We start from the raw sequence: 56,456 nt of genomic DNA on the forward strand, positions 1-56,456 counted from the left end.
AGCGCCGCAAGAAACTGGTGGACCGCGCCTGCGAGCTGATGCTGGGCCATGCCGACGAGCCCCTGTCCATCCTGGAGGTGTGCAGCCGTGTGGGCACCAGCCGACGCAAGCTCAATTACTGCTTTCAGGACGTGCTGGGCACCACGCCCGTCAAATACCTGCGCTCGCTGCGCCTGAACAGCGTGCGGCGGGCTTTGCGGCAAGCGGCGCCGGGGGTGACCATCCAGGACATCGCTTCGCACTGGGGCTTTTGGCACCTGAGCCAGTTTTCACAAGACTACAAACGCCTGTTTGGGGAACTTCCTTCCAGCACCTTGCACCAGCGGCAGGGTTAAACCGCACCGGGTAAACCCCGGAGCTGGTTTGCCACTTTTCGATAGCGTTGCGCCCCCCTGCGGGTTCAGACTTGGCTTTGGCGAACCCTTGGCGTGCGCCCCAGATCACCCCACAAGGAAGACAACAATGAAAACCTCTCAATGGCTCAAGCGATCACTTTTCGGCTTGCTGTGCAGCGCAGCCGTGCTTCAAGCATCTGCGCAGACCTTCCCCAGCAAGGCGGTCAATCTGGTCGTCCCCTACCCTGCAGGCGGTCCATCTGACTTTGTGGCGCGCCAACTCCAGCCCGAACTGAACCGCTTGCTGGGCCAGCCGGTGATCATTGAAAACATCGGCGGCGTGGGCGGTGCGATCGGCATTCAAAAAGTTCTGACCGCCCCCGCCGATGGTTACAACATGACCCTGGGCACCCCCATGGAGCTGGTGCTGGCCCCTTTGGCCATGTCGGCCGTGAAGTTCAAACCCGATGACATGAAGCTGGTGGCCCAATTGGTGACCACCACCATGGTGCTGATCACCCGCAAAGACCTGCCCGCCAACAATGTGGAAGAGCTGATCGCCATGGCCAAAAAGCCGGGCGCCAAGGAGCTGTCTTACGGCAGCGTGGGCCCCGGCTCGCTGTACCACCTGATCGGCGAAAAATTTGCCCAGCAAACCGGCACCAAGATGCTGCATGTGCCCTACAAGGGCGCGGCCCCCCTCATGACCGACCTGATGGGCGGGCAGATCGACATGGTCTTCATCCCACTGGCGGGCAGCACGCCCGCCATGATCACCGAAGGCAAAGTCAAAGCCCTGGGCTTGACCACCAAAACGGCGCACCCACGCTTTCCGAACATCGCGCCATTGGCAGCCCAAAAAGGCCTGGAAGGCTTTGAGTTCGACCTGTGGGCTGGTATCGAAGTGCCTAAAAACACGCCCACTGACGTGACTGCGCGACTGAACAAAGCCATCTACGAAGCTTTGCAAAACGCCGACATCCGCAAAGCCTACGAAGCCACTGGCAACACCGTGGCCAAGCCCATGAGCCCTGAAGAACTGGCCCGTGTCTACAACAGCGAAACCGCACGTTACCAGGCCATCGCCAAGTCGATCAATTTGCAACCGCAATGATGACGCGCCTTGGTCAGGCCTTTGGGTTTTGAGGCCCCTCAAGTGATCACCCCCTGGCCCACGGCCACCGACCTGCTCGCGCGCTTGCGGGCAGAAGACATCTCCAGCCTTGAACTGTTGCAGCACCATATCCAGCGTGTGCAGCAACTGGACCCGGCCATCAACGCCGTGGTGGTGCGCGATTTCGACAGTCTTTTCTGGGCCGCTTACCCACGGCTTGGTTGGTCTGCCCGCCACGGCCAACCCGATCGAGCAAAGCCCAGAGGGCTTGCGCGCCGGGGCGCAGATCATCGGCGACACCCTGGCCGCCCCCTCGGGCAGAAAATGGCCGCTGACTCGAAACCGAATGGTGCGGCTTCGTGCCGCCCCCACACTTGAACTGAACGACGCGCCCATGACCGACATCACCGACTTCAACGCCAGCGAACTGTCTGAGCGCATCCACCAAAAGCAACTGTCTTGCACCGAGGTCATGCAGGCTTACCTGCGGCGCATCGAAGCGCTCAACCCGCGCTACAACGCCATCGTCAATCTGGCACCCGGCGACACCTTGCTGGCTCAAGCACGGCAGTGCGACGCTGAACTGGCACAAGGCCAGTCACGCGGTTGGCTGCACGGCGTTCCGCAAGCCATCAAGGACACCGGCCATGCGCTGGGTTTTCCGTCCACCTTTGGCAGCCGTTTGTTGGCCGGGCAAATGCCCCGCGCCGACAGCATCATGACTGCACGCATGAAGGCCGCTGGCGCCCTCGTGATCGGCAAGACCAATATGCCCGAGCTGGGCCTGGGCTCGCACACCTTCAACACGCTGTTTGGCGCCACGCCCAACGCCTGGGACACCACCGTGAGCGCAGGCGGCAGCAGCGGCGGCGCAGCGGTGGCGCTGGCCCAACGCATGCTGCCGGTGGCCGACGGCTCGGACTTCATGGGCAGCTTGCGCAACCCAGCCGGGTGGAACCACCTGTTTGGCATGCGCCCATCGCAAGGTCGCGTGCCCTTCGGGCCAGGCGCCGATGTGTGGGTCGACCAATTGGGCACCGAAGGGCCCATGGCCCGCAGCGTGCAAGACCTGGCCAGGCTGCTGGCCACGCAAGCGGGCCACGACCGGCGACAGCCCCTGTCGATCAACGCTGCGCTGGATGTCTCTGGCATCCAGTACACGCCAGACACACTCCAGGGCCTTCGGGTCGGCTGGCTGGGGGACCTCGGCGGTCACCTGGCCATGGAAGACGGCATTCTGGGTGTCTGCGAAGACGCACTGCGTGCGATGCAAAACGCGGGCGCCCACATTGAGCCCACAGCGCCGGGCTTTGACCCCGAGGCCCTGTGGGAATGCTGGCTCGTCTGGCGCCGTGCGCTGGTGGGCCCCAAGGCCGCTGCGCTGCTGCAACTGCCCCATGCCCGTGAAACACTGAAACCCGAAGCCCTGTGGGAGTACGACAACTCGGTCAAGCTGTCGTACATGGACTTCCAGCTGGCCAGCCAGCGACGCACCGGGTTCTACAACCACCTGCTGCAGATGTTCGAACGCTTTGACGTGCTGGCCCTGCCCGTGGCGCAGGTCTGGCCCTTCCCCTTGCAAGAGCGCTGGCCCCAAAAAATCGGCCATCGCGAGATGGACACCTACCACCGCTGGATGGAAAGCACCATTTACGCCACGCTGGCAGGCCTGCCCGCCATCAGCTTGCCTGCGGGCTTTCACCCCACCAAGCCCTGGCCCATGGGCATCCAGCTGATTGGCAAGCCGCAAGGCGATGTGGCTTTGCTGCAGGTGGCCGCGGCCTACGAAGCCGTGCGCAGCGACTGGCTGCAGCGGCGCCCTCCTGCGGCCTGACCTTTCAATCGGTCAATTCCAACACCGTGGTGTCGCCTTGCGCCATGGGCCAAGTGAGGCCCACCACCTTCTCGCCATTGAAAACACCGACCACGCTGCGCTGCGTGGCATCGTTCCAGCGCAGTCGGCTTGATGCACTGCCGGCACCCGGGGGTACGCCGGGCAAGGTGCTCTGACCATCGAGGCTCATGGCATCGCGACCGGGATCGAAATACCCGCGCGGGCGGATGAAACTCAAAACCGATTGCGCGGCACGATCAGCCTCAGAGGCCCGCTCTGGCCGCATGTGGATCCACTGACTCGAACGGGCAAAGGCACTGCGGTAGATGTGCGTGGTGGCATAGCCTGCCGCCTGAATGACGAACTCATACGTGGCGTCGCCTCGGGCAGTGAAGGGGCCCCACACACCATCCGAGCCCACCGTCTGCGTGTGGACCGCTTCACCCAAGCGTTGGCCAGTGGCAGCGTTGGTTTCAAAAACCTCCAAGCGCGAACCACGCAAAGGCAAGTTGTTGACAAAGTTGCCCGTCGTCGCGTCCAGCGGGTCCGCCCCCATGCCCACCAACTTGCCGTTCAGCACCACTTTCGCTTGCCGCGCAATGGCCAGCTGCGGTGTGCGGCCGGTGATGAACTTGTAAGTGGCCTCGAAAGCGGGCACGGAATACGAGGTTTCGCGGTGGTCAATTTTGGGAATGACCACATTGGTGGCCCCCTTGAGTTCAGGACCATCGAAGCCCACCAGCGTGGGCTTGCCCTTCATGCCCAACCAAAGGCCATCGGGCTGGGCGAATTTATCGTTGTTGTCCGAGCGAATGGTCATCCAGCGGGTGGGGCCACAGACCTCGTCGCCTTGCGCGTTTTTGGGCGCATTGAGTTGCTTCAAGAATGGGCCGGTGCCAGAAAACTCGTTGGCTTCGTTCACACCCGGGATGGCTTGCACGCCATGGTTGGGCGTGCCGCCCAAGATGGCATGGCTGACCAGCGCCGCACCACCGCCGTTGCAGATGAAGTTGCGGATCGCATTGCCCCCCCCGCGAGTTACCCACCAGGACCACTTGTTTGGCACCTGTTCGGCGCATGACCGCTTGAACTTCGTCTCGTAAAAACGCCATGTGCTCGGTGGTCGAGCTGCGACCGGCTTGCGCCTTGTTGTCGGCGTCGCGTGCCAAGGGATAAGGCACATCGATCGCGTGCAAGCGCTCCGTCGGCCAGCCATTGGACTCAAAGCGCCAAACAGTGGCTTGCCACAAAGCCGCCGAATCGCCGTTGCCATGCACAAACACAATCGGCGGCAGGTCCTGATCGCTGCCCGATACCGTTGCGGCGCAGCCGCCCAACAAGGTGATGGCAAGTGCAACAATGCCCAACGTTCGGCGGTGTGCGTTCATGGCGGCCCTTTCATGTGCTCAAGAAAAACACATCGTCGGCCATGACAGGGCTCTGGGCTGACTCCTAAGTGTCAGCGAGCGCGGTGCCCGGAGCGGCCAGACCAAAACCAGAAAAAGGCACCCAAAATGATCATGGGCACACACAGCCACTGCCCCATGCTCATGCCCAAACTGAGCAATCCCAAATGGGCATCGGGCTCGCGAAAGTATTCGGCCGCAAAACGGAACACGCCATAACCCAACAAAAAGGCAAACGCCACCTGCCCCTGGGCGCGGGGTTTGCGTGCATAGAGCCACAGCAGAACAAATAGCAACACGCCCTCCATCAGGAACTGGTAGATCTGCGAGGGATGGCGCGGCACATCGCCTGCGCCACGGAAAAGCATGGCCCATGGCAAAGATGGATCGGCCACGCGGCCCCAAAGCTCACCGTTGATGAAGTTGCCAATGCGGCCCGCAGCCAAGCCCGTGGGCACGCAAGGTGCCACAAAATCCATGACCTGCAAAAACGGACGACGGCGCGTGCGTGCGAACCAGACCATGGACACCATCACACCCAGCATGCCCCCATGAAAGCTCATGCCACCTTGCCAAACGGCGAACACTTCCAGTGGGTGCGAGGCGTAATACCCCAGCTTGTAAAACAGGCAGTAGCCGATGCGGCCACCGAGCACGACGCCCAATACGCCTAAGAACAGGATGTCTTCCACATCCTGACGCGTCCACTGGGGCAACTTGGCAAAAGGCAAATGCTTCAGGCGGCGTGTGCCCAACCCATAAAACAGCGCAAAGGCCGCCAAATAGGTCAAGCCATACCAGTGGACGGCCAAGGGCCCCAGTTGCAGGGCGACGGGATCGATTTGAGGGTGGATCAGCATGGTGAGCGATTGTGCCCGCAATATGTGGCATGCATCAGCACGCTGTCCAACACAGTTGTGTCACTTCAGCAGCGACAGGTCGCGCACGGCGCCTTTGTCGGCCGAGGTGGCCAGCAAAGCATAGGCCTTGAGCGCAGCCGACACCTTGCGTGGGCGGGGCAGCGCGGGCTTCCAACCCAGTTGGTCTTGCTCGGCGCGGCGCTTGGCCAGTTCCTCGTCGCTCACCAGCACGTTGACGCTGCGGTTCGGAATGTCGATGCGGATGCGGTCGCCATTGCGCACCAGACCGATGTTGCCGCCCGCTGCCGCTTCAGGCGAGCAGTGGCCGATGGACAGACCCGAGGTGCCACCCGAGAAACGACCGTCGGTCAGCAAAGCGCAGGCTTTGCCCAGGCCTTTTGACTTGATGTAGCTCGTGGGGTAGAGCATTTCTTGCATTCCTGGGCCACCCTTGGGGCCTTCGTAGCGCACCACCACGATGTCGCCCGCCTTGACCTGGTCGTCCAAGATGTGTTCCACGGCTTCGTCTTGCGACTCGACCACATGGGCAGGGCCTTCAAACACCAGCAGGCTGTCGTCCACGCCTGCGGTTTTGACCACGCAACCGTCCAAAGCAATGTTGCCGCGCAAAACGGCCAAGCCGCCTTCTTTGTTGAACGCATGGTCAAGCGAGCGGATGCAGCCTTCGGCACGGTCGGTGTCCAGGCTCGGCCAGCGGGTGTTTTGGCTGAACGCCACTTGTGTGGGAATGCCCGCAGGGCCAGCCATGTAAAACTTTTGCACAGCGTCGCTGGGCTTGCGTTTGATGTCCCACTCGTCCAAGACTTCTTTCATGGTCTTGCCCAGTACGGTGCCCACGTCGGTGTGCAGTTTGCCAGCGCGGTCCAATTCACCCAAGATGCCCATGATGCCGCCTGCGCGGTGCACGTCTTCGATGTGGTACTTGTTGGTGTTGGGTGCGACCTTGCACAACTGAGGCACGATTTTGGACATGCGGTCGATGTCGGCCATGGTGAATTCGATCTCGGCTTCTTGGGCAATCGCCAAGATGTGCAAGATGGTATTAGTTGAGCCGCCCATGGCGATGTCCAACGCAATCGCGTTTTCAAATGCTTTGAACCCCATAGAGCGCGGCAAAACAGAGGCATCCTCTTGCTCGTAATAGCGTTTGCACAAGTCCACAATCGTGCGGCCAGCTTGCTTGAACAATTCTTCACGGTCAGCATGCGTGGCCAACACGGTACCGTTGCCTGGCAGGGCCAAGCCCAAAGCTTCGGCCAAACAGTTCATGGAGTTGGCGGTGAACATGCCCGAGCAAGAACCGCAGGTCGGGCAAGCCGAGCGTTCGACTTCGGCCAAGTCGGCGTCGCTCACCTTGTCGTCAGCGGCCATCACCATGGCGTCGATCAGGTCGAGCTTCTTGAATTCCATGACTTGCGTCTGGGGGTTGGCCAGGCGCACCTTACCTGCTTCCATGGGGCCACCGGACACAAAGATCACGGGGATGTTCAGGCGCATGGCGGCCATCAGCATGCCGGGGGTGATCTTGTCGCAGTTGGAGATGCACACAATGGCGTCTGCGCAATGCGCGTTGACCATGTACTCGACCGAGTCCGCAATGATGTCGCGACTGGGCAGCGAATACAGCATGCCGTCGTGGCCCATGGCAATGCCGTCGTCCACGGCGATGGTGTTGAATTCTTTGGCCACGCCGCCAGCGGCTTCGATCTCGCGGGCGACCAGCTGGCCCAAGTCTTTCAGGTGCACGTGGCCGGGCACAAACTGGGTGAAGGAGTTGGCAATGGCGATGATCGGCTTGCTGAAATCATCGTCCTTCATGCCCGTGGCGCGCCACAAAGAGCGGGCACCCGCCATGTTGCGGCCGGCGGTGGAGGTCTTGGAACGGTAAGCGGGCATCGGAGGGCTCCAGTCGAAAGGATGGTCTAAAACTGGCCAGATTATCGCCCAGCACAGCCACCTGATTGGTCCCCAGGCCAATACCCACAGTCGCCTACCAGTCAGCACACGAGCATTGCGCTCGCGCTACACTGTGTGCCTCATTGAAATGTACAGCTGAACCTTCATTCATGAATCTGTCAGCTTGAACTGATTGAATCCTATCTGTTGCCACTTTTCATCGCCGAGAAACCCATATGAAAAAAATCATTTTTGCACTGGCCCTGACCGCTGTAGCATCTGCCCCCGCCTTTGCAGACCAGGCCTTGGCCACTTCCAAAAACTGCATGGCTTGCCACGCCATTGACCACAAAGTCGTGGGCCCTGCCTACAAAGACGTGGCGGCCAAATACAAAGGCGACAAAACCGCCGCCGACAAGCTGGCCGCCAAGATCATGAAAGGCGGCTCCGGCGTATGGGGCGCGATCCCGATGCCCGCCAACCCTCAAGTCAGCGATGCAGAAGCCAAGAAATTGGCCGCATGGGTCTTGAGCGCCAAGTGATCAGCGCCTGAGCTGCGACAAAGCCCGCTCTTTGAGCGGGCTTTTTTCATGGGGCTTGAGTTCCTGTTCGGCATCCTCATCTACGCTGGACTTGCAAATCTTTACCAATCCCTCACAGCCGCTTGTGACTTTGCGTATAGATTGGCGAAACTGTTGTCTCAAAGAGGAACCATGATCCCCACCCTTTCCAAAACCATGAAATACATAATCCTGTGCACCGCACTGGTGACTTCTGCACTGGCCTTTGCACTGCCCAGCCCCAAGGACATCGAAACGGCCGTCTCGCAAGGACAACTGCCACAGGCCGAATCCATGCTGCGCGAGGTCATCGAAGCCAAGCCTCAAAGCGCCAAGGCCCATTACGAGCTGGGTCAGGTGCTGCTGCGCGAGCATCGCGCCAAGGAAGCCCACACCGAATTGCTGGCTGCCAAGGCCATGGACCCCAGCCTGAAGTTCGCCACCAGCCCACAGCAATTTGAAACCATCCTGGCCCAAGCCAACGCATTGCCAGCACACAGTGGCCCCAGTCAAGCGGCCACATCCGTGAGCGAGCAGCACAGTGGCAGCCCCAGTGAGAGCGTTTTTTCTTTGACTTACGTCTGGATCGGCATCGCCGCCTTGCTGGTGATCGCCCTGCTGATCCGCAGTCGCCGACCCGCGCCTGCGCCTTATGCGGCACCATCGCCCGACATGAACGCCGGACCCGGCACCGCCTTTGGACGCAACCCCGCTTACGCCCCCGGCTACCCCGCTGCGGGCTATCCCCAAGCTGCTCCAACCAGCGGCTCCACCATGACCGGCGCGGTGGTGGGTGGCTTGGCGGGTGTGGCTGCGGGCTACGCCTTGTCCAAGGCTTTGGAGGGGGATCACCACAGTGCACCGCCTGCGGCCAGCAGCAACAACTGGGGGGACAACCAAGGCTTGGTTCGCGTAGACGATCCTGCGCCGCCCGCCTTTGATGCAGGTTCTGGCGGCAATGACTGGGGTGACGATGGCGAGACCAGTTCGGACGACAACTGGTAAACCCAGCCAAGCCCTTCTAAAAATGGAAAAGCCCGCAAGTTGCGGGCTTTTTTGCATCTGCTGAGGCAGATCAGAGGCCGATGGCGGCGATACCGGCTTTGGCAATCTGAGCATCTTCGTTCGACTTGACGCCACTGACACCCACAGCGCCCAGGCAAGCGCCGTCTTTCATGATTGGCACGCCACCTTCGAGCATGCCTTCAACGGCAGGGGCCGACAGGAAGGAGTAACGGCCGCCGTTGATGACGTCTTCATAGACCTTGCTTTCACGCTGACCCAAAGCCGCCGTGTGGGCCTTGGCGGGGGCAATGTGCGACGAGATGGGTGGCGCACCATTCAAACGCTGAAAGTGCAGCAAATGGCCGCCTGCGTCCACGATGGCGATGCTCACCGACCAGTTGTTTTTCTGGGCTTCGGCCTGAGCGGCTGCTGCAATGGCTTGCACATCGGACAATTCGAGAACGGATTGGGTTTTCATGGCGTTTATTTCGAAGGGAAAAAAAGAAGTTGCAAGCATACACGGGCCTACATGCAGGGATTGCACACTTGCACGCAAAAGTGCTTTACCCCTATAACCCCAGCGCCGCACGGCCATTCGACCCACGGCACTTGCGCGCCCTACAATGAGATCGGCCTTTCAAAGGCTTGAACAGGAGAACATCATGAGTGAATTTCGCACTTTGAACACCACCGATTGGGGTTACAACAGCGCCGCTACCCGCAACCGCGTGATGCGCAACACCTACTGGCTGCTGGCCTTGAGCCTGCTGCCCACCGTTTTGGGTGCCTGGCTTGGCGTGGCCACGGGCATCACCGCATCACTGACAGGCGGCTTGGGCCTGGTCGTCTTCATGGCCGGGGCTTTTGGCTTCATGTTCGCCATCGAGAAAACCAAAAACTCTGCCGCAGGCGTGCCTGTGCTGCTGGGCTTCACCTTCTTCATGGGCCTCATGCTCTCTCGCATGATCGCGATGGTGCTGGGCTTCAAAAACGGCTCCGAACTGATCATGACCGCATTCGCCGGCACAGCTGGCGTGTTTTTCGTGATGGCCAGCCTGGCCAGCACCATCAAGCGCGACTTGTCGGGCATGAGCAAATGGCTGATGGTCGGTGCCTTGGCCATCATGATCGGAGGCATCATCAACGTGTTCGTTGGCTCCAGCGTGGGCATGATGGTGATCTCGGTCATGGCGATCGGCATCTTCAGCGCCTACATGCTGTATGACCTCAAGCAGATCGTCGACGGCGGTGAGACCAATTACATCAGCGCCACACTGGCCTTGTACCTGGATATCTTCAACGTGTTCCAAAGCCTGCTGGCCTTGCTGGGCATCATGGGCGGCGAGCGCGATTGAAAGCGTTTTCACCCAGCAAGAAGGCTCCCTAGGGAGCCTTTTTTTATGCCTTTGCCAGACTCACTCCAACTCAAACACCGCCATGCTCTCCACATGCGCCGTGTGGGCGAACATGTTGATCACGCCTGCGCTCACGCAGCGGTAACCGGCACGGTGCACCAGCAAACCAGCATCGCGCGCCAAGGTGGCTGGGTTGCAGCTGACATACACGATGCGCTTGGGCGGGGTCCAGCCCTGGCGCAGTTCGTGGTTCTCGTTCAGCTCAGCCAGCGCTTTGGACAAAGCAAACGCGCCTTCACGGGGTGGGTCCACCAGCCATTTGTCGGCCGTGCCATCGGCGACCAGCATCTCAGGCGTCATCTCAAACAAGTTGCGTGCCACAAAAGCGGTCGGCGCTAGGGCCTGGCCCTCTGGGCGATCGGCCTGGTTGCGGGCGTAGTTGTCGCGCGAGCGGGCCACCAGGGTCTCTGCACCTTCGATGCCCAGCACCTCGCCTGCCTGGGTGGCCAAGGGCAAGGTGAAGTTGCCCAAACCGCAGAACCAGTCGATCACGCGCTCGGTTTTTTGTGCATTCAAAAGACGCAAAGAACGGGCCACCAACACTCGGTTGATGAAGGGGTTGACCTGCGTGAAGTCGGTCGGGCGGAACGGCATGGTGATGCCAAAGTCGGGCAAGCCGTAGCTCAGCTGCGGGCCACCGGCGTCCAGCAAATGCACCGTGTCAGGACCTTTGGGCTGTAGCCACCATTGCACCTGGTATTGCTCGCCAAAGGCACGCAGTTTGGCCAGATCGCCCTCGCTCAAAGGCGCCATGTGGCGCAAGACCATGGCGGTGACTTCATCGCCGCAGGCCAGCTCGATCTGGGGCAAGGTTTCGCGGGCCTCCATCTGCCCAATCAAAGCACGCAAAGGCATCAGCATGGCGCTGACGTGCGGCGGCAAAATGCGGCACACCTTCATGTCGGCGATGTAGCGGCTCTTGCGCTCATGGAAACCAATCAGGACTTCGCCCTTTTTGATCACATAGCGCACCGACATGCGGGCGCGGTAGCGGTAACCCCAAGTGGGTCCTTCGATCGGGCGCAGCATCGTGTCGGCTTTGACTTTGCCCAGATGCCAGAGGTTGTCCTCGAGGACACGCTGCTTGATGGCCACCTGCGCAGAGGCTTCCAGGTGCTGCATCTTGCAGCCGCCACAAGCGCCGCCGTGCAGACCAAAGTGGGGGCAACCGGGCGTGACGCGCTGTGAAGATTCCGAGTGGATCTCGGTGACGGTGCCCTGCTCCCAGTTGTTCTTTTTGCGACCGACCTGGACTGAGACCACTTCGAAAGGCAAGGCGCCTTCGATGAAAACCACTTTGCCGTCGGGACGGCGGGCGATGCCTTGGGCATCCATGTCCAAAGAGCCAACGCGCAACCAGCCTTCGGGCAAATCGTCGCTGTTGGGGGCTTCGTGTTGGGGGATGGAAAGTTCTTGTTTTTCGCTCATGCCCCGATTGTCTCATTGGGGCAGGCGCAAATTCAGACCCAGGCTTGCAGGTATTCCTGCCAATGCGGCTCTTGCCCACCCAAGGCGGCCACATGGTCTTTGACGAACTGGATTTCCTGCGTGTATTCGGCCTCGGTCAAGCCGCCGCGCATCTTTTGAAAACGGCAATACAGCAAGTAGGTGTTCATCACATCGGTTTCGCAATAGCGGCGCACCTCCTCGGTTTGCCCTGCCAGAAACTGCTCGTAGACCTGCGAGCCATCCATGCCCAGCTTGCCCGGAAAACCGCACAGCTTGGCCAGCGCATCCATGGGCGCGTTGTTGCGCGGCGTGTACTTGGCCAGCAAGTCCATCAAGTCCAGATGGCGCATGTGGTAGCGCGAGATGTAGTTGTTCCACTTGAACTCACGGTCGCTGCCGTGCGTGCCCTCGCCCAAGTCCCAGTATTTATCGGCCACCACGCCATGCTGCAAACCCCGGTAGTGCAGTACCGGCAGGTCAAAGCCACTGCCGTTCCAGCTCACCAGCTGCGGCTCGTGTTTTTCAATGACATTGAAAAAAGTCTGAACGATGCGGCCTTCGCTTTGGCCATCGCGGTCTACAAAGGAGTGCACGCGCAGGCCATCGGCATTGCGAAAGACACAGCTGATGGCCAACACTTTTTGCAAGTACAGCGGCATGAAATCGCTTTGCCCCTTGGCCGCACGTTCTGCTTTCCACTGGGCGTGTACCTCGGCATCGGTCAGCTCGGACGATGCGCCTTTCAAACGCCGCCAGCCGGCCATGTCGGGAATGGTCTCGATGTCAAAGACCAGGACAGGCCAAGCCATGCGGGTCTTTCAGCGGGCAGGCAAAAACTTGGCCGGATCGACCGGCTTGCCCTGACGGCGCACCTCGAAATGGAGCTTCACGCGGTCGGCATCGGTGCTGCCCATCTCGGCGATTTTCTCGCCCTTGCGCACCTTCTGGTCTTCTTTGACCAGCAGCTTCTGGTTGTGGGCGTAAGCCGTGAGGAAGGTGTTGTTGTGTTTGAGGATGATCAAGTTGCCGTAACCACGCAGACCGGCACCGGCGTACACCACTTGGCCATCGGCCGAGGCCAGCACGGCATCACCCGCTTTGCCCGAAATGTCCAGGCCTTTGTTTTTGGCTTCGTCGAAACCGCCGATCAAAGAACCGTTCGATGGCCAGATGAAACCCAGCCCCTCGTCAGCAACGGCGGCTGCAGCGGGAGGATTGACAGGTGCGGGCTTGGCGGATGCTGTGGTCGCTGGCGTTTCCCCGCCTGACGTCACGGGCCGCACTATAACGCCCGAGGCTTCGACCGCAGCGCCAGGGGGCGCAACCCGCAAGACCTGACCGACTTCGATGACATCGGGATTGCTCAGGTTGTTCCAGCGCGCCAAATCACGCCACGCCTGACCATTGTCCAAACCTATGCGCATCAGGGTGTCGCCGCGCTGAACCGTGTGGTAACCAGGCTTGCCCGCGTTGTCGACAATCACTGTTGGTTTCACGGCCTCATGCGGCGCGACGCTTCCAGACGACGGACGTCCAGCGCCCATCCGGTCTTCAACAGGAGCCATCACACGCGGAGAGCTCGAGCACCCCGACAGCACGGCAAAAACCACCGCAATCAACACGACATGGATACGATTCAGAAAGTACATGTATTCATTCATTCAAGCAATTCCTGATTTTAGAGGCACAAAATGCACAGCCTCAAGAACTTGCCGTTCAAAACCCATGGCTGTTTTACGCATCACCACCAAAGCTTGATGGCCGGCGGGTGTGGTCGTGGGTGCCACCAAGCGACCGCCCACTGCCAGCTGGTCCAGCCAAGCCTGTGGAACATCATCACCACCCGCAGCTGAAATAATGCCCGCGTAAAGCCCACCAGCGGGATATCCCAACATGCCATCCCCAAAAATCAGGTGAACATTGTGCAAGCGCAAGGGCCGCAAATTCTCTCTCGCTTTTTCGTGCAAGCCCCGCAGGCGCTCCATGCTGTAAACCTCGGTCGCCACATGGCTGAGCACGGCTGCCTGGTAGCCACAGCCGGTGCCGATCTCGAGGATGCGGCCCAATTTGCCAGAAACACCTTCACGCATCAACTCGATCATGCGCGCCACCACATTGGGCTTGGAAATGGTCTGCCCCAGACCAATCGGCAGGCTGGTGTCTTCGTAGGCTTGCACTGCCAAAGCGGTTTCCACAAAACGGTGGCGCTCCACCGCCCCCATGGCCTGCAAGACCATCGGATCGTGCAAACCCTGGGCGGCCAGTTTGCTGACCATGCGGGCACGCAAAGGCCCTGAGTCGGTGACCGAAGCTACCACTGAAGTGACCTCAAGAGAACGCGCAGGCTGAAGCCCGTGAGCAGCATGCGACGGTTTGGCCAAGCCCACCACTGGGCTGCGCGTGGCGCGTGTGCCCCCTGCTGCTGGCAATTTGGCTGGAAAACCGGGGCGCTGACTCATGCAGATTCCGACATGTACAAACGATCAAAAGCGCGCGACCAGACATCCAGCGTGTGGTGTTCGGTCAAATCCACTTTCAAGGGCGTGACCACCATGTGGCCCATCTTGGCGGCATGAAAGTCTGTGCCTTCGCTGTCGTCCATGGCTGGGCCTGCATTGCCGATCCAGTACATGGTTTGCCCACGGGGATCCACCTGCGTGATGACCGGCTCAGCCGCATGGCGCCTTCCCAGACGGCACAACTGGGGTGACCGGATCTTCTCAAGGGGCAAATTGGGGATGTTCACATTCAGCAACCAGGGCTGTGCTTGGAGCAAATCACCTGACTGCATTTGAGCGATCAAGTGCTTGACCTTCTGGGCGGCTGCGTCGACGTGGGCCCAGCCTTTTTCAATTTGCGACACGGCCATGGCCGGTATGCCAAACAAATAGCCCTCCATGGCCGCACCCACGGTGCCCGAATACAAGGTGTCATCGCCCATGTTGGCACCATTGTTGATGCCCGAGACCACCAGATCAGGCCGGTAACCTAGCAGCCCCGTCAAAGCAATGTGCACACAATCGGCCGGTGTGCCATTGACATAACGAAAACCATTTTCAGCGCGGTTCACATACAAAGGGGTATGCAAGGTCAGCGCGTTCGACTTGGCGCTGTTGTTGTGCTCGGGTGCGACCACCTCGACATCAGCGATGGTTTTAAGCGCTTCATACAGCGCCACGATCCCCTCTGCGCGAAAGCCATCGTCGTTCGAGATCAGAATTTTCATGTGGGTTCCAGTATGGACTCCGATTGTAGAGTGCCCTCCTCTGGCGGATGAGACAAAACAGCGCGAAATCCCGGTCGCTCGGGGGACATAAATTCAGCATGCTCATCCCTACCATCGTTCAAAGTCCAAAACACCCACCTCAGGAGAGATTGAATGCACGCATGGCTTTGCGAAAACCCCACTGGCGTAGACGCGCTGACCTGGAAAGAACTGCCCACGCCGAGCCCCGCTGCGGGTCAGGTTCTGCTCAAAATTGAGGCCGCCAGCCTGAACTTTCCGGACCTGCTGATTGTCCAAAACAAATACCAAATGAAGCCCGAGTTGCCTTTTGTGCCGGGCTCCGAATACGCAGGCACCATCGAGGCCGTGGGTGAAGGCGTCACCCACCTGAAAGTGGGCCAGTCGGTGGCCTGCTTGTCGGGCACGGGCGGCTTTGGCACCCACACCCTGGCACCCGCCAAACTGTGCATGCCGCTGCCCCCGGGCTTTCCGGCTGTCGATGCGGCAGCCTTCATCATGACCTACGCCACCTCGCACCATGCGCTGGTGGACCGTGCTGCCCTCAAGGCCGGTGAAACCGTGCTCGTGCTCGGGGCCGCTGGTGGTGTGGGCACAGCAGCCATCCAGATCGCTAAAGCCATGGGGGCCAAGGTGATCGCGGCCGCATCGACCGATGAAAAATGCGCCTTGTGCGAAACCTTAGGTGCCGATGCCACCATCAACTACAGCACCGCGAACCTGCGCGATGCCCTCAAAACCCTGACTGAAGGCAAAGGGCCCGATGTGATTTACGACCCGGTCGGTGGTGAGTTTGCAGAACCGGCTTTCCGCTCCATCGCCTGGCGCGGCCGTTATCTGGTGGTGGGCTTTGCGGGTGGCCCCATTCCAACACTGCCCCTGAATTTGCCTTTGCTCAAGGGTGCCTCTTTGGTCGGTGTGTTCTGGGGCGACTTCGCCCGCCGCGAGCCCCAGGCCAATGCCGCCATGATGGCCGAGTTGGCCCAGTGGTACGGACAGGGCAAGATCAAACCCGTCATCGACAGCACCATGCCCATGGCTGACCTCAAGGCCGCGTATGCCCACATGGGATCGCGTGGCGTCAAAGGCAAACTGGTGATGGTCAACTGAACCGATCCACCCAAGAAAAAAGCCCTTGCATCGCTGCAAGGGCTTTTTTTGTTTGGGGTGGCTGATGGGGCTCGAACCCACGACAACAGGAATCACAATCCTGGACTCTACCAACTGAGCTACAGCCACCGTATAGATGAAATTATAACCTGATCTTCAGCGTTTTCCTGAAGTCTCAGCACCCTTGGTCTGAGGTTTTTGAATCAGGATTTCAGCTTTGAGCTGTTGCTTCAAATGCGTCAGGTAAGACTGAGTTTCAGCCTGCCCCCACAATTCCGACAATTGCAGGCGACTTTGAGCCACTTGTTGTGCTGAAGATGCGTCACGAGGGACCAATTTGTTGACACGCGCCAACACGTAACCTTGCGCGCCCAAATCGACACCCACCACTGCAGGCAAATGGGCTGGGTCAGCGCGCAGCACTGCATCCAACAGCGCTTGAGGTTGCGCTTGCGCCTGATCCCTTGACACTGTCACAGATGACCCAAACTGTCCTTGCGAGGGCTGCTCTTTCCATAAAGCCAGTTTGGCCTGTCCTTCCTCCTTCGCCAATTGCGCTGATCTCTCCTGCACAAACTGACGACGCACTTCTTCTTTCACTTCGGCGAATGGACGTACCGCTGCAGGACGGTATGCCACGACGCGGGCAGACACCAGGGTGTTAGGCGAAACTTCTACGGCTGCTGTATTGCGTCGCTTGTTCACAGCATCTTCGGCGAATACGGCTTGCAGCAACTTCGGATTGGCCAAAAGTCCTTGCGCACCAGCTGCAGGCAAGCGGGTCAGCCCTTGGGCCTGCTGCACGTTCAGTTTGAGTCGTTCAGCAATGGGTTTGAAGCTGTCGGCTTGTTCATAAACGCTGTTGCTGAATGTTTCTGCCTGCTCTGAAAATTGACGCTGAGCTTGTTGCTTGCGCAAATCTGCCTCCAATTGCGGTCGCATGGCTTCAAAGCTCGGGGTCTTGGGTGCTTTGATGTCGGTCAACTGAATGATGTGGAAACCAAAATCTGATTCCACCACATCGCTGATATCGCCTTTTTGAAGCGCAAAAGTGGCTTCTTCAAAAGGCTTCACCATGGCACCTCGTGCAAAAAAGTCCAGGTCACCGCCTTTGGTGGCAGAGCCTGTATCCTGGGAATTCTTTCGGGCCACTTCTGCGAAGGTTTTGGGATTCTTGCGAACCACGGCCAGCAGCTCATCTGCCTTGGCACGCGCTTTCAAACGATCACCGGCAGGCGCGTCTTTGGCTGCAGTGATCAGGATGTGACTTGCACGACGTTGCTCCTGTCCAGCCAAACGCTGCACATTTTGCTCGTAATAAGTTTTCAGATCCTGTTCAGCCAAGTTGATACTTTTCTGCAAAGCAGCCGTATCCAAAACCAAGTATTCAATGTCCGCACTTTCCACAGATCGGAAACGCTCTGCCTGAGCTTGGTAAAACTTCTCGAGATCGGCATCCGCGACTTCAACCTTGGCAGCAAAATCAGCAGGGCTCCATTTCTGAATCTGGATTTCTCGGCGCTGCAAATAGGCATCCAGGGCCGTATCGGTCTGCCGCTGTGACGCAAAAGCAGAGTCGCGCAAACCGGCCAGCACCTGTTGTGCCGACAAATCATTTCGCACTTTGGCTTCGAACATCTCGGGAGTCATGCCTTGGCTGGCGGCCAATTGCCGATAACGCTCCATGTCCAATTTGCCATCAGACCCACGCAAACCAGCAATTGTGGGGTCTTGCTGCAGATAGCGCGCCAAGCGCTGATCGCTGGTGATCAACAGTTGCTTTGTAGCGGCTTCCGAAATCACACGATCGTTAACCATTCGCTCCAAAGTGGCATACCGTGCTTCAGCCGAATCCAGTTGTTTAGGATCCAAATTGGGCACAGAAACACGGATGCGCTCGACTTCGCGTTGATGCGCTGCATCCCATTCACCTTGCGTGATCTTGTTGCCCCCAACTTTGGCCACAGGCTCACCTTGGTCCGAAAAGCGGCTGTAGCTGTCGATGCCAAACAAGACAAAAGATGGAATGACCAGCAAAAACAGCAATCCCATCAAAATTTTGGAGTGATTGCGGATGGAATCAAACATGTTCGAAGTCTCGGTTTATCAATAAAAAAGGCGAACAACCTGTTCGCCTTTACTTTTTGTGGTGGTGGGCGCTGACGGTCTCGAACCGCCGACCTACTCCGTGTAAAGGAGCCGCTCTACCAACTGAGCTAAGCGCCCCACCTGAAAAAAGTGAAATCAGTTCAAAGCATCCTTGAGGGCTTTGCCTGGACGGAACTTTGGTATCTTGGCTGACTTGATTTTAATCGCAGCGCCCGTGCGTGGATTGCGCCCCGTGCGCGCGGCACGTTTACCCACTGCAAAAGTACCGAAACCCACCAAAGAAACCGTATCGCCCTTTTTCAGGGTTGTGCGCACAGCACCGATGGTCGCTTCCAATGCACGGCCTGCAGCTGCCTTGGAAAGATCCGCTTGTTTGGCAATGTGTTCGATCAATTCAGTTTTGTTCACAAGAAACCTCTTGAAGTTGCATACCGGACAGACAGGTGTTGATTGAAATGCATACTGACAGTATCAATGTCAGGTTTAATTTTCTTGGCATTCGGGGCTGACTTCATTGGAAACCGGCCCCATTGGCACTGTCAATCCAAGCGCACCATGAATAAGCACCGCGGCTGGAATTCTAGCCGTGAAATCACAAACAGGCCAAAGCGCGATGGATATTTTTTACCCGCCAGACACTTCTTTAAAAAGGCCTGAAGTTGCCATCTGATCAAAGCGCCTCGGCGATGGCCCGGCCAACATCGGTGGTCTTGCCGGAGCCGCCCAGGTCCGGTGTGCGCGGTGCACCACTGCCAGGGGCTAGCACCTTTTCGATGGTGGCCAGGACCGCATCGTGAGCGGCCTTGTAACCGAGGAACTCCAGCATCATGGCACCGCACCAAATCTGACCAATCGGGTTGGCAATGCCTTTGCCCGCAATGTCAGGCGCCGAGCCGTGCACAGGCTCGAACAGCGATGGGAACTTGCGGTCGGGATTCAGGTTGGCGCTGGGAGCGATGCCGATCGTGCCTGTGCAGGCAGGGCCCAGATCACTCAGGATGTCGCCAAACAGGTTGCTGGCCACCACCACATCAAAAAAGTCGGGGCGCTGCACAAAGTGCGCGGTCAAGATGTCGATGTGGAACTTGTCCACGTTGATGCCAGGGTAAGCCTTGGCCATCTCGGCCACGCGCTCGTCCCAATAGGGCATGGTGATCGCGATGCCGTTGGACTTGGTGGCGCTGGTGAGGTGCTTTTTGGGGCGCGTTTGCGCCAACTCAAAAGCAAATTTCAGCACACGGTCCACGCCGATGCGGGTCATGATGCTTTCCTGCATCACGATCTCGCGCTCAGTACCGGGGAACATGCGTCCGCCCACGCTGGAGTATTCGCCTTCGGTGTTTTCGCGCACGATGTACATGTCGATCTCGCCGGGCTCGCGGCGGCTGCCGTCCTTGCGCACCACGGGGGCGATGATGCCGGGCATCAAACGCGCAGGACGCAGGTTGATGTACTGGTCAAACTCACGGCGAAACAAAAGCAGCGAACCCCACAGCGACACGTGGTCGGCGATCTTCTCGGGCCAGCCCACCGCGCCAAAATAGATCGCGTCGTGCCCACCGATCTGGTCCTTCCAGTCGTCGGGCAGCATCTTGCCGTGCTTTTCGCAATAGTCCCAGCTCGAAAAATCGAAGTGGTCAAACTGCAAGTCAATGCCAAATTTGCGCGCTGCCGCGTCCATCACGCGCAGGCCCTCGGGCATGACTTCTTTGCCAATGCCATCGCCTGCGATGACGGCGATGCGGTGTTTCTTGCTCATGGGATGCTCCTTGTCAATCAGACTGTGAATGGGTGAAAAATGCTTGTGCCTCGGCAAGGACCTGCTCGGGGGCTTCTTCGGCAAGATAGTGGCCGCAATCGATCTCGCGGCCTGTCACCTGAGCGGCGCGCTCGCGCCACAGGGCCAGCACATCAAAACAGCGCCCGACCGCGCCATGTTGACCCCACAGCACACGCAAGGGCTGTTGCAACAGGCGGCCGACGGCCACATCGGCGCGGTCATGTTCCAAGTCGAGCGAGGCACTGGCGCGGTAATCTTCGGCAATCGATTGGGCCGTGCCCGGCAAAGCGGCGCAGCGCTCGTATTCGGCCAGCGCCTCGGGCGCGAACGGGGCCAAGCCCGCATGGCGCCCACCCATCACGCTGCGCACATAGCGGGTGGGACTGGACTCGATCAAGGCTTCGGGCAGTGGCGAGGGTTGAATCATGAAAAACCAATGCCAATAGGCCCGGGCAAACGCTTCGCTGGTGTTTTCGTACATCGCCAATGTGGGCGCGATGTCCAAAAGCAGCAGGCGCTTGACGGCAACGGGTGCATCGACCGCCAAGCGGTGAGCCACCCGGGCACCCCGGTCATGGGCCAACACATCAAAGCGCTCAAAACCATGGGCTTTCATCACCGCCAAGGCGTCCAGCGCCATCTCACGCTTGCTGTGCTTGGTGTGGGCGGCATCGGCCTCAGGGCGCGATGAATCGCCGTAACCGCGCAAGTCCATCAACACCACCCGATGCGTTTGCGCCAACACAGGCGCCACACGGTGCCACATGGCCATGCTTTGAGGATGGCCGTGCAGCAACAACAAAGGCGGCCCCTCACCTGCCGCGCGGGTGTGCAACTGCACGCCTTGGCGCTCGACCGTGAGGGATTTGAAACTTTCCAACATGTGCACAGCTTACCCGTCAAAACAGCAATAATCAGGCAATTGATTATTCACAAAAAGAAAACAATTGGACCGTTCTGATCTTGAATTGGCATTGGCCGTGAGGCAGCACGGCAGCCTCAGCAAAGCCGCCCGGGCCTTGCAACTGGCCCCACCTGTGGTGACCAAGCGCTTGGCGGCACTGGAAGCGCACCTGGGTGTACGGCTGTTTCAGCGCACCACCCGCCGGGTGAGCCCAACCACGGAAGGCCACGCCCTGTGCGACCGCGCCACCGAGTTGCTGCTAGGCTTTGCCGCCATCGAAAATGAACTGCGCGAGCGCCAAAGCGAGCCCTCCGGCCCCATCCGCATGGTCAGCAGCTTTGGTTTTGGCAGGCTGTGGCTCGGGCCGCTGCTGGCCGAATTTCAGCAACGCTGCCCACAGGTGCAGATCGAGTTGCAGCTTTCCGAACGTTTGCCCGATCTGGCCAACGAAAGCTTTGATGCCGCCATTTGGCTGTGGAATCCACCCGCACAGATTGCAGCCGAGTGGATCTCACGCAAACTCGCCCCCAACCAACGCGTCCTGGCGGCGGCGCCCACCTATCTGCACCTGTACGGGACACCGCACTCGGCAGAGGAGCTGTCACAACACCAATGCTTGGTCGTGCGCGAAAACGGCGGCGAAACCGGGCAAGGCCAGCGCTTTGATGAATGGCGACTGACACGCGAAGGCTCTGCCCGCCCCCTGCACATCCCAGTCAAAGGTCCTCTGTCCAGCAACTCAGGCGAGATGGTGCGCGACTGGTGCTTGGCCGGGCAAGGCATCATGCTGCGCAGCCTGTGGGACATCGCGCCGCAATTGGCCAGCGGTCAACTGGTCCGGGTCTTGCCTGACTGTGCGATGCACGATGCCCACATCCACTGGCTGGCACCCTACCGCTCGCAAATGCCTTTGCGCATTCGCTTGCTTCAGGAATTTCTGGCAGAGCGCTTTCGCCAAGAGCCCTGGAAGGTGATCAGCGCCGAGCGGGCCGCACCACGAGGCTGACGCCCAGTGCCGTCAAAGCGGTGCCCGCAATCGTCGCGGCGGTGATGGTCTCGCCAAACAAGATCCAAGCAACGATGGCCGTGGTCGGCGGCACCATGTACATCAGGCTGGACACCGATGCCGCAGCGCCGCGCTGGATCAGGATATAGAGCAGCGAGCTGCCGCCCAAGGTCAACCCCAGCACGGCCCAGGCCATGGCCCCGATGGATTCGGCATTCCAGCGGATGATTTCAGGCTCAGCCCAAGCCAGCGGCAAAGTCACAGCCAAAGCCGCCATCAGTTGCACCGTATTGGCCGTGCGCACATCGCAAGGCTGCACAAACCGTTTTTGGTAGAGGGTGCCAATCGTGATGCTGAACATCGCCCCAATGGCAAAAGCCATGTTGACGGGTGTCACATGGTCCATGGCCGAGCCCAAAGTCAACTTGCGCCAAACCACCATCAACAGCCCGGCAAAGCCAAGCGAAAGCCCCGCCCACTGGCGCGGCGTCACGCCGGGCTGGCCTGAACTGCGCAAGCTCCAGGACAACCAGATCGCGGTCAGCACCGGCTGAAAGCCCACAATCAGCGAAGACAAACCCGAGCCCATGCCCGCCTTGACGGCGGCCCACACGCCACCGAGGTAGCCGGCGTGCATCAAGACACCCGTGACCGCCAGATGCAGCCATTGCCCACGGTCATGCGGCCAAGCCACACGGGCCAAACCAATCCAGATCAGGAAACAGACGATGGAAAACAGATAGCGCATCAGCAAAAAGCTGAATGGCGGGGCATAAGGCATGCCGAATCGGGCCACGATGAAACCCGTGCTCCAGATCAGCACAAACACCACCGGCATGGCCTTGATCCACGCCGTCGTCTGAGAATGTGCGCTCATTTGACCCGTGCCCGGATTTCAGGCAGGGCCTTTTGCATGTAATACACCATCGACCAAATCGTCAGCACGGCGGCAATCAGGATCAACACAGCGCCCCAGTCGCGGGTGTCGATCGCTCCGAACAACATGCCGTCGTAGAGCAAGAAAGGAATGGCCACCATCTGCACCGTGGTCTTGAGCTTGCCCACCATGTGTACCGCCACGCTCTTGCCTGCGCCGATCTGGGCCATCCACTCGCGCAGCGAAGAAATCGCGATTTCACGCCCAATGATGACCAGTGCAATCAGCACATGCACCCGGTGCATGTGCACCAGCACCAGCAAAGCGGCGCAGACCAAAAACTTGTCCGCCACCGGATCGAGGAAAGCGCCAAAGGCCGAAGCCTGATTGAGCTTGCGTGCCAAGTAACCATCGAGCCAGTCGGTGATGGCAAACACCACGAACATCGACGTGGCGATCAGGTTCTGCGTGGCCATGGACAAACCCGGCCAGTAATAGACCCCCACGATCAAGGGAATCGCGACGATGCGCGTCCAGGTCATGAGGGTTGGAATCGTGAAAAACATGGCTCTCATTGTGGCACGGCTCTTTGGCATTTCTCTGACAAGCGGGCGACCTTCAGTGCAGGGCCTGGTAAATCGTCTCGGCCAGCTCGCGTGAAATGCCCTCGACCCCAGCCAAGTCCTCCACGCTGGCGCCCTCCACGCCCCGCACGCCACCAAAGCGCTGCAACAGGCGAGCCCGCTTGCGCGGCCCGATACCGGGGATTTCTTCGATCTTGCTGCCGCCCATGCGCACCTTGGCGCGCTGGGCCCGCATGCCGGTGATGGCAAAGCGGTGGGCCTCGTCTCGGATCTGCGCGACCAGCATCAGGGCGGCCGAGTCCTTGCCCAAGTAAACCTTCTCGCGGCCATCGGCAAACACCAGCTCTTCCAGGCCCACCTTGCGGCCCTCGCCTTTTTCGACGCCTACGATGTGTGACAAGTCCAGCCCCAGCTGGGTGAACACCTCGCGGGCCATGGACACCTGGCCCTTGCCGCCGTCGATCAGCACCAAGTCGGGCAAACGGGCCGTGCCCTCGGCCGAGCGCATGGCCTCGGCCAGCTTGCCGTAGCGGCGCATGAGCACCTGGCGCATGGCCGCGTAATCGTCGCCGGGCGTGATGCCCTCGATGTTGTAGCGGCGGTACTCGCTGCTTTGCATCTTGTGCTGGCGAAACACCACGCACGAAGCCTGCGTGTTCTCGCCCGCCGTGTGAGAGATGTCGAAACACTCGATGTGCAGGGCGTCTAAATCGTCCGGTGCCAGGTCGAGCGCATCGGCCAGCGCCCGGGTGCGGGCCTGCTGCGAGCCCTCTTCGGCCAGCAAGCGCGCCAGCTGGATGTCTGCGTTTTTCTCGCTCATCGAAAGCCACACCCGGCGCTGCTCGCGTGGGTTGTGCACCGCAGAAATCTTGTAACCCGCCTGCTGAGACAAGGCTTCGATCAGCGACTTGTCCACCGCCACGCTGGTGATGAGCGCGGCAGGCATCGGGATGCCGATGTAATGCTGCGCCAAAAAAGCCTCCAGCACTTGCTGCTCCAACGGGCGCTGTGTTTCCGCATCCTCTTCAACGGCCTGCAAGGCGTGGGCATCTTCCACATGCGCCGGAAAATAAGCCCGGTCGCCCAAATGCCGCCCGCCGCGCACCATGGCCAGGTTCACGCAAGCACGGCCGCCTTGCACGCGCACCGCCAAAATGTCCACATCGGTGTCGGTGCCCGTGTCCACCGATTGCTGGTGCAGCACCTTGGACAGCGCCGACATCTGGTTGCGCACCTCGGCGGCCAGCTCGAACTCCAGCCGCTCGGCGTGCGCCATCATCCGGGCCTCCATCTCTTGCAGCAGGGCTTGGGTCTCGCCCTTCAAAAAGCGCTCGGCGTGCTTCACATCGTCGGCATAGCCTTGCGGGCTGATCAAGTTCACGCAGGGGCCCGAGCAACGCTTGATCTGATACAACAGACAGGGCCGACTGCGGTTGGCAAAGACGGTGTCTTCACAGGTGCGCAGGCGAAACACCTTTTGCAAAAGTTGAATCGATTCCTTGACCGCCCAAGCACTCGGAAACGGCCCAAAGTAGCGGTGCTTCTTCTCAACAGAGCCCCGGTAATAAGCCACACGGGGAAAGGTCTGCGGCTCGGGCGCACCTTCTACAGCCTTCAAATGCAGGGTGCCGTTGCCGGTCAACTTCAAATACGGGTAAGTCTTGTCGTCTCTGAACAGGATGTTGAAGCGCGGGTTGAGCGTCTTGATCAAGTTGTTTTCCAGCAGCAGGGCCTCGGCCTCGGAGCGCACCACCGTGGTCTCCATGCGGGCGATCTTGCTGACCATGTGGCCAATGCGCGTGCCACCGTGGTCCTTCTGGAAATAGCTCGACACCCGCTTTTTCAGCTGCTTGGCCTTGCCCACATACAGCACGTTGCCTTGCGCATCGAAATAGCGATACACCCCCGGCAAAGCCGGGAGCGCGGCCACCTGGGCCAGCAAGGATTCGTCGTGTGCCGCTGTCATGGCGCGTATTGTGACGGGGAAACACTTTGCCCCGACAATCTCCTCCCATGAAGACGCACCGCCTCTGGGACATTTTTTGCACCGTCATTGACAACCATGGCGACCTGGGCGTTTGCTGGCGCCTCACGCGCCAACTGCTGGCGCAAGGCCAGTCGGTGCGCCTGTGGGTGGACGACGCCTCGGCCCTGAGTTGGATGGCCCCCGAAGCACATGAGCTGGCGAATTTGGAGGTCCTGGCATGGACCGCTGCCAGCCAAAGCGAAGTACTGACCAGCTTGCAACCAGCTGATGTTTGGATCGAAGCCTTTGGCTGCACACTGCCCGAAGCTTTTGTCGCCCACGGTGTCGCAACTCGCCAGCACCAACCCGCCTGGATCAACCTCGAATACCTGAGCGCCGAAGACTGGGTGCCCCGCATGCACAAGATGCCTTCGCCGGTGATGAGCGGCCCGGCCAAGGGTTGGACCAAAACCTTCTTTTATCCGGGCTTCACCGACAACACCGGCGGCCTGCTGCGGGAAACCGATCTGCTGGACAGACAACAGCGCTTCGACCGAGCAGCCTGGCGTCAAAAGCACGCCCCAAGCCTGGCACCGGACGGCCTGCTGATCAGCCTGTTTTGCTACGAACCCACCGCCCTGCCCCAACTGCTCACCCAGCTGGTCGGCACGCCCCACCACCTGCTGGTCACCCCCGGCCGTCCGCTGGCTGCCGTGCAACAAGCGCTGGACCACATGCCTGTGCAACCGAGCTGGAGCGCCCTGCCCTACACCGACCAAAACGGCTTCGACGAGATGCTGCGGGCCTGCGACCTCAACTTTGTGCGCGGTGAAGACTCGCTGGTGCGGGCGCTGTGGGCTGGCCAGCCCTTCATCTGGCACATCTACCCACAGGATGACAACGCGCACCATGCCAAGCTGGAAGCGTTTTTGGAGTGGATGCAGGCGCCGCAGAGCCTGCGAAAGGCGCATCGGGTTTGGAATGGGATCGAAATTGGCGAATTAACCGCGTTGAGCACTGAAACATTCAACACGTGGGCACACAACGCCCGAGACAAACGCCAACAGCTTTTTGAGCAAACAGATTTACTGGCAAATCTGTTCAATTTCGTTCCGAAAAAATGACTCTAAATTTATTAAAAATCAGGCTTATCGCCTAGCCTCAGCCCCTAAAATCATTGTGCTTTGCACGACTTCCCCACGGAGTCGCCCACCATTCAAGACTCATCGCCCTACCTGCCCATGACCCCAACCCAATTCAGCTATGACCAGTCATCTGGTACAGCCCGTCACGGCGTCAAAGAAGAGCAGATTGAATACGGCTTCATCGGCAAGCTGCAGAGCCTCAAATACACCTACCGAGACGACATCCGCGACCGCGCAGCCCTGGAGCAAAACTTCCGCGAAAAATTCCAAGAGCTCAACCGCGTCAACCTCAGCGATGCGGAGTTCAAACGCCTTTTAGAAGACATCGTCACCGCCGACGTTTTCACAGCCGCCCGCACCTTGCGCGAGCGCAACTCATTCACGCGTGACGACGGCACGCCGCTCCACTACACCTTGATCAATATCAAAGACTGGTGCAAAAACACCTTTGAGGTGGTTAACCAGCTGCGCATCAACACCGACTACAGCCACCACCGCTATGACGTGCTCATCCTCATCAACGGGGTGCCCTGCGTACAAGTGGAGCTGAAGACGCTCACCGTCAATCCGCGCCGCGCCATGGAGCAGATCGTTGAGTACAAAAACGATCCGGGCAACGGCTATAGCAAAACCTTGCTGTGCTTCTTGCAGTTGTTCATCGTCAGCAACCGCACCAACACCTATTACTTCGCCAACAACAACACGCGCCACTTTGCATTCAACGCAGACGAGCGCTTCTTGCCCATCTATCAGTTCGCCGACGAAGCCAACACCAAGATCAACCACCTCGATGACTTCGCCCAGAAGTTTTTGCCCAAATGCACGCTGGGCGAAACCATCAGCCGCTACATGGTGCTGGTGGCCAGCGAGCAAAAGCTGCTCATGATGCGGCCCTATCAGGTGTACGCCGTCAAGGCCATCGTGGACTGCATTCACGACAACTCTGGCAACGGCTACATCTGGCACACCACGGGCAGCGGCAAAACGCTTACCTCGTTCAAAGCCTCCACCCTGCTCAAAGACAACCCCGACATTGAGAAATGCCTCTTTGTGGTGGACCGCAAAGACTTGGACCGGCAAACCCGCGAAGAGTTCAACCGCTTCCAAGAAAACTGCGTCGAAGAAAACACCAACACCGCCAGTTTGGTGCGCCGCCTGCTGTCTGACGACTACGCCGACAAGGTCATCGTCACCACCATCCAAAAGCTGGGCTTGGCGCTGGACGACAACAGCAAGCGCCACCGTTCTAAAGCACTGCAACGCACCCACAGTGGCCAAGCCTCTTACAAAGAACAGCTCGCGCCCCTGCAAGACAAGCGCATTGTTTTTATCTTTGACGAATGCCACCGCTCGCAGTTTGGCGAGAACCACAAAGCCATCAAAGCCTTTTTCCCCAAGGCTCAGTTGTTTGGCTTTACCGGCACGCCCATTTTTGAAGACAACGCCAGCCGCACCCAGATTGAAGACGAGCAAGCCAGCCTGCGTACGACTGAAGACATCTTTCAAAAGCAGCTGCACGCCTACACCATCACCCACGCCATTGAAGACACCAACGTGCTGCGCTTTCATGTGGACTACTTCAAGCCCGAAGGTAAGAACGTACCCAAGCCCGGCGAGGCGCTGGCTAAGAAAGCCGTGATTGACGCCATCTTGGCCAAGCACGACACCGCCACCGCAGGCCGCCGCTTTAACGCTGTGCTGGCCACCGCCAGCATCAACGACGCCATTGAGTACCACGCATTGTTTAAAGAAGCACAGACTGCCAAGCAAAAGACTGAGCCTGACTTTATGCCTCTAAACATTGCTTGCGTGTTTTCACCGCCTGCAGAAGGTAACGCTGATGTGCAGCAAATTCAAGAAGACCTGCCAACTGAAAAAGCCAACAACGAGCAAGACCCCGAAGGCAAAAAAGCCGCGCTCAAAGCTATTCTTGCCGACTACAACACCCGCTTTGGCACCGACCACCAGCTGAGCGAGTTTGACCTGTATTACCAAGACGTTCAAAAGCGCATCAAAGACCAGCAGTGGCCCAATACCGACTACCCAGCCGCAAAGAAGATTGACATCACCATCGTGGTGGACATGCTGCTGACCGGCTTTGACAGCAAATACCTCAACACCCTGTATGTGGACAAAAACCTCAAGCACCATGGCTTGATACAGGCGTTCTCGCGCACCAACCGCGTGCTGAACGGCACCAAGCCCTACGGCAACATCCTCGACTTCCGCTCGCAAAAAGACGCGGTGGATGCCGCCATTGCATTGTTCTCTGGCGAAAAGAGCGATGAGAAAGCCCGCGAAATCTGGCTTGTGGACAAAGCCCCTGTGGTCATCGACAAGCTGCAAACCGCTGTGCAAGAGCTGGCCGAATTCATGCAATCACAAGGCTTGACCTGTGCGCCCGAAGCGGTGCCCAACCTCAAGGGCGACGATGCCCGCGCCGCCTTTGTGAAGAAATTCAAAGAAGTGCAGCGCCTCAAAACCCAGCTCGACCAATACACCGACCTCACGCCAGACAACGCCGCCGCCATCGAGCAAATCTTGCCCAGCGAAGTGCAGCAAGGCTTTAGAGGTGCATACCTCGAAACTGCACAGCGTCTCAAACAGCAGCAAGACAAGTCCAGCCAAGATGATGGCAACACGACCGACGAGGTAGACCAGCTCGACTTTGAGTTTGTGCTGTTTGCCAGCGCCGTCATCGACTACGACTACATCGTGGGCCTCATGTCGCGCTTCTCTAGCCAAGCGCCAGGCAAGCAGAAGATGAGCCGAGAAGAGCTGATTGGCCTTATCAGCGCCGACGCCAAGTTCATGAACGAGCGCGACGACATTGCCGCTTACATTGCCACCCTCAAAGTGGGCGAGGGCTTGAGCGAAACGTCTATCCGCGATGGCTACGCACGATTCAAAAAAGAAAAAGACAGCGCTGAGCTGTCGGTCATTGCCACCCAAAACGGCTTGGCCTCCGACGCATTGCAAGCCTTTGTGGACAGCATCTTGCAGCGCATGATTTTGGACGCCGACGCCTTGACTGACCTGATGACCCCACTTGATTTGGGCTGGAAAGCCCGTGCCCAAGCAGAGACCGCATTGATGATCGAGCTGATTCCGTTGCTGACCAAACGCGCCCAAGGGCGCGAAATTTCTGGCTTGCGTGCGTATGAGCATTGAACCTCTGCATGAAAACCACCGCGTTGAACTCAAGCGCGAGCTCACCCCCGAGCTCGACCTCGAAAAAGAAGTCGTCGCCTTCCTGAACAGCCACGAAGGCGGCTTCATCTACATCGGTGTAGATAACACCGGCCAACGCGTCGGTGTGGCCGATGTGGATGGCGACATGCTCAAAATCAAAGACCGCATCAAAAACAACATCAGCCCTTCGGCCATGGGCTTGTTTGATGTGCTCGAAGAAGAGGGCCCAAAGGGCGTGCACTGTATCAAGGTCATCGTGGCCAGCGGCAGCGAAAAGCCCTATGCCAAAAAGAAATATGGCCTCAGTGAAAAAGGCTGCTTTGTACGCGTGGGCAGCGCCGCCGAGCCCATGCCCACCGCCATGATTGAGCGGCTCTTTGCCAACCGCACCCGCAACTCCATTGGCAAAATCAAAGCCCACCGCCAAACCCTGAGCTTTGAGCAACTGCGCATTTACTACGAAGAAAAGCGCAAGCCCCTGGGCCGACAATTCAAAGCCAACCTAGAGCTCACCACCGAAGACGGCGCACTCAACTACGCCGCCTACTTGCTGGCCGACGAAAACGGCATGTCCATCAAAGTGGCCAAGTACCAAGGCAAAAACCGCGTGCACCTGATCGAGAGCAACGAATACGGCTACTGCTCACTCATCAAAGCCACCAAAGCCGTGCTCGATAAGCTGGAGCTGGAAAACAAAACCGCCAGCACCATCACCGCCAAAGAGCGCATTGACGTGCGCCTGTGGAACCCCGTGGCCATGCGCGAGGCGGTGATCAACGCCATCGTCCACAACGACTACAGCCGCGAAGCGCCACCCAAGTTTGAAATCTTTGCCGACCGCATCGAAATCACCTCGGCCTGCGCCTTGCCTGAGGGCTTGACCCCTGCTGAGTTTTTTGAGGGCTACTCCATCCCCCGCAACAAAGAGCTGATGCGCGTCTTCAAAGACCTAGAGATGGTCGAACACCTTGGCTCGGGCCTGCCGCGCATCACCGAGTTTTATGGGCCAGAGTGCTTTCGCTTCACTGAAAACTTTTTGCGCATCAGCTTTGCGGCCAGCAGGCCGGTGCATGAGGAGGAGACAACCGATCCAGTCACCCCGCAAGTCACCGAACAAGTAACCGAACAAGTAACCGAACAAGTACGTCGCCTCTGCATGGCTCTGGGGCAAGAGGCTAAAGGCGCAAAAGAGCTGATGCAGTTGCTGACCCTTAAGCACCGCCCGAGCTTTTTAGAAGGCTATTTGAACCCGGCCTTGCAGCAGAATTTTGTGGAGATGACCCAGCCAGACTCACCACGCAGCCCTACACAAAAATACCGCCTGACCGCACAAGGAAAGGCCTTGTTGAAATGACCGTACCCCAGCAGCACAGCCTTAAGCCTGGCCCTTCGACATATCAAAACTTGCTTGCTGAGTTGAAGACGCACATGGCCGAGTTGCAAACCCTGCACGAACAGACCATTGAAGCCCTGACGCCCACCGTCCAAGCCATGGTGCGCAGTGGCAGCCGCAATGTGCAGCAGATCGAGCACACACTTGACCAGCTTTTAGACCATGCCTGTTTGCCAGAGGGGTTGGCCCTGTTTAAAACCCTGTGTCGCCACTACTGGACCCTGGACCCGCAAGCCACCACAAGACACGTCCACGCCTACCGCGAGATGTGGGATGAGGATGACCAGAACGACACCGATGAGGTGCAAGAATGAACCACAAGACCTTGGATCTCCTGCGCTTCTGGGCGTCCATCTACAACCCCGCTTTGAATGATGGCAAATTCGCCACAATCAAAAGCCCTGCCAGGGTCACTGAATTGGTAATCGTGGCCATGCGCAGCTTGCTGGCCGATCACCACGTCAAGAGGCTGGCGCGATGAGCGGCGAGAAAACAATGCGGGTGCCCAAACTGCGGTTTCCGGAGTTTCGGGGGGCTGCAGATTGGAAGGAGCGACAGATAGGCGAGTTTCTGAGTGAAAGCCGCTTGGCCGGAAGCAAGGGGAATGTCGCGAAAAAGATCACCGTCAAACTTTGGGGGAACGGGGTCTTTGAGAAGAACGACGCAATCCAAGGCAGCATCAACACCCAGTATTTCCGGCGTAAAGCTGGCCAATTCATTTACAGCAAACTAGATTTTTTAAACCAAGCTTTTGGAATCATTCCACCCGGCTTGGACAACTTCGAATCTACGGTGGATTTGCCCTGCTTTGACTTTGCAGAAGGGCTTAGCCCCGTTTTCTTACTGGAATACGTTAAACGAAAAGACTTCTACGAAAGACTGGGAGAAACGGCTGATGGAAGTCGAAAGGCGAGACGGATTCATGCGGAGACTTTCCTATCGTTCCCAGTCGCACTTCCAGTCCCTGCCGAACAACAAAAAATCACCGACTGCCTGAGTTCGGCGGACGAACTGATCGCTGCGCAAGCGCGCAAAGTGGATGCGCTCAAGACCCATAAAAAAGGGCTGATGCAGCAACTCTTCCCCCACGAAGGCGAAACCCACCCGCGTCTGCGCTTCCCCGAGTTTCAAAACGCCGGGAAGTGGGAGTCTCGGAAGATTGGCGATATGTTCAGCCTCACCAATGGTTATGCTTTCAAGCCAGAAGATTGGAAACCGACAGGGACGCCAATCATCCGCATCCAGAATTTGAACGATCCATCGGCCGAGTTCAATTACTCGCAGGAACCTGTGCCAGAACGAAACCGCGTTGAGCGAGGCGATTTGCTCTTTGCTTGGTCGGGGACTCTGGGCTCATCTTTCGGTGCTCGAATTTGGAATGGTCCGTCTGGTGTTCTGAATCAGCACATCTTCAAGGTCCTGATGGATGAACGGAAGATCAAATTACCATTTGCGTTACTGACTCTTGCGAGAGTTGAAGATGACATCGCGAAGAAGTCGCATGGGTTCAAAGTCTCGTTTGTTCACGTTAAGAAGTCGGACCTCGTCAAAGTCGCACTGGCACTGCCGTCACTAGCCGAACAACAACGCATAGCCGACTGCCTCTCGTCTCTCGACACCCTTATCACCGCCGCCACCCAAGAACTCGACATCCTCAAGACCCACAAAAAGGGCTTGGTGCAGCAGCTGTTTCCCTCGGCCCAAGAGGTGGCGGCATGAGCGCGCTGACAAAGAAAACCCATGACTGAAGATACTCACGAAATCATCCACTCCCCCTTGGCGCGCATGCTCAGTGGCGAGGGGCACACCCTGGAAATTGACATTTACCGGGGCGTAGACGAGCCGGACTGGATTTTGGAAATTGAGGATGAAACGGGCACGTCCACCGTGTTTGACGAGCGCTTTGCCTCCGACCAAGCGGCCCTGGATGCGGCACTGACCCAAATTGAGGCCGAAGGCGGCATACACCGCTTTTTCGCCAATGCGCAGGCTGGCGCCATGGCCAGCGAGGCCGAGATGTTTGCCAAGTTAGATGCGCTGAAAAAATCATCGCCAAAGGCCAGTAAGGCCCTCCCGCACAACATGATGGAGGCTCTGTCGGAAGAGGAACTGGACGAGCTGGATGGCCTGCTGCTGGAGGTGGACGCCGACCAAGGCATGACGCTGGACACGCTGGATGGCTTTTTGCACGCCATCGCCATAGGGCCTGAAACGGTGATGCCCAGCCGGTGGCTGCCCAAGGTGTGGGATCTGGACGATGGGGGCATGATGCCGCCCATGGACAGCCTGGAGCAGGTGAACCACCTGATGGGGCTGATCATGCGGCACTACAACAGCATCATTTGGGGGTTGGAGCAAAGCCCACCTGTTTTCGCGCCCATGTGGCCAACTTTTGAATACAAAGGTCGCGACGAAGACGATGCAGAAGGATGGGCTCACGGCTTTACCGAAGGTGTCAAACTGAGCTTAGCCGCCTGGCAGCCGCTGCTGCGCGACCCGCAGGGCCAGCAGTGGTACCACCCGATTGAGTTGCTGGGCGACGAGGACGCGCCGCCTGAATGGGACGATCTGATCCGCACGCCTGAGCAGCGTGCCAAGCTGACCGCTCAGATTGAAAACAGCGTGCTGCAGATGCACGCTCATTGGTTGCCGCTGCGTCAGGCGTTAGCTGAACGCCAGACTGCCCAGGCCATGAGCACCAAGGTCGGCCGCAACGAGCCTTGTCCCTGCGGGAGTGGCAAAAAGTTTAAAAAATGCTGTGGTTCGCCTGTCGATCTGCATTAAGCCCCTTTGCTGTAAAGACACCATGACCGAACAAAACCAAAAACAACTGGGCAAGACGCTGTGGGCCATTGCCGACCAGCTGCGCGGCTCGATGGACGCAGACGATTTTCGCGACTACATGCTGTCGTTCCTTTTCTTGCGCTACCTGTCTGACAACTACGAAGCCGCAGCCCAAAAAGAGCTGGGCAGTGATTACCCCAAAGTCGACGCTGACGCAAAGCAAGTGCCGCTGGCGGTTTGGTATGCCGCCAACGCCGCCGACGTGCCCGCGTTTGAAAAGCAAATGCGCCGCAAGGTGCATTACGTCATTCAGCCAGCACATTTGTGGAGCAGCGTGGCCAATATGGCCCGCACGCAAGACGGTGAGCTGCTGAACATGTTGCAAGCTGGTTTCAAGTACATCGAAAACGAATCGTTCGAGAGCACCTTTGCAGGCCTGTTCTCCGAGATTGATTTGGGCTCATCCAAATTGGGCAAGGGCTACAGCGAGCGCAATGCCGTGCTGTGCACCGTGATTCAAAAAATTGCCGAAGGCTTGGCCGACTTTTCGACCGACATCGACGCACTGGGCGATGCCTATGAATACCTAATTGGCCAGTTCGCCGCAGGCTCGGGCAAGAAGGCGGGCGAGTTCTACACGCCGCAGCAAATTTCAGACATCTTGTCCACCATCGTCACGTTAGATAGCCAAGAGCCCAAAACGGGAGCCAAGCAACGGCTAGAAAGCGTGATGGACTTTGCTTGTGGCTCGGGATCACTGCTGCTGAACGTGCGCCAACGAATGAAGAGGGCTGGCGGCACGATTGGTCGTATTTACGGCCAAGAGAAAAACATCACCACCTACAACTTGGCACGCATGAACATGCTGCTGCATGGGGTGAAGGACACTGAGTTTGAAATCTTCCACGGCGACACACTCACTAATGAATGGGACAAGCTGCGCGAACTGAATCCAGCCAAAAAGCCAACGTTCGACGCCATCGTGGCCAACCCTCCCTTTAGTCTGCGCTGGGATGCCAGCGAGGCCATGGCCGACGATGTGCGCTTTAAAAATCACGGCCTGGCTCCCAAGTCGGCGGCAGACTTTGCCTTTTTGCTGCATGGTTTTCACTTCCTCAAAGACGAAGGCGTGATGGCCATCATCTTGCCGCACGGCGTTTTGTTCCGTGGCGGTGCAGAAGAACGCATTCGCACCAAGCTTCTCAAAGACGGGCACATCGACACCGTCATTGGCCTGCCGTCAAACCTGTTTTATTCCACCGGCATTCCGGTGTGCATCTTGGTGCTCAAGAAATGCAAGAAGCCGGACGATGTGTTGTTCATCAATGCGGCGGATCACTTTGACAAAGGCAAGCGCCAGAACCAACTGAGCGAAGCGCACATTGCCAAGATCATTGACACCTACAAGAACCGCCATGAAGAGGCGCGTTATTCACGCCGCGTGGAGATGGCCGAGATTGAGAAGAACGACTTCAACCTCAACATCTCGCGCTACATCAGCACGGCGGTGGCAGACGCTGAGATTGATTTGTCGGCCACGCACCAGCAGTTGGTCAGCATTGAAGCGGACATCAAGGCCGCTAAGGACAAGCACAACGTCTTTTTGAAAGAACTTGGTTTGAACCCGTTGCCGTGACCCGCCACAGCACAGACTGACACTGCGACACCGATAATCCCGCCCCATGACCCTCATCAACACCCTCTTCCCCCTCGGCTGGCAGCATTACCTGCTGGGCGGCCTGACGATTGGCGCTGGCGTGGCGCTGCTTTATTTGTTCAACGGCTGGGTTGGCGGCATGAGTTCCGTCTTTTCCAGCAGTTGGTCCTTCGTGTCCAAACGGGCGTTTTTTCAGCAAGAGCGCTTTCTCAGCTCGCGCAGCTGGCGTCTGGTCTATGCCTTGGGCGTGGTGCTGGGTGCGCTGGTCTGGCGCTTTGCGCTGGCGGGCGGAGAAGCACAGCACACCAGCGTGCCCGCTTGGCAGCTGCTGGTGGGTGGCTTTTTGGTGGGATACGGTGCGCGCTTGGGCAATGGCTGCACGTCTGGTCACGGCATTTGTGGCCTCGGCTCATTGCAATTGCCTTCGCTGGGCGCGGTGCTGACCTTCATGGCCACCGCCTTTTTGACCGCCAACCTGATGGCAATGTTCACGAAAGGCTTGGCATGAACCCGCTGAACCCCCACACCCTGACCCTGCCCAAGGCACTGGTCACCCTGATCGCCGGGGCCTTGTTTGGCTTTGGCCTGTCTCTGGCCACCATGGTTCAGCCCGATGTGGTCTTGGGCTTTTTGCGCTTTCAGGACTGGGGCCTGATGCTGGTCATGGGCGGCGCTGCTGGCTTGGCCATGCTGGCCTACAAAGGCTTTCCGCGTTGGTTCAATCGCCCTTTGCTGGGCGGCCAGTTCCTCACCCAGCCTGCCAGCTGGAACCGCCAAACGGTCATCGGCTCGGCCATTTTTGGCGTGGGCTGGGGCTTGTCGGGCGTTTGCCCCGGCCCGGCCATTGCGGCTTTGGGCACGGGCAACACCGACATCCTGTGGGCATTGGGCGGCATTGTGCTGGGTGCTTTAGCCCATGGCCTGACAGCGCGGGACTGAGCCCCTCCGTGCGCCTTCAGCCCAAAAGCTGTCCCCTGCAGGTTAGAATAACGGGCTTGGCTTCAAGCCACCCCTTTTCATTTCAGACTCAATTCCTATGAAAACCGCTCAAGAAATCCGCGTCGGCAACGTCATCATGCACGGCAAAGACCCCATGGTCGTTCTGCGCACCGAATACCAACGTGGCGGCCGTGGCTCGTCCACCGTGCGCATGAAGCTCAAAAGCTTGATCGCCAACTTCGGCACCGAAGTCGTGTTCCGCGCTGACGACAAGATGGACCAAGTCATTCTGGACAAGAAAGAGTGCACCTATTCCTACTTCGCTGACCCCATGTACGTTTGCATGGACACCGAGTTCAACCAGTACGAAGTCGAAGCCACCAACATGGGTGACGCTTTGAACTACCTGGAAGACGGCATGGAACTCGAAGTCGTGTTCTACAACGAGAAAGCCATCTCGGTCGAATTGCCCACCAGCGTGGTGCGCGAGATCACCTGGACCGAGCCAGCCGTCAAAGGCGACACATCGGGCAAAGTGCTCAAGCCCGCCAAGATCGCCACCGGCATGGAAGTGCCTGTGCCTTTGTTTGTGGCCCAAGGCGACAAGATCGAAATCGACACCCGCACCGGCGAATACCGCAAGCGCGTCTGATCTTCTGATCGGCCTGACAAGAAAGCCCCGCAAGGGGCTTTTTTTATGGCATCTCGCCAAGGGCATGTGGGTGCCAGAACTCAGCAGATGCAAAATGGCAGCATGCCTTCTACGCCCAGCATCAAGACCCCCTCCATCGCCCATGCTTGGGCGGATACCCACACCGACTTTCACGATGCCGCCTGGCTGGAGCCGCAAGCCGAGCGCTTGGCTTTTGCCGACCCGGAATTTCTGTTGCGCCGCGAGACGCGTGGCATTCGGTTTCAGCTGGAAATGCTCAAGCCCGATCTGGCACAAATCGAAGCGGGCATAGAACACACGGTCGTGGTGTTTGGCAGTGCCCGATTCACCGACAGGCTGAGCGCTCAAGCTTTGCTTGCCGCCGCTGAGCAGTCAGGCCAGCCAAGCGCTGTCGCGCACGCACAATCCCAAGTGCGCAACGCCCAGCACTACGAAAACGCCCGCCAATTTGCCAGCATGGTGGCGCAGTCCTGCGCGTGCATGCCACCCGACGAAAAGCTCTACATTTGCACCGGCGGCGGTCCCGGCGTCATGGAAGCGGCCAACCGTGGCGCCAAGGAAGCAGGCGCACCGTCGGTGTCGCTCAACATCGCCCTGCCGCACGAGCAACACCCCAACCCGTATGTCACGCCCGAGTTGAGCTTCAAGTTCCATTACTTTGCCCTGCGCAAAATGCATTTCATGATGCGTGCCAAAGCGCTGGTGGCTTTTCCGGGTGGCTTTGGCACGCTCGACGAATTGTTCGAGGTGATGACCCTGGTGCAGACACGCAAAGCGCGGCAAGTGCCTATCCTGCTGTTTGGCACCGATTACTGGACCCGCCTGATCAACATGGACGTGCTGGTCGAGGAAGGCACTATTTCTGCCGAAGACCTGAAGTTGTTCCGCTACGTTGACACGCCCGAAGACGCCTGGAAAGCCATTTGCGACTTCTACGCGCTGAAGGTGCCAACTTACGGATGACGCGGGCGCAGCTTGAACGCTGAATTGGCCCCCAAACCCACCGCCGTGCCCACCACCCAAAACACGGGAGCCACACCGGCAATGGCACCCGCTGCACCAAACAGCATGGGCATCAGCACGCTGGAGGCGTTGATGCTCATGAGGCGCAGGCCCAGGGCTTCGCCCTGCCGGTGGGCCGGGGTGATCTGGTGCAAGGTGCTCATGATCATGGGCTGCACCGCGCCCAGCACCAAGCCCAGCATGACCGAGCACGCACCCATGGCCCAAGGCGTGGGCATGAAGGGGTAAAGGCCAAACAAGACCGCCGTGCACACCATCGAGGTCGTGATGATCTGGTATTCGTGCAAATGCCTTGAAATCCAAGGCAAGCACAGCCGTATGGTCGCCGCCGCCACAGCAAATGAACCGAGGATGGTGCCCACCACCGACGCGCTCAAGCCCCGCTCATACCCCAGCAGCGGCACCACAAAGGTGTGCACATCCCAGCACGACGACAGCAACCAGTTGACCCCCAACAAGCGCAGCATCAGGGGTTGGTGCAACAAGTCGAGCACACGCTTTTTTTCTGTGGATGCTGCCAGCAAAGGAGACGTCTTTTCACGCACGCCACGCACACACCACAAGGTGAGCAAGGGCAAGAGGGCCATCAGCAGAAAGGCCACCCGAAAGCCCGTCTCGTGCGCACGCGCTGGCCCGGCAAAGTCGATCATCAAGCCCGCCAGCACGGGTCCTAAAAAGTTGGAAATGGCCGGCCCGATCGACAACCAGCTGAAAGCACTTTTCAGCTCAGCCGGTCCATGGGCCAAACGGCCCACATGGCGCTGCAAGGCGATCACAGCCATGCCGGTCGCGCCGCCCGAGGCCAAGGCACTGACACACAACATGGGAAAGATGGGCCACATTGCAGACAGGCTGACGCCGGTGAAAGCGATGGCCACGCTCAAAGCCAAAGGGGCTTTGAGGCCTTTGCGGTCGGCGTAGCGCCCTGCCGGCAAAGCCAGAAACACCTGGGTCAAGGCGAACAAGGCCAGCAAAGCACCCACTGCCATCGCACTGAAGCCCTGCTGCAAAGCCAACAAGGGCACCGCCATGCGGGTACCCGCCATGCAGGCGTGCAAGAAAATTTGCCCGGCAATCAGGCGCGAGAGTTCGCGCTTCATGCCCTGTACCGATCAGGCATCGCCACCGGGCAGCAGGGCTTGTGCATCGGACTCGGGCAAGGCATCGACTTGGCGCAAAGCCCGGTTCATCACATTGCTGCGGGTCTGCGCCTGGTCCAAGGTGTTGAGCACCGTCTGGGTCTGGTTGCGCACCTTGTCGAGCACATCACCAAACTTGCCGAACTCGGTCTTGACCGCGCCCAGCACCTGCCAGACTTCGCTGGAGCGCTTTTCGAGCGCCAGCGTGCGAAAGCCCATTTGCAAAGCGTTGAGCATGGCCATCAAGTTGGTCGGCCCGGCCAGGGTCACGCGATGGTCACGCTGCAAAGTTTCCATCAGACCCGGGCGACGCAGCACCTCGGCATAGAGCCCTTCGGTGGGCAGGAACATCACCGCAAAATCGGTGGTGTGTGGTGGCTCCAAGTATTTGTCGGCGATCGATTTGGCTTCGAGCTTGATCCGGGCTTCAAGGGCCTTGGCGCACAACTCGGCTTGCACCGGATCGGCACGCCCTTGTGCTTCGAGCAAACGCTCATAGTCTTCGTTCGGGAACTTCGCATCGATCGGCAGCCACACGGGCTGGCCACTGTCCGAGCGACCCGGCAGGCGGATCGCAAAGTCCACACGGTTCTTGTCGCCGGGGCGCGTGGCCACCTGCACCGCGTATTGTTCAGGGGTCAACACTTGCTCGAGCAGCGAGGCCAATTGCGCCTCGCCAAACATGCCCCGCGTCTTGACGTTGGTCAGCAGGTGTTTGAGGTCGCCCACGCCTTGGGCCAGTGTGTGCATTTCGCCCAGACCTTTGTGCACCTGCTCCAGGCGGTCGGCCACTTGTTTGAAGCTCTCGCCCAAACGGGCTTGCAAGGTGGCTTGGAGTTTTTCGTCCACGGTCTGGCGCATCTCGTCGAGCTTGGCCGCATTGCTTTGCTGAAGCTGGGCCAGCTGGGTCTCCATGGTGCCGCGCATCTCGGTCAGGCGCCGGGCATTGGCCTCCGACAGCGCATTGACCTGCTGGGCCAAGCTGTCGGTCAGGCTTTTTTGCAGCAAGGCCAGCTGCTGGGCCAGCGCATCGATCTGCTGGTTTTGCGTGCGGGTGGCCTCGGCGCTTTGCTGCAGCAGCGACTGCTGGAACAGGGTCAGCGTCTGCATGGCCTCTTGGCGCCCCTGCACACCCGACTGGCTGATCTCGGTGCGCAGCTCGCGCTCCAGGCGGACGTTCTGGGTTTGCAGGCCCTCAAACTGTTGCTGCTGCCAAGTGGCGTGCTCGGCCTGGCGGGCTTGGCGTTCGGGGCTGTCGTCTTGCTGCGCAGGCTTTCGCAACAAAAGCCACACCAGCAGCGCCAGGTTCAGCCCCACCAAGGCGATCATCAGCCAGCTCTCATTCATGCATGGCGTCCGGTCACGTTGTTGAGCGGCGTCACCGCTTGGCCTTGGGTGAGAAATCCGATCAGGTTGTCGGCCGCCAACTGAGCCATGGCCCGGCGCGTCTGGATGGTGGCGCTGGCGATGTGCGGTGTCAGCACCACATTGGGCACCTTGAGCAAGTCAGGGTGCACCGAGGGCTCGCCCTCGAACACATCGATGCCCGCCGCTGCGATTTGCTTGGCCGCCAGTGCTTTGGCCAAGGCCGCGTCATCCACAATGCCGCCGCGTGCGATGTTGACCAAGGTGGCCGTGGGCTTCATTTGCGCCAGCTCTGCCGCGCCAATGGTGTGGTGCGACTCGGCGCTGTAGGGCACGACCAGCATCACATGGTCGGCCTTCTTCAGAAGTTCTTCTTTGGAGACATAAGAGGCCTTGCACTCGGCCTCCAGCTCGGCACTCAGCCGCGAGCGGTTGTGGTAAATCACATCCATGCCAAAGCCATGTGCGCCGCGATGCGCAATGCCCTGCCCGATGCGGCCCATGCCGATGATGCCCAGCGTCGAGCCATGCACCTCGGCCCCGGCGAACATGTCGTAGCGCCAGCTTTTCCACAAACCCGCCCGCAGGAAATGCTCGCTCTCGGCCATGCGGCGGGCAGTGGCCATGAGCAGCGCAAAACCAAAGTCAGCGGTGGTCTCGGTCAGCACATCGGGCGTGTTGGTGGCCACCACACCGGCAGCGGTCATGGCGGGCACATCAAAGTTGTTGTAGCCCACGGCCATGTTGGCCACGATGCGCAGTTGCGGATTTCGGGCCAGCACCTGGGCATTGACTGGGTTGGCTCCGGTCGTCAACGCGCCCACAAAGGGCTGCAAACGCTCGGCCCACACCTCGGGCGTCCAGGACGCATCGGCCTGGTTGTCCGTCACCTCAAAGTGTTCGCGCAGTTGGGCCAGCACGTCATCGAATATCGGGCAGGCCACCAAGATCTTGGGTTTCATAGGGTCCATCTCACAGTTTCATTCCAGAATATTCAGCTTGCTCGCCCACCAAGGGGTCAGCGCAGGCAACAGGGTAAGTGTCCAAATGACCACCCAAGCCGTCAAAGGCATGAGCTGGGTCATCTGCGGCAATTGCGCCACCGTCATCACGGCCAGCACCACCGGGATCACACCGGTCTCGCGCACGGCGCACAAAAATAGTTTTTCTTTCATCGAAATACCGGTAGGCAGCAAAGACAACAACACCGCCACAGGTCGCGCCACCAGCATGAACAGCAAGGCCACACCCAGCCCCAAACCCGCCGTGTTGGCCAGATCAGGCAAGGCCACAAAGGGGCCCACCATCATGAAAATGGTGGGTTTGGCCACGCTTTCGATTTTGGTTTCCATGCTGTGGATCAGCGCATGGAAAGCCTGGGAGCCCCGGTTGAAATTGCCCAGCAGCCCGGCGATGAACGCTGCCAAAAAGCCGTTGCCGTGGATCAGCTGTGCGAACATGAAGGTGACCAGCGGCCCCGCCAGCGCGATCGCAAAGTCATACACCGGCTCGTCTGCGCCCGTGGCGTGGTGCGCGCGCTTGTAGCGCTCAAAGGCGAACATGCAGGCCCAGCCCACCAGCCCAGCCACTGTGCCCCACAGGAACTGCTCACCCAACAGTGTCAGATTGGCGCTGCTGAAAAGGCCACCGGCCAGTCCCTGAACACTGTCCAGTTGGGCGCCGCCGATCACCATCGCCGCGATCGCGGACGTGAAAATCGCGCCCACCGCATCGTTCAGCGCGCTCTCGGCCACGGCCATGTCCGACACACGGCGGTACTGGGCCTGAATGGTCAGCTGCTTGAGCGTCGGGATCAAGGCGGCTGGATCGGTCGAGCCCATGATGGCGGCCAACAGCGCTGCTGTATTGCCCTGAAGGCCCAAGGCCAGCAGCAAGGCATACGTCACGAAGAAGGTCGCCAGATAACCCACCACGGCGATCATCAGCGTGGGGTAGGCGATTTTCAGGAATTCCTGCCGGTCCACCTCATCACCACCCGCTTTGAGGATGATGGCCGCAAGGGCGGTGCACACCACCACCGCCAGCGTCAATTGCGCCGACAGCGGCGCCAAGGCATCGTGCAACACGATGCCCACCAGCAACTGCAAGGTGAAGCTTGGAAACACCGTGCCTTCAGCCGCCTTGCTACAAGCCCAGCCAAAGCCCAGAAACAAACTCAGACACCACAGCGTCTGGGCAATGGCGGCTTCGGTGCCGCCCAAATAGGCGATGCGTTCCAGCAACACTGGCGCAACGGTGTTGACCGCCCAGGCCAGCACTGCCACCAGCACAATCTTCAGATAACTCATGCCATTCACGCCGTTCAAGCCGTTTGTTCGATTTCAAACACCTGTTTCAGGTACGCCAAGTATTTTTCGTCATCGCACATCCCTTTGCCCGGTGTATCCGACAACTTGGCGACAGGCTGACCGTTGCAGCGGGTCATCTTGATGACGATCTGCAAAGGCTCGTAACCCAAATCATTGGTCAGGTTGGTGCCCACGCCAAAGGCCAGCTGACAGCGCCCACGGAACTGCTGGTACAGCTCGATGGTGCGCGGGATCGTCAGGCTGTCGCTGAAAATCAGGGTCTTTGTTTTCGGGTCCACCCGGTTGTGCTGGTAGTGGCCGATCATGCGCTCACCCCAGCTGAACGGGTCGCCGCTGTCGTGGCGCGCCCCATCGAAGAGCTTGCAAAAATACAGGTCAAAGTCGCGCAGGAAAGCGTTGAAGCCATACACATCGGACAGCGCAATGCCCAGGTCACCCCGGTACTCTTTCGCCCACGATTCAAAGGCAAAAATCTGGCTGTCCCGCAAGCGCGGACCCAGCGCCTGTGCCGCTTGCAAATACTCGTGCGCCATGGTGCCCAGAGGCGTCAAGCCCAACAAGTAGGCGTAATACACGTTGCTGGTGCCCGCAAACTGCCCTTCAGGCCCTGTGCCCAAGCGCGCTGACAACACACGCAATACCTCTTCGTGCCAGGCCCGCGAAAAGCGGCGGCGTGTGCCGTAGTCGGCGATCTTGAGGGTTTCAAGGCCTGGCACTTGCAACTGGGCGATTTTTTGGTCCACCCGGCGGCGGCCTTCCATCAGGTCGGGCACCTTTTTCGTGTTGCGGAAGTAGACCTCGTTGACGATGGCCAGCACCGGAATTTCAAACAGGATGGTGTGCAGCCAAGGGCCCTGGATCGTGATGTCAATCTCGCCGCTGGGCAGCGCCGTGACCTGGATGTATTTTTCGTTGAGCTTGAACAGGCCCAGAAAGTCCACAAAGTCGCTCTTGATGAAGCGCAGCGAGCGCAGGTACTGCAGCTCGGACTCCTTGAAGTTCAGACTGCACAGCGAACGGATTTCCTGACGGATCTCGTTGACAAACGGGGCCAACGCCACGCCGGGGTTGCGGCACTTGAACTTGTATTCGACCTGCGCCCCGGGAAACTGGTGCAGCACGACCTGCATCATGGTGAATTTGTACAGGTCGGTGTCGAGCAGGCTGGTGATGATCATGTGTTGTCTCTGGCGGCTTGTGTCCGCTCGGGGTATGGCTCAGTGTAAGTGATGGCCGGGTTCAAGGCAGCAGGCCCAGCCGCCCACTGGCCAGCACCAGCACACGGTCCGCCCGATCGGCCAGGATGTTGTTTTGCTCGGCCACCAGCATGGTCACGCCCTCTTGGGCCAACTGCAGCAGCGCATCGCGCATGGCCGCCACCAGCACCGGGGCAATGCCCTCGCACGGCTCGTCCAGCAGCAACAAGCGGGGGCCGGTCATCAGGGTGCGGGCCAGGGCCAGCATTTGCTGCTCGCCGCCACTCATCTGACTGGCGGGGCGTTGCAACATGGGTTCGAGCTGCGGGAACAAAGCCAGCACCCGCTGCAAGCGCGCTGCGAGGCTGCCCTGCCCCTCGGTTTGCGCGGCGATCCACAAATTGTCTTGCACCGACAGGCTGGTGAACAACCGCCGGTCTTCCGCCACAAAGCCCAGCCCGGCACGCGCACGGCGGTGGGCAGGCCAGGCCTGAATGGCCTGCCCGTCCCAAACGATGCGGCCCTGCACGCGCGGACCGATGCCGATGAGCGATTGCAGCAAGGTGGATTTGCCTGCGCCGTTGAGCCCTTGCAGCACCACGAGTTCGCCCTCGCCCACTTGCAGGCTGACGTCAAACAGCGCCTGCGCGTGGCCCCACCAGGCGTTCAGGCCTTCAACCGTGAGCATCGCGTGCCCCTTTCATGTCGGAATGCATACCCAGAGACATGTCGAAATCAAGCCCCAGGTAACGCTCGCGCACCTGCGGGTCTTGCGCCACCGCCTCGGGCGTGCCATCGGCCACCAGCCGCCCTTGCATGAGCACCAGCACCCGGTCAGCCACGCCAAAAACGGCGTCCATATTGTGTTCGGTATACAGCACCGTGACGCCGCCGCTGGCCACCTGACGCACCAGCGCCATCATGGCGGCGCGCTCGGCGGGGGCCAGTCCGGCAGCGGGTTCGTCGAGCAACAAAATGCGCTCCCCCGTCTCTGACAGACCCGCCAGCGCCATGGCCAACTCCAGCCGCTTTTTGGCACCGTAGGGCAAATCGGCCACCACGGCTTGGGCTTGATCGCCCAAGCCCACTTGGGCCAAAGCCTGCAGGGCCTGCGCCGCATGACGGCCCGCCAAGCGGTCCCACCACGACAGGCGCTCGCGTGACAGAACCAGCTGCAAGTTTTGCTGCACGGTGAGCGCTTCAAAGGTTTGCGCCACCTGAAAGGTGCGGGCCATGCCCTGCGCCTGACGCTGGGCAGGTGGCAGGCCGGTCACGTCCTGACCACGCCAGACCACGTGGCCACTGCCGGGCGTTTGCTGCCCTGCCAAGCAAGCAAAGCAGGTGGACTTGCCCGCGCCGTTGGGCCCGATCAAGGCCACGCACTGGCCAGGCAGCACCTCAAAGCTCACGCCGTCGAGCGCTTTGACGCCGCCGTAATGGCGCAGCAGGTCTTGAACGATGAGGCTCATGCAGGCCTCCGGCGGGCCAGCCACCAAGACTGCAAACCGCCCAGCACGCCGTTGGGCGAGAGCACCATGACCGCCATGATCACCAGGCCCAACACGCCACGCCAGTATTCAAGACCTTGGCCCAATTCGGCCCCGCCCCACACCAGCAAGGCGCTGCCCACCAGCGCACCCCACAGCTGGTGCACGCCGCCAAGCAAGATCACCAGCAGCGCATCGACCGAGGTGCCCACGCTGGCCACCGACGGGAACACCGCCCCCTTGATGGCGGCCCACAAGCCACCGGCCAACCCGGCCAAAGCCGCGCTGAGCACAAACACCTGATACCGCAGACGGTTGACCGGCAAGCCACTGGCCGCCGCCCTGAGCGGCGCATCGCGCAAGGCCTGCAAAGCCGCGCCCCGGCTGGACACGCTCCAGCGGCCCAGCATGCCCACTGCCGCCAGCACGCCCGCCAAGAGCACGGCGTCAAACACCGCACGGGATTCGGGGGCGATGAGGGTCAGCCCAATCAAGCCGTTGTCCCCGCCCGTCAGGCCCACCCACTGGCTGGCCCCAGCCCAAATGACTTGCGCCAGCGCCAGCGACAACATGGCCAGGTACACCCCGCTCATGCGCACCAGCACAAGCCCAAACACCGCCGCCACCGCAACCGCCAAAGCCATGCCAGCGGCCAGCGCGGGCAGCAACATCCAGCCCCACTGCAAATGCACCAGCGCCGCGCCATAAGCGCCCAGCGCAAAAAAGGCCGCATGGCCAAAGCTCACCAGCCCCCCCAGCGCCATCATCACTTGCAAACTCAAACCCAGCAGCAGCATGACCAGCAGGTCTTCCGTCAGGCTGCGGCTGTAGTCGCCCTGCCCCAAAGCCCACCACAGCACGCCCGCCACCATCAACGGCACAAACCAGCGGGCCCAGCCTTGCGGGGCGACTGAAAAAACAGGCACCGCCTCGCGCTGCGTGGCTGCCACAGCCGCGCCACCCAGGCCTTGCGGCCGCCAAACCAGCACCACGGCCATGGTCACAAACACCAGCACCAGCGTGGCTTGCGGCACCCAGGCCACACCCAGCGCGTGGATCACGCCAATCAGCACCGCCGCCGCAAAGGCCCCGCCCACGCTGCCCAGGCCGCCCGTGACCACGACCACAAAGGTCTCAACCACCACGCTCACGTCCATCTGCAAATTGGCAGGCTCACGCGGCAGCTGCAAAGCGCCGGCCAGCCCCGCCAGCGCACAACCGAGCATGACCACGCCCAACATCAGGGGCGCAGGGCTCACGCCCAAGGCATCGAGCATGTCTTTGTCTTGTGTGGCCGCTTTGACCTGCTTGCCCCACAGTGTGCGGGTCAGCAGCAGATGGAGACCCCACCAGACCAGGGGCCCCAGCGCCAGCGTGAAAAGTTGCCAGGTCGGGAAATACGCCTCGCCCAAAGCCACCGCCCCCTTGAGGCCCGGAAAGCGCGGGGCAAAAACTTCGTCAGGCCCGAAAAACCAGCGCATCGCGTCGTGCAGCGCCAAGGTCAGGCCAAAGGTGGCCACCAATTGGTACAGCTCAGGGGCCTGGCGCATGCGGCGCAGCAAGGTGAATTCGGCCAGCGCACCGACCAGCGCCGCCACTGCGGCCCCCAGCAGCATGGCCCCGGCGTAACCCAGCGCAGAATCGCCCAAGGCAGGCCACCAGCGGCTCACCGCATAGGCCGACACCAGCGCGCCCAGCATGAAGAAGCTGCCGTGCGCGAAGTTCACGATGCGGGTGACGCCAAAGATCAGCGTCAGCCCCGAGGCCATCAAGAACAAGGTGGTGGCGTAGCTCAGCCCGTTGAGCAACTGAAGCGCAAAACTGTCCAGACCCAAGCCAGCCCCTTTGTGCTCAGACGATCAACTTATTCCACCCAGTGGGTGAAATCCTGCGCTTTCACGCGCGTGGTCTGGAAGGTGTTGACCAGCGCCGCCTCGTCGGCATAGCCCAGCGCCATGCCGCAGACCACCATCTCGTTTTCACCCGCGCCGACATGGGGCAAGATGATTTTGCTGAAGTTGTTCCAGGCCGCTTGCGGGCAGGTGTGCAGGCCCCGCGCACGGGCGGCCAGCATGATGCTTTGCAAGAACATGCCGTAGTCCAGCAAGCTGCCCCGGCCCATGACTTTGTCGATGGTGAAGACCAGGCCCACGGGCGCGTCAAAGAATCGGAAATTCTGCTGGTGCTGCGCGTGCATGCGGTCTTTGTCGCCCTTGCCGATGCCCAACACGCCATACAGACCAAAACCGCACTCGCGGCGGCGGTCGATGTAGGGGCTGACCCATTTTTCGGGGTAGTAGTCGTACACCTCGGCGTACTCGGCGGCCAAGGCCGGGTTGGCGCTGATGGCGTCGTGTGCGGCGCAGGTTTTGGCCACCAGTTCATCGCGCTTGGTGCCCTGCAAGACATAGACTTTCCAGGGCTGGGTGTTGGTGCCGCTGGGCGCACGGGCCGAGACTTGCAAGACTTCTTCGAGCACGCTGCGCTCCACCGCCTGCGGCAAAAAAGCGCGGGCCGAAAACCGGCTCAGGATGGCGGTGTCCACGCTGGCCGGATCGCTCACGCGGGCGCTGACTTGTTGGTCGATGTGGGGGATGCTCATGTCAAAGTCTCCAGATAAGCTTTCAATGCGGGGGGCAAGGGCACGGGGCGGCGGGTTTCGCGGTCCACGTACACGTGTACAAAATGGCCTTTGGCGGCGCACAGGGGCTCGTCCTGGGCGAACAAGCCCACTTCGTAGCGAACGCTCGAAGTGCCCAACTTGGCCACGCGGATGCCGGCATCGATGGTTTGCGGAAAGGCCAGCGGCGCAAAGTAATTGCACTGGGTCTCGATGACCAGGCCAATGGTGCTGCCGCCGTGGATGTCGAGCACGCCTTTTTCGATCAAGGTCGCATTCACAGCGGTGTCGAACCAGCTGTAGTACACGACGTTGTTCACATGCCCATAGACGTCGTTGTCCATCCAGCGGGTGGTGATCTCGCGAAATGCCTTGTAGGCGTCTCGACCTTCGGCTTGGGGTTTTGCAGGCGTGTTCATCGCCTGAGATTGTGCCAGCGTTGCCAACGCACCCAATGGTCGAAAGCCACGCCCCAAGTCTGCGTTTGCACCTGCACCGTGGTCTCAATGTCGTGCCCATAGCCGCCGCCCATGCACATGACCACAGGCAGGCGTCGCTGCCAGACCCAATCCATGACCACCCGGTCGCGCGCTTGCATGCCGTCAGCGGTCAATTTCAGGCGCCCCAGACGGTCGCCCTCGTGCGGATCGGCGCCTGCCAAGTAAATCACCAAGTGTGGGTCAAAACGGTCCTGCAGGGTTTGCAGGGCTTGGTGCAGCGCCGCCAGATAAGGCTCATCGGTGCAACCGTCCGGCAAGCCCACATCCAGATCGCTGGGCTCCTTGCGAAACGGAAAATTCTTCTCGCCGTGCAACGACAAGGTGAAGACACTCGGGTCGTGGGCAAAAATGGCGGCGGTCCCGTTGCCTTGGTGCACATCCAGATCGATCACCGCCACATTCATCTTCTGGCGCTGAAGCCGCCAGGCCTCGGTCTGCATGAGCCGGGCGGTGACGGCGATGTCGTTGAACACACAAAAGCCGCTGCCCTTGTCGGCATAGGCATGGTGGGTGCCCCCGGCCAAGTTGCCCGCCACGCCCTGCACCAAGGCATCACGGGCGGCGGCCACACTGGCCCCCACCGAGCGTCTGGCCCGCTCGGCCATGGCCGGGCTCCACGGAAAGCCAATCTCCCGCTGGATGACGGGGTCCAGGCTGCCCGTGGCCACGCCCTGGATGTATGCCGGGGTGTGCACCAGCGCCAGCTCGCCGTCGCTGGCCGCAGGGGCCTCGCGCATCTGCACACCGGTCAGCTCTTGCGTCAGACGGTCACGCAGACGGCTGTACTTGCGCATCGGAAAGCGGTGGCCTTCGGGCAAAGGCAAGACGAAATGGTCGGCGTAATAAGCGTGCATGAGAGCGTGCAGGGGAGCCTAACTGTGCAAAGCGCCATTCTAGAAAACGCTCTCTAAACTTCGCGCCAGACGGTCTGTACCCCTTGCAAAGCCACGGGCAAACCCTAAAATCGAAACCATGCTGCACTGCAACAAAGTTGTACGGCCCCGGCCAGTTACGGCGCAGTCTTCTTGAACCACACTTTTTATCTGGAGATTCTCATGATGACCGCTGAACAAATCGTCGCCTCACACAAAGCCAATGTGGAAACCCTGTTTGGCTTGACCGCCAAAGCCTTTGAAGGCGTGGAAAAACTGGTCGAACTGAACCTGACCGCCGCCAAAGCCGCTTTGGACGAGTCCTCCAGCAACACCCAAGCCGCTCTGAGCGTGAAAGACGCCCAAGAGTTGGTGGCCATGCAAGCCAACTTGTTCCAGCCTTTGGCTGAAAAGGCCGCTGCTTACAGCCGTCACCTGTACGACATCGCTTCCGGCACCGGTGGCGAATTCACCAAGGCTTTCGAAGCCCAAGCGGCTGCGGCTCAAAAGCAGTTTTCTACTCTGGTCGACAGCGCTGCGCAAAACGCACCTGCCGGTTCGGAGCAAGCCGTGGCCATGATGAAGGGTGCCGTGACTGCAGCCAACACCGCTTTCGAATCCGTGCAAAAAGCCGTCAAGCAAGCCACCGACATGGCCGAGTCCAATTTGGCTGCCGTCTCGGCTGCTGCACCCAAAGCTGGCAAGAAGAAGTGATTTTCACAGGCGGCGGGTTTTGCAAGGACCTGCCCCCTGAATTTGCAAGTTGTCTCCTCGGATCCTTTCGAATTTCATCTGAAACAGGGATCCCTTTAAGGGCTGATCGTCAGGTCAGCCCTTTTTTATCTGCAGTTTTCTTCTTCCCATTTCTGCCCAGCAATAAGAATTGATGACACCGCCAGTGCAATGAGGCTGTACACACCGCAGACTTATTGCAGCGGCTCTTTCAGCGCATCCGGCACAGGCAACGGCAAAACATCAATGCCCTCGTCAAGCAAGGCTTCGGTCTCTTCGCGAGTGGCTTGTCCACGGATGTTGCGTTCTTCGCGCTCGCCGTAATGGATCTTGCGGGCCTCTTCAGCAAACTTGTTGCCCACGTCTTCGGTGTTGGCCATCACATGGCGCACCATGTGCATCAGGGCGGCCTGCATTTGCACCACGGGGCTAGCGTCTGCGGGCGCTACTTCAGCGGCGGGCACCACAGCAGGCACATCGGTTGCGGGTTTCAAAGGCGTTGTGCCGTGGCCCAGGTTCAGGCGAGGTGCGGACAGCATTTTGGTGATCTCGCTGTCATTGCACATCGGGCACGTGACCAGTCCCTGAGCCCGCTGCGCATCGTAATCGTCTTGGGAGCCGAACCAGCCTTCGAAGCTGTGGCCCTGACGACACTGGAGGTCAAGGACTTTCATGTCAATGCGTTCAGGTGGCGCTTTGCCAAGTCAATGGCCAAGCACCGGAGAGCACATTTTGCAGCCAAAGCACCCCGGTCAGGGTTTTGGCATCGGTCACCAGACCTTGTTGGCACCAAGCCATCAGTTCATCAGGGGTGGCGGTGAAGACATCCAGAAACTCTCCCGAGTCGAGTTGCCGCTCCCCCAAGGTGAGGTCTCGCGCAAACCATATCTCGATCACTTCGGTCGAATAGGCGATCACGGGGTGCAAGACACCTGCCTTGGCCCATTCGCGGGCGCGGTAGCCGGTTTCTTCCATCAGCTCACGCCGGGCGCACACCCAGGGGTCTTCACCGGCATCGAGCTTGCCTGCAGGGAACTCGATCATCACCTGCGCCACCGGGTAGCGGTATTGCCGCTCCAGCACCAAACGGATCTGCCCGTCGGGCAGTTGCAGCATCGGGATCACCATCACCGCGCCGGGGTGAACCACGTATTCACGGGTGGCCAGGCTGTGGTTGGGCAGACGCACCGTGTCGCGAAAAGCGTGCAGAAAGTTTCCACGCAACAGCTCTTGCTGTGACACGCGGTGCTCAATCAGATGATCGTCAGACATGAGGGGAACCCAGGAAAGGGACCGAAGCCGCGCTCAGTGCTTTCGGTGCATCAGGTAACGGTAGACGAAACCGGGAAAGGCCAGGGTCAAGAACATGGTGCCGGTGATGGCATAGAACTCCCAGCCTTGGGGAGCGATTTGACCGGCATGGTTTTCGAGCGCCAAGCCCACAGCACCCACCACAAAATAAAGCAGCACCAACTCAGCCAGCCGGATGGCCAGTGATTTGGTGCTGCGAAATGGCCCCACCAGCAAGACGCGCTGGTTGGCAAATGGCAAGTTGGCGGCCAGCACAGCCAGCGCGATCAACAAGCCAATGGCCCAAGAAGAGGTCATGGTGCTCAGACAGCCAGCATGCGGGCGATGGCGTCTGCACACAGCGCCATCAAGGCACCGGGGGCCATGCCCAAGACCAGAACCAGCAAGCCGTTCAGGGACAAGACCACGCGCACGTCGGCATCGGCCGACACGGTGGTGGCGGTGACGGGCTCGTCAAAGTACATGACCTTGACCACGCGCAGGTAGTAGAAGGCGCCGATCAAGGACATGAGCACGGCGAAGATCGCCAGGCCAATGTAGAAACCTTGACCCGACGCCACCAGCGATTGCAGCACGGCCAGCTTGGCATAAAAGCCCACCATGGGCGGGATGCCGGCCAGCGAGAACAGGCACACAGCCATCACACCCGCGTACAGGGGGCTGCGCTGGTTCAGACCGGCCAGGTCGGTGATCTCTTCGCTCTCAAAGCCTTGGCGGGCCAGCAGCATGATGATGCCGAAGCTGGCCAAGGTGGTCAGCACGTAACCCACGATGTAGAACATGGCCGAGCTGTAGGCGTTGGCCGCAAGCGTCGTTTGACCATTGACCACGCCAGCGACGAAGCCCAGCAGGACAAAGCCCATTTGCGCGATGGTCGAGAAAGCCAGCATGCGCTTGAGGTTGGTCTGTGCAATCGCAGCCAAGTTACCGATCAACAGTGAGCCGATCGCCAAGAGGGACAACATCTGTTGCCAATCGATGGCCAAAGGCAGCAGGCCTTCGACCAGCAAACGGATCATGATGCCGAATGCGGCCAGCTTGGGCGCGCCACCGATCAGCAGCGTAGCGGCAGTGGGAGCACCTTGGTAGACGTCGGGGATCCACATGTGGAAGGGCACGGCACCGATTTTGAAAGCCAGACCGGACACAATGAAGACCAGACCAAACACCAGCACCTGGTGGTTGACTTGACCAGAAGCAATCGCTTTGAGCACTGCGGCCAGCTCGAGGCTGCCGGTCGCACCGTACATCATGGACATGCCGTAGAGCAGGAAACCGGAAGCCATGGCCCCCAGCACAAAGTACTTCATGGCCGCTTCCGTGGCTTGACCATGGTCACGGCGCAGGGCCACCAAGGCGTAGCTCGACAGGGTCAGCAGTTCCAGGCCCAGGTACAGCACCAGGAAGTTTTGACCGGAGATCATCACGCTCATGCCCAGCAAGGCAAACATGCTCAGGCTGAACAGTTCACCGCCGCGCAGCATGTCCCGGTCAGCCGCATAAGGGCGCGAGTAAACCAAGGTCACCATCACGGCAATCGCGGCGAAGCACTTGAGCCAATGGCCCATCGGGTCGCTGACCACGAGGTGGCCAAAGCCGTACACAGTTTGGCCTGCATCGGCGTACATGGCGTTGAGGCAGGCCACACCGCCGAGCGACAGCAAAGTCAGGGCGTAGGTGGCAGTGCGCTTGGGGGTCTTCACAAACAGGTCGGCCAGCGCGATCACACAGGCCATGACCAGCAACACGATTTCAGGATAGATCGTCATCCAACTGGTGTTGTCCATCATCATTCTTTCTTTTCTTCAGTTCAGCACTGAATGTTCATTGGGGCAATTTGGACAAGGCCACGTGCTTGAGCAAGTCGGCCACCGAGGTGTCCATCACATCGGTGAACGGCTTGGGGAACAGGCCCATGTAGAGCACGGCGATGGCCAGCAAAGCCATGACCAGGAATTCGCGGCTGTTGATGTCGGTCAGTTCCTTCACGTCGTCGTTGGCCACAGGACCCAAGTACACGCGCTTGAACATCCACAGGGTGTAAGCGGCACCGAAGATCAGGGCCGAAGCGGCCAAAGCGCCGATCCAGAAATTGAACTTCACGGCACCCAGGATCACCATCCACTCGCCCACGAAACCGGCTGTGCCTGGCAGGCCGCAGTTGGCCATCGAGAACAGCAAGGCAAACGCGGCGAACTTGGGCATGGTGTTGACCACACCACCGTAGCTGGCGATCTCGCGCGAGTGAACGCGGTCATACAAGACACCGATCGACAGGAACATGGCCGCCGACACGAAACCGTGCGCGATCATTTGCACGATGCCACCGGACACGCCCAGCGGGTTGAAGATGAAAAAACCCAAGGTCACAAAGCCCATGTGCGCCACCGATGAATAAGCCACCAGCTTTTTCATGTCTTGTTGCACCATGGCGACCAGCCCCACATACACCACAGCCACGAGCGACAGCACGATCATGAAGCCACCCCACTCATGGGCAGCGTCCGGTGCGATGGGCATCGAGAAACGCAGGAAGCCATAAGCGCCCAACTTGAGCATGATGGCGGCCAGCACAGCCGAACCACCGGTAGGCGCTTCCACGTGCACGTCAGGCAACCACGTGTGGAAAGGCCACATGGGGACCTTCACGGCAAAAGCGGCAAAGAAGGCGAAGAACAGCAAGGTCTGCACACTGCCGGTCAGCGGGAGCTTGTGCCAGGCCAAGATGTCAAAGCTGCCGTTAGAAGCGGTGTACAGGTAGATGAGCGCAATCAACGTCAGCAGCGAGCCCATCAGTGTGTACAGGAAAAACTTGAATGCGGCGTAGATCTTGTTCGGGCCACCCCAGATGCCGATGATCAGGTACATCGGGATCAGCGTGGCTTCAAAGAAGACATAGAACAACATCCCGTCGAGGGCACTGAACACGCCGATCATCAGACCCGACAGGATCAGGAAGGCTGCCATGTACTGGTTGACTTTGCGGGTGATGACTTCCCAGCCCGCGATGACCACGATCACGTTGATGAAAGCCGTGAGCAACACCAACCACAGCGAGATGCCGTCCACACCCAGGTGGTAATGCACATTGAAGCGCTCGATCCAGGTGTATTTTTCGACAAACTGCATGGCCGAGGTACCGAGCTCAAAGCCCTTGTACAGCGGCAAGGTGATCAGGAAACTGACGACGGAGCCGATCAAGGCCACCCAGCGCACGGCGCGGGCTTGGCCGTCACGACCGATGGCCAGCAAGATGACGCCGAAAACAATCGGCGTCCAGATGGCAAGGCTTAACAATCCCATTTTGATATCGTCCTCTAAACCGTTAAGCGAGCCAGACGAAATACGTCATCAGCGCGAACACACCCAGGATCATGACCAGGGCATAGTGGTACAGGTAACCCGACTGGAAGCGGCGCACGGCTCCAGAGATCAAACCCACCACTTTCCATGAACCATTGACCAACAGCCCATCGATCAAAGCGCGGTCGCCCACTTTCCACAAACCGGTGCCCAGCATGCGTGCGCCGCGGGCCAGGATGTTTTCGTTGATCCAGTCCAGGAAGTATTTGTTTTCGAGGATGACGATCACGGGACGCAAAACACGTGCAAAGAACGCAGGCACTTTGGGGTTGATGAGGTACATGTACCAGGACACCACCACACCGGCCAAAGCCAGCCAAAAAGGCGCAGTGCTCAGGGCGTGGACTGCCATGGCCACAGGGCCGTGGAACAGTTCGGCCATTTCTGCCATCACGGGGTGTTTCTCGGCGTTCACAAAGATCACGTCCTTGAAGAACTCGCCGTAGAGCATCGGCTCGATGGTCATGAAACCAATCACCACCGAAGGAATCGCCAGCAAGACCAGTGGCACCGTCACGACCCAAGGGGACTCGTGGGGTTCGTGGTGCTCGTCATGGCCATGACCGTGGTCATCGTGACCATGGTGGGCATCGGGGTTCTGGTCGTAGCGTTCCTTGCCGTGGAAGACCAGGAAGTACATGCGGAACGAATAGAAGGCGGTCACGAAGACACCGGCCAGCACGGCGAAGTTGGCAAAGCCAGCAGCGGCCAGATGGCTTTCATGCACGGCTTCGATGATGCTGTCCTTCGAGTAGAAACCCGAGAAGAAAGGTGTACCGATCAGGGCCAGGGAGCCAAGCAAAGAGGTGATCCAGGTGATGGGCATGTACTTGCGCACGCCGCCCATCCAGCGGATGTCCTGGTTGTGGTGCATGCCCATGATGACGGAGCCAGCACCCAAGAACAGCAGAGCCTTGAAGAACGCGTGCGTCATCAGGTGGAACACAGCGACCGAGTAAGCCGATGCGCCCAGCGCCACGGTCATGTAGCCGAGTTGCGACAAGGTGGAATAAGCCACCACGCGCTTGATGTCGTTTTGGATGATGCCCAGGAAACCCATGAACAGCGCCGTGATCGAGCCGATCACCATGATGAAGTTCAGCGCAGTGTCCGACAATTCGAACAGCGGCGACATGCGGGCCACCATGAAAATACCTGCGGTCACCATGGTGGCCGCGTGGATCAGCGCCGAAATGGGGGTCGGACCTTCCATCGAGTCAGGCAGCCACACGTGCAGCGGGAACTGGGCCGACTTGCCCA

The 56,456-nt window shown here is 59.5% G+C and carries 53 protein-coding genes, 2 tRNA genes and 1 pseudogene (2 of these 56 only partly in view); 21 read left to right on the top strand and 35 right to left on the bottom strand.

Annotation, left to right across the window (positions count from 1 at the left end; genetic code table 11):
- The 3 genes from B9Z52_RS02185 to B9Z52_RS02195 all read left to right on the top strand — a co-directional run.
- Positions 1 to 335, top strand: the end of a protein-coding gene (locus B9Z52_RS02185) for a helix-turn-helix domain-containing protein (RefSeq protein WP_158270493.1). It extends 643 nt beyond the left edge of the window; 335 of the gene's 978 nt are visible here — the last part of the coding sequence; its start codon lies beyond the left edge, outside the window; it ends in the stop codon at positions 333 to 335.
- Positions 336 to 462: 127 nt separating this feature from the next.
- Positions 463 to 1,449, top strand: a complete 987-nt coding sequence (locus B9Z52_RS02190) for a tripartite tricarboxylate transporter substrate binding protein (RefSeq protein WP_108412204.1) — start codon at positions 463 to 465, stop codon at positions 1,447 to 1,449.
- A 346-nt stretch (positions 1,450 to 1,795) separates the two neighbouring features.
- Positions 1,796 to 3,283, top strand: coding sequence for an amidase (locus B9Z52_RS02195; RefSeq protein WP_369907841.1), 1,488 nt, complete (start codon positions 1,796 to 1,798; stop codon positions 3,281 to 3,283).
- 4 nt (positions 3,284 to 3,287) lie between these two features.
- Here the strand turns inward: B9Z52_RS02195 and B9Z52_RS02200 are convergent.
- The 3 genes and pseudogenes from B9Z52_RS02200 to ilvD form a co-directional block, all read right to left on the bottom strand.
- Positions 3,288 to 4,671: pseudogene (locus B9Z52_RS02200) on the bottom strand (alpha/beta fold hydrolase).
- Positions 4,672 to 4,742: 71 nt separating this feature from the next.
- A complete protein-coding gene (gene lgt / locus B9Z52_RS02205; RefSeq protein WP_108412205.1) occupies positions 4,743 to 5,549 on the bottom strand; it encodes a prolipoprotein diacylglyceryl transferase in 807 nt (268 codons plus the stop codon).
- 60 nt (positions 5,550 to 5,609) lie between these two features.
- Positions 5,610 to 7,466 carry a dihydroxy-acid dehydratase gene (gene ilvD, locus B9Z52_RS02210; protein WP_108412206.1) on the bottom strand — a complete coding sequence of 619 codons (1,857 nt, stop codon included), beginning with the start codon at positions 7,464 to 7,466 and terminating at the stop codon, positions 5,610 to 5,612.
- Between the two features lie 236 nt (positions 7,467 to 7,702).
- Here ilvD and B9Z52_RS02215 point away from each other — a divergent pair, with 236 nt between their 5' ends.
- On the top strand, positions 7,703 to 8,008 hold the full coding sequence (locus B9Z52_RS02215) for a c-type cytochrome (protein WP_108412207.1): 306 nt from the start codon (positions 7,703 to 7,705) through the stop codon (positions 8,006 to 8,008).
- A gap of 195 nt (positions 8,009 to 8,203) precedes the next feature.
- Positions 8,204 to 9,031, top strand: coding sequence for a tetratricopeptide repeat protein (locus B9Z52_RS02220; protein WP_158270494.1), 828 nt, complete (start codon positions 8,204 to 8,206; stop codon positions 9,029 to 9,031).
- 70 nt (positions 9,032 to 9,101) lie between these two features.
- Here B9Z52_RS02220 and B9Z52_RS02225 read toward each other — a convergent pair whose 3' ends face one another.
- Positions 9,102 to 9,509, bottom strand: coding sequence for a heme-binding protein (locus tag B9Z52_RS02225; protein WP_108412209.1), 408 nt, complete (start codon positions 9,507 to 9,509; stop codon positions 9,102 to 9,104).
- Positions 9,510 to 9,693: 184 nt separating this feature from the next.
- Here B9Z52_RS02225 and B9Z52_RS02230 point away from each other — a divergent pair, with 184 nt between their 5' ends.
- Positions 9,694 to 10,386: a Bax inhibitor-1/YccA family protein gene (locus B9Z52_RS02230; protein ID WP_108412210.1), complete on the top strand. Its 693-nt coding sequence runs from the start codon at positions 9,694 to 9,696 to the stop codon at positions 10,384 to 10,386.
- A 60-nt stretch (positions 10,387 to 10,446) separates the two neighbouring features.
- Here B9Z52_RS02230 and rlmD read toward each other — a convergent pair whose 3' ends face one another.
- From rlmD to surE, 5 genes are read right to left on the bottom strand one after another with little or no spacing between them, the layout of a single operon-like run.
- Entirely contained in the window at positions 10,447 to 11,874 is a 1,428-nt protein-coding gene (gene rlmD, locus B9Z52_RS02235) for a 23S rRNA (uracil(1939)-C(5))-methyltransferase RlmD (RefSeq protein ID WP_108412211.1), read from the bottom strand.
- Between the two features lie 32 nt (positions 11,875 to 11,906).
- Positions 11,907 to 12,704: a 3'-5' exonuclease gene (locus B9Z52_RS02240; protein ID WP_108412212.1), complete on the bottom strand. Its 798-nt coding sequence runs from the start codon at positions 12,702 to 12,704 to the stop codon at positions 11,907 to 11,909.
- A 9-nt stretch (positions 12,705 to 12,713) separates the two neighbouring features.
- Complete coding sequence (locus B9Z52_RS02245) at positions 12,714 to 13,556, bottom strand: peptidoglycan DD-metalloendopeptidase family protein (RefSeq protein WP_233251776.1); 843 nt, start codon at positions 13,554 to 13,556, stop codon at positions 12,714 to 12,716.
- Complete coding sequence (locus B9Z52_RS02250; RefSeq protein WP_108412213.1) at positions 13,557 to 14,354, bottom strand: protein-L-isoaspartate(D-aspartate) O-methyltransferase; 798 nt, start codon at positions 14,352 to 14,354, stop codon at positions 13,557 to 13,559.
- Positions 14,351 to 15,121, bottom strand: a complete 771-nt coding sequence (gene surE, locus B9Z52_RS02255) for a 5'/3'-nucleotidase SurE (protein ID WP_108412214.1) — start codon at positions 15,119 to 15,121, stop codon at positions 14,351 to 14,353. Before surE ends, B9Z52_RS02250 begins: the two co-directional genes overlap by 4 nt.
- Before the next feature lie 153 nt (positions 15,122 to 15,274).
- Between surE and B9Z52_RS02260 the strand changes: the two genes are divergently transcribed.
- Complete coding sequence (locus tag B9Z52_RS02260) at positions 15,275 to 16,249, top strand: NADPH:quinone oxidoreductase family protein (protein ID WP_108412215.1); 975 nt, start codon at positions 15,275 to 15,277, stop codon at positions 16,247 to 16,249.
- Positions 16,250 to 16,302: 53 nt separating this feature from the next.
- Here B9Z52_RS02260 and B9Z52_RS02265 read toward each other — a convergent pair.
- The 6 genes from B9Z52_RS02265 to B9Z52_RS02290 form a co-directional block, all read right to left on the bottom strand.
- Positions 16,303 to 16,378, bottom strand: a tRNA-His gene (locus tag B9Z52_RS02265).
- A gap of 27 nt (positions 16,379 to 16,405) precedes the next feature.
- On the bottom strand, positions 16,406 to 18,337 hold the full coding sequence (locus B9Z52_RS02270; RefSeq protein ID WP_108412216.1) for a SurA N-terminal domain-containing protein: 1,932 nt from the start codon (positions 18,335 to 18,337) through the stop codon (positions 16,406 to 16,408).
- A 62-nt stretch (positions 18,338 to 18,399) separates the two neighbouring features.
- Positions 18,400 to 18,475 (bottom strand) — tRNA-Val (locus B9Z52_RS02275).
- A gap of 18 nt (positions 18,476 to 18,493) precedes the next feature.
- On the bottom strand, positions 18,494 to 18,766 hold the full coding sequence (locus tag B9Z52_RS02280) for an HU family DNA-binding protein (RefSeq protein ID WP_108412217.1): 273 nt from the start codon (positions 18,764 to 18,766) through the stop codon (positions 18,494 to 18,496).
- Between the two features lie 262 nt (positions 18,767 to 19,028).
- Positions 19,029 to 20,117: a tartrate dehydrogenase gene (locus tag B9Z52_RS02285; protein WP_108412218.1), complete on the bottom strand. Its 1,089-nt coding sequence runs from the start codon at positions 20,115 to 20,117 to the stop codon at positions 19,029 to 19,031.
- Between the two features lie 13 nt (positions 20,118 to 20,130).
- A complete protein-coding gene (locus B9Z52_RS02290) occupies positions 20,131 to 21,021 on the bottom strand; it encodes an alpha/beta fold hydrolase (protein WP_108412219.1) in 891 nt (296 codons plus the stop codon).
- Positions 21,022 to 21,085: 64 nt separating this feature from the next.
- Here B9Z52_RS02290 and B9Z52_RS02295 point away from each other — a divergent pair, with 64 nt between their 5' ends.
- Positions 21,086 to 22,048: a LysR family transcriptional regulator gene (locus B9Z52_RS02295; RefSeq protein ID WP_108412220.1), complete on the top strand. Its 963-nt coding sequence runs from the start codon at positions 21,086 to 21,088 to the stop codon at positions 22,046 to 22,048.
- Here B9Z52_RS02295 and B9Z52_RS02300 read toward each other — a convergent pair.
- Genes B9Z52_RS02300 through uvrC form a run of 3 tightly spaced genes read right to left on the bottom strand, consistent with a single transcriptional unit; the run spans position 22,017 to position 25,475 of the window.
- The gene (locus B9Z52_RS02300; RefSeq protein WP_108412221.1) at positions 22,017 to 22,925 is read right to left on the bottom strand and encodes a DMT family transporter; all 909 of its coding nucleotides are present in this window, start codon (positions 22,923 to 22,925) and stop codon (positions 22,017 to 22,019) included. The two genes, B9Z52_RS02295 and B9Z52_RS02300, sit on opposite strands and share 32 nt — an antisense overlap.
- Positions 22,922 to 23,491, bottom strand: a complete 570-nt coding sequence (pgsA, locus tag B9Z52_RS02305; RefSeq protein WP_108412353.1) for a CDP-diacylglycerol--glycerol-3-phosphate 3-phosphatidyltransferase — start codon at positions 23,489 to 23,491, stop codon at positions 22,922 to 22,924. Before pgsA ends, B9Z52_RS02300 begins: the two co-directional genes overlap by 4 nt.
- Positions 23,492 to 23,543: 52 nt before the next feature.
- Positions 23,544 to 25,475, bottom strand: a complete 1,932-nt coding sequence (gene uvrC, locus B9Z52_RS02310; RefSeq protein ID WP_108412222.1) for an excinuclease ABC subunit UvrC — start codon at positions 25,473 to 25,475, stop codon at positions 23,544 to 23,546.
- Positions 25,476 to 25,522: 47 nt separating this feature from the next.
- Between uvrC and earP the strand changes: the two genes are divergently transcribed.
- The 12 genes from earP to B9Z52_RS02365 all read left to right on the top strand — a co-directional run bounded on the left by earP (position 25,523) and on the right by B9Z52_RS02365 (position 38,221).
- Complete coding sequence (earP, locus tag B9Z52_RS02315; protein ID WP_108412223.1) at positions 25,523 to 26,599, top strand: elongation factor P maturation arginine rhamnosyltransferase EarP; 1,077 nt, start codon at positions 25,523 to 25,525, stop codon at positions 26,597 to 26,599.
- A 117-nt stretch (positions 26,600 to 26,716) separates the two neighbouring features.
- On the top strand, positions 26,717 to 29,791 hold the full coding sequence (locus B9Z52_RS02320) for a type I restriction endonuclease subunit R (RefSeq protein ID WP_108412354.1): 3,075 nt from the start codon (positions 26,717 to 26,719) through the stop codon (positions 29,789 to 29,791).
- Positions 29,781 to 31,166 carry a Fic family protein gene (locus tag B9Z52_RS02325; protein WP_108412224.1) on the top strand — a complete coding sequence of 462 codons (1,386 nt, stop codon included), beginning with the start codon at positions 29,781 to 29,783 and terminating at the stop codon, positions 31,164 to 31,166. Before B9Z52_RS02320 ends, B9Z52_RS02325 begins: the two co-directional genes overlap by 11 nt.
- A 50-nt stretch (positions 31,167 to 31,216) precedes the next feature.
- Positions 31,217 to 31,519: a hypothetical protein gene (locus B9Z52_RS02330; protein WP_146182763.1), complete on the top strand. Its 303-nt coding sequence runs from the start codon at positions 31,217 to 31,219 to the stop codon at positions 31,517 to 31,519.
- Entirely contained in the window at positions 31,516 to 31,686 is a 171-nt protein-coding gene (locus B9Z52_RS17810; RefSeq protein ID WP_158270495.1) for a hypothetical protein, read from the top strand. Before B9Z52_RS02330 ends, B9Z52_RS17810 begins: the two co-directional genes overlap by 4 nt.
- Positions 31,683 to 32,924 (top strand): restriction endonuclease subunit S, encoded by a 1,242-nt coding sequence (locus B9Z52_RS02335; RefSeq protein ID WP_108412226.1) that lies wholly within the window; start codon positions 31,683 to 31,685, stop codon positions 32,922 to 32,924. Before B9Z52_RS17810 ends, B9Z52_RS02335 begins: the two co-directional genes overlap by 4 nt.
- Positions 32,925 to 32,945: 21 nt before the next feature.
- Positions 32,946 to 33,989 (top strand): UPF0149 family protein, encoded by a 1,044-nt coding sequence (locus B9Z52_RS02340; protein WP_108412227.1) that lies wholly within the window; start codon positions 32,946 to 32,948, stop codon positions 33,987 to 33,989.
- Positions 33,990 to 34,011: 22 nt separating this feature from the next.
- Positions 34,012 to 35,625, top strand: coding sequence for a type I restriction-modification system subunit M (locus tag B9Z52_RS02345; RefSeq protein WP_108412228.1), 1,614 nt, complete (start codon positions 34,012 to 34,014; stop codon positions 35,623 to 35,625).
- A 46-nt stretch (positions 35,626 to 35,671) separates the two neighbouring features.
- Positions 35,672 to 36,154: a YeeE/YedE family protein gene (locus B9Z52_RS02350; RefSeq protein ID WP_108412229.1), complete on the top strand. Its 483-nt coding sequence runs from the start codon at positions 35,672 to 35,674 to the stop codon at positions 36,152 to 36,154.
- Entirely contained in the window at positions 36,151 to 36,585 is a 435-nt protein-coding gene (locus tag B9Z52_RS02355) for a DUF6691 family protein (protein ID WP_108412230.1), read from the top strand. The genes B9Z52_RS02350 and B9Z52_RS02355 overlap by 4 nt, the downstream gene beginning before the upstream one ends.
- 97 nt (positions 36,586 to 36,682) lie before the next feature.
- Entirely contained in the window at positions 36,683 to 37,237 is a 555-nt protein-coding gene (efp, locus tag B9Z52_RS02360; RefSeq protein ID WP_108322819.1) for an elongation factor P, read from the top strand.
- 102 nt (positions 37,238 to 37,339) lie between these two features.
- On the top strand, positions 37,340 to 38,221 hold the full coding sequence (locus B9Z52_RS02365) for a TIGR00730 family Rossman fold protein (RefSeq protein WP_108412355.1): 882 nt from the start codon (positions 37,340 to 37,342) through the stop codon (positions 38,219 to 38,221).
- On the opposite strand, the gene B9Z52_RS02370 is transcribed toward B9Z52_RS02365, so the two are convergent.
- From B9Z52_RS02370 to B9Z52_RS02420, 11 genes are all read right to left on the bottom strand, one after another.
- Positions 38,212 to 39,381, bottom strand: a complete 1,170-nt coding sequence (locus B9Z52_RS02370; RefSeq protein WP_108412231.1) for an MFS transporter — start codon at positions 39,379 to 39,381, stop codon at positions 38,212 to 38,214. The two genes, B9Z52_RS02365 and B9Z52_RS02370, sit on opposite strands and share 10 nt — an antisense overlap.
- Before the next feature lie 12 nt (positions 39,382 to 39,393).
- Positions 39,394 to 40,767: a DNA recombination protein RmuC gene (locus B9Z52_RS02375; protein ID WP_108412232.1), complete on the bottom strand. Its 1,374-nt coding sequence runs from the start codon at positions 40,765 to 40,767 to the stop codon at positions 39,394 to 39,396.
- Positions 40,764 to 41,747, bottom strand: a complete 984-nt coding sequence (locus B9Z52_RS02380; protein ID WP_108412233.1) for a D-glycerate dehydrogenase — start codon at positions 41,745 to 41,747, stop codon at positions 40,764 to 40,766. The genes B9Z52_RS02375 and B9Z52_RS02380 overlap by 4 nt, the downstream gene beginning before the upstream one ends.
- Positions 41,748 to 41,765: 18 nt before the next feature.
- Positions 41,766 to 43,094, bottom strand: a complete 1,329-nt coding sequence (locus B9Z52_RS02385) for a cation:proton antiporter (RefSeq protein ID WP_146182764.1) — start codon at positions 43,092 to 43,094, stop codon at positions 41,766 to 41,768.
- 14 nt (positions 43,095 to 43,108) lie between these two features.
- On the bottom strand, positions 43,109 to 44,293 hold the full coding sequence (gene pncB, locus B9Z52_RS02390; RefSeq protein ID WP_108412235.1) for a nicotinate phosphoribosyltransferase: 1,185 nt from the start codon (positions 44,291 to 44,293) through the stop codon (positions 43,109 to 43,111).
- A gap of 61 nt (positions 44,294 to 44,354) precedes the next feature.
- A complete protein-coding gene (locus B9Z52_RS02395; protein WP_108412236.1) occupies positions 44,355 to 44,999 on the bottom strand; it encodes an ABC transporter ATP-binding protein in 645 nt (214 codons plus the stop codon).
- Complete coding sequence (locus tag B9Z52_RS02400) at positions 44,986 to 45,780, bottom strand: ABC transporter ATP-binding protein (RefSeq protein ID WP_108412237.1); 795 nt, start codon at positions 45,778 to 45,780, stop codon at positions 44,986 to 44,988. Before B9Z52_RS02400 ends, B9Z52_RS02395 begins: the two co-directional genes overlap by 14 nt.
- Positions 45,777 to 47,633 carry an ABC transporter permease gene (locus B9Z52_RS02405; protein WP_108412238.1) on the bottom strand — a complete coding sequence of 619 codons (1,857 nt, stop codon included), beginning with the start codon at positions 47,631 to 47,633 and terminating at the stop codon, positions 45,777 to 45,779. The genes B9Z52_RS02400 and B9Z52_RS02405 overlap by 4 nt, the downstream gene beginning before the upstream one ends.
- A gap of 29 nt (positions 47,634 to 47,662) precedes the next feature.
- A complete protein-coding gene (locus B9Z52_RS02410) occupies positions 47,663 to 48,400 on the bottom strand; it encodes a nitroreductase (RefSeq protein WP_108412239.1) in 738 nt (245 codons plus the stop codon).
- On the bottom strand, positions 48,397 to 48,837 hold the full coding sequence (locus tag B9Z52_RS02415) for a thioesterase family protein (protein ID WP_108412240.1): 441 nt from the start codon (positions 48,835 to 48,837) through the stop codon (positions 48,397 to 48,399). Before B9Z52_RS02415 ends, B9Z52_RS02410 begins: the two co-directional genes overlap by 4 nt.
- Positions 48,834 to 49,772, bottom strand: coding sequence for a histone deacetylase (locus B9Z52_RS02420; protein WP_108412241.1), 939 nt, complete (start codon positions 49,770 to 49,772; stop codon positions 48,834 to 48,836). The genes B9Z52_RS02415 and B9Z52_RS02420 overlap by 4 nt, the downstream gene beginning before the upstream one ends.
- Before the next feature lie 201 nt (positions 49,773 to 49,973).
- Between B9Z52_RS02420 and B9Z52_RS02425 the strand changes: the two genes are divergently transcribed.
- Positions 49,974 to 50,504: a phasin family protein gene (locus B9Z52_RS02425; protein ID WP_108412242.1), complete on the top strand. Its 531-nt coding sequence runs from the start codon at positions 49,974 to 49,976 to the stop codon at positions 50,502 to 50,504.
- 212 nt (positions 50,505 to 50,716) lie between these two features.
- On the opposite strand, the gene B9Z52_RS02430 is transcribed toward B9Z52_RS02425, so the two are convergent.
- The 6 genes in view from B9Z52_RS02430 to nuoL are tightly spaced (at most 34 nt apart) and all read right to left on the bottom strand, a layout consistent with a single transcriptional unit that may run on beyond the window.
- Positions 50,717 to 51,196, bottom strand: coding sequence for a DUF1178 family protein (locus B9Z52_RS02430; RefSeq protein WP_108412243.1), 480 nt, complete (start codon positions 51,194 to 51,196; stop codon positions 50,717 to 50,719).
- Positions 51,197 to 51,206: 10 nt separating this feature from the next.
- The gene (locus B9Z52_RS02435; protein WP_108412244.1) at positions 51,207 to 51,794 is read right to left on the bottom strand and encodes an NUDIX domain-containing protein; all 588 of its coding nucleotides are present in this window, start codon (positions 51,792 to 51,794) and stop codon (positions 51,207 to 51,209) included.
- Positions 51,795 to 51,827: 33 nt separating this feature from the next.
- Positions 51,828 to 52,130, bottom strand: coding sequence for a DUF2818 family protein (locus B9Z52_RS02440; protein WP_108412245.1), 303 nt, complete (start codon positions 52,128 to 52,130; stop codon positions 51,828 to 51,830).
- Positions 52,131 to 52,135: 5 nt separating this feature from the next.
- Positions 52,136 to 53,623 (bottom strand): NADH-quinone oxidoreductase subunit NuoN, encoded by a 1,488-nt coding sequence (gene nuoN, locus B9Z52_RS02445; protein ID WP_108412356.1) that lies wholly within the window; start codon positions 53,621 to 53,623, stop codon positions 52,136 to 52,138.
- Positions 53,624 to 53,657: 34 nt separating this feature from the next.
- Positions 53,658 to 55,136, bottom strand: coding sequence for an NADH-quinone oxidoreductase subunit M (locus B9Z52_RS02450; RefSeq protein WP_108412246.1), 1,479 nt, complete (start codon positions 55,134 to 55,136; stop codon positions 53,658 to 53,660).
- A gap of 22 nt (positions 55,137 to 55,158) precedes the next feature.
- Positions 55,159 to 56,456 carry the 3' portion of an NADH-quinone oxidoreductase subunit L gene (gene nuoL / locus B9Z52_RS02455; RefSeq protein WP_108412247.1) on the bottom strand. The gene runs 721 nt beyond the window's last position, so 1,298 of the gene's 2,019 nt are visible here — the last part of the coding sequence; its start codon lies beyond the right edge, outside the window; its stop codon occupies positions 55,159 to 55,161.

This window comes from Limnohabitans sp. Jir72, assembly GCF_003063575.1.
Taxonomy (GTDB): Bacteria; Pseudomonadota; Gammaproteobacteria; order Burkholderiales; family Burkholderiaceae_C; genus Limnohabitans_A.

Excerpts from the sequence above, each read along its gene's own strand:
- B9Z52_RS02190 (WP_108412204.1), top strand. The coding sequence starts at position 463 with ATGAAAACCTCTCAATGGCTCAAGCGATCACTTTTCGGCTTGCTGTGC.
- B9Z52_RS02250 (WP_108412213.1), bottom strand. The coding sequence starts at position 14,354 with ATGAGTCAGCGCCCCGGTTTTCCAGCCAAATTGCCAGCAGCAGGGGGC.
- B9Z52_RS02220 (WP_158270494.1), top strand. The coding sequence starts at position 8,204 with ATGAAATACATAATCCTGTGCACCGCACTGGTGACTTCTGCACTGGCC.
- B9Z52_RS02350 (WP_108412229.1), top strand. The coding sequence starts at position 35,672 with ATGACCCTCATCAACACCCTCTTCCCCCTCGGCTGGCAGCATTACCTG.
- B9Z52_RS02290 (WP_108412219.1), bottom strand. The coding sequence starts at position 21,021 with ATGTTGGAAAGTTTCAAATCCCTCACGGTCGAGCGCCAAGGCGTGCAG.
- pncB (WP_108412235.1), bottom strand. The coding sequence starts at position 44,293 with ATGATCATCACCAGCCTGCTCGACACCGACCTGTACAAATTCACCATG.
- nuoN (WP_108412356.1), bottom strand. The coding sequence starts at position 53,623 with ATGATGGACAACACCAGTTGGATGACGATCTATCCTGAAATCGTGTTG.
- B9Z52_RS02320 (WP_108412354.1), top strand. The coding sequence starts at position 26,717 with ATGACCCCAACCCAATTCAGCTATGACCAGTCATCTGGTACAGCCCGT.
- B9Z52_RS02365 (WP_108412355.1), top strand. The coding sequence starts at position 37,340 with ATGCCTTCTACGCCCAGCATCAAGACCCCCTCCATCGCCCATGCTTGG.
- pgsA (WP_108412353.1), bottom strand. The coding sequence starts at position 23,491 with ATGTTTTTCACGATTCCAACCCTCATGACCTGGACGCGCATCGTCGCG.
- B9Z52_RS02260 (WP_108412215.1), top strand. The coding sequence starts at position 15,275 with ATGCACGCATGGCTTTGCGAAAACCCCACTGGCGTAGACGCGCTGACC.
- B9Z52_RS02355 (WP_108412230.1), top strand. The coding sequence starts at position 36,151 with ATGAACCCGCTGAACCCCCACACCCTGACCCTGCCCAAGGCACTGGTC.
- B9Z52_RS02385 (WP_146182764.1), bottom strand. The coding sequence starts at position 43,094 with ATGAGTTATCTGAAGATTGTGCTGGTGGCAGTGCTGGCCTGGGCGGTC.
- uvrC (WP_108412222.1), bottom strand. The coding sequence starts at position 25,475 with ATGACAGCGGCACACGACGAATCCTTGCTGGCCCAGGTGGCCGCGCTC.
- B9Z52_RS02230 (WP_108412210.1), top strand. The coding sequence starts at position 9,694 with ATGAGTGAATTTCGCACTTTGAACACCACCGATTGGGGTTACAACAGC.
- B9Z52_RS02335 (WP_108412226.1), top strand. The coding sequence starts at position 31,683 with ATGAGCGGCGAGAAAACAATGCGGGTGCCCAAACTGCGGTTTCCGGAG.
- B9Z52_RS02225 (WP_108412209.1), bottom strand. The coding sequence starts at position 9,509 with ATGAAAACCCAATCCGTTCTCGAATTGTCCGATGTGCAAGCCATTGCA.
- B9Z52_RS02325 (WP_108412224.1), top strand. The coding sequence starts at position 29,781 with ATGAGCATTGAACCTCTGCATGAAAACCACCGCGTTGAACTCAAGCGC.
- rlmD (WP_108412211.1), bottom strand. The coding sequence starts at position 11,874 with ATGAGCGAAAAACAAGAACTTTCCATCCCCCAACACGAAGCCCCCAAC.
- B9Z52_RS02415 (WP_108412240.1), bottom strand. The coding sequence starts at position 48,837 with ATGAACACGCCTGCAAAACCCCAAGCCGAAGGTCGAGACGCCTACAAG.
- B9Z52_RS02345 (WP_108412228.1), top strand. The coding sequence starts at position 34,012 with ATGACCGAACAAAACCAAAAACAACTGGGCAAGACGCTGTGGGCCATT.
- B9Z52_RS02245 (WP_233251776.1), bottom strand. The coding sequence starts at position 13,556 with ATGAATGAATACATGTACTTTCTGAATCGTATCCATGTCGTGTTGATT.
- B9Z52_RS02340 (WP_108412227.1), top strand. The coding sequence starts at position 32,946 with ATGACTGAAGATACTCACGAAATCATCCACTCCCCCTTGGCGCGCATG.
- B9Z52_RS02240 (WP_108412212.1), bottom strand. The coding sequence starts at position 12,704 with ATGGCTTGGCCTGTCCTGGTCTTTGACATCGAGACCATTCCCGACATG.
- ilvD (WP_108412206.1), bottom strand. The coding sequence starts at position 7,466 with ATGCCCGCTTACCGTTCCAAGACCTCCACCGCCGGCCGCAACATGGCG.
- efp (WP_108322819.1), top strand. The coding sequence starts at position 36,683 with ATGAAAACCGCTCAAGAAATCCGCGTCGGCAACGTCATCATGCACGGC.
- B9Z52_RS02430 (WP_108412243.1), bottom strand. The coding sequence starts at position 51,196 with ATGAAAGTCCTTGACCTCCAGTGTCGTCAGGGCCACAGCTTCGAAGGC.
- B9Z52_RS02215 (WP_108412207.1), top strand. The coding sequence starts at position 7,703 with ATGAAAAAAATCATTTTTGCACTGGCCCTGACCGCTGTAGCATCTGCC.
- B9Z52_RS02300 (WP_108412221.1), bottom strand. The coding sequence starts at position 22,925 with ATGAGCGCACATTCTCAGACGACGGCGTGGATCAAGGCCATGCCGGTG.
- B9Z52_RS02195 (WP_369907841.1), top strand. The coding sequence starts at position 1,796 with ATGGTGCGGCTTCGTGCCGCCCCCACACTTGAACTGAACGACGCGCCC.
- B9Z52_RS02375 (WP_108412232.1), bottom strand. The coding sequence starts at position 40,767 with ATGAATGAGAGCTGGCTGATGATCGCCTTGGTGGGGCTGAACCTGGCG.
- B9Z52_RS02270 (WP_108412216.1), bottom strand. The coding sequence starts at position 18,337 with ATGTTTGATTCCATCCGCAATCACTCCAAAATTTTGATGGGATTGCTG.
- B9Z52_RS17810 (WP_158270495.1), top strand. The coding sequence starts at position 31,516 with ATGAACCACAAGACCTTGGATCTCCTGCGCTTCTGGGCGTCCATCTAC.
- lgt (WP_108412205.1), bottom strand. The coding sequence starts at position 5,549 with ATGCTGATCCACCCTCAAATCGATCCCGTCGCCCTGCAACTGGGGCCC.
- B9Z52_RS02435 (WP_108412244.1), bottom strand. The coding sequence starts at position 51,794 with ATGTCTGACGATCATCTGATTGAGCACCGCGTGTCACAGCAAGAGCTG.
- B9Z52_RS02400 (WP_108412237.1), bottom strand. The coding sequence starts at position 45,780 with ATGAGCCTCATCGTTCAAGACCTGCTGCGCCATTACGGCGGCGTCAAA.
- earP (WP_108412223.1), top strand. The coding sequence starts at position 25,523 with ATGAAGACGCACCGCCTCTGGGACATTTTTTGCACCGTCATTGACAAC.
- B9Z52_RS02410 (WP_108412239.1), bottom strand. The coding sequence starts at position 48,400 with ATGAGCATCCCCCACATCGACCAACAAGTCAGCGCCCGCGTGAGCGAT.
- surE (WP_108412214.1), bottom strand. The coding sequence starts at position 15,121 with ATGAAAATTCTGATCTCGAACGACGATGGCTTTCGCGCAGAGGGGATC.
- B9Z52_RS02420 (WP_108412241.1), bottom strand. The coding sequence starts at position 49,772 with ATGCACGCTTATTACGCCGACCATTTCGTCTTGCCTTTGCCCGAAGGC.
- B9Z52_RS02425 (WP_108412242.1), top strand. The coding sequence starts at position 49,974 with ATGATGACCGCTGAACAAATCGTCGCCTCACACAAAGCCAATGTGGAA.
- B9Z52_RS02450 (WP_108412246.1), bottom strand. The coding sequence starts at position 55,136 with ATGGGATTGTTAAGCCTTGCCATCTGGACGCCGATTGTTTTCGGCGTC.
- B9Z52_RS02370 (WP_108412231.1), bottom strand. The coding sequence starts at position 39,381 with ATGAAGCGCGAACTCTCGCGCCTGATTGCCGGGCAAATTTTCTTGCAC.
- B9Z52_RS02285 (WP_108412218.1), bottom strand. The coding sequence starts at position 20,117 with ATGAGCAAGAAACACCGCATCGCCGTCATCGCAGGCGATGGCATTGGC.
- B9Z52_RS02380 (WP_108412233.1), bottom strand. The coding sequence starts at position 41,747 with ATGAAACCCAAGATCTTGGTGGCCTGCCCGATATTCGATGACGTGCTG.
- B9Z52_RS02395 (WP_108412236.1), bottom strand. The coding sequence starts at position 44,999 with ATGCTCACGGTTGAAGGCCTGAACGCCTGGTGGGGCCACGCGCAGGCG.
- B9Z52_RS02440 (WP_108412245.1), bottom strand. The coding sequence starts at position 52,130 with ATGACCTCTTCTTGGGCCATTGGCTTGTTGATCGCGCTGGCTGTGCTG.